The 55896-nt window shown below is 72.3% G+C and carries 53 protein-coding genes (1 of these 53 only partly in view); 23 read left to right on the top strand and 30 right to left on the bottom strand.

The window, feature by feature from the left end:
- Together AB0M08_RS36370 and metF are read right to left on the bottom strand one after the other, a co-directional pair.
- Positions 1-623, bottom strand: partial view of a CDP-alcohol phosphatidyltransferase family protein gene (locus tag AB0M08_RS36370; protein ID WP_364503725.1) — the 5' portion only. It extends 13 nt beyond the left edge of the window; 623 of the gene's 636 nt are visible here — the first part of the coding sequence; the start codon lies at positions 621-623; its stop codon lies beyond the left edge, outside the window.
- Positions 624-633: 10 nt separating this feature from the next.
- Positions 634-1557 (bottom strand): methylenetetrahydrofolate reductase [NAD(P)H], encoded by a 924-nt coding sequence (metF, locus tag AB0M08_RS36365; protein ID WP_364503722.1) that lies wholly within the window; start codon positions 1555-1557, stop codon positions 634-636.
- Between the two features lie 60 nt (positions 1558-1617).
- On the opposite strand from metF, the gene AB0M08_RS36360 reads away from it, so the two are divergent.
- On the top strand, positions 1618-2688 hold the full coding sequence (locus AB0M08_RS36360) for a polyprenyl synthetase family protein (RefSeq protein ID WP_364503719.1): 1071 nt from the start codon (positions 1618-1620) through the stop codon (positions 2686-2688).
- 16 nt (positions 2689-2704) lie between these two features.
- Here the strand turns inward: AB0M08_RS36360 and AB0M08_RS36355 are convergent, their stop codons facing one another.
- From AB0M08_RS36355 to AB0M08_RS36345, 3 genes are read right to left on the bottom strand one after another with little or no spacing between them, the layout of a single operon-like run.
- The gene (locus tag AB0M08_RS36355) at positions 2705-3064 is read right to left on the bottom strand and encodes a lycopene cyclase domain-containing protein (protein WP_364503716.1); all 360 of its coding nucleotides are present in this window, start codon (positions 3062-3064) and stop codon (positions 2705-2707) included.
- Positions 3061-3456: a lycopene cyclase domain-containing protein gene (locus AB0M08_RS36350; protein ID WP_364503713.1), complete on the bottom strand. Its 396-nt coding sequence runs from the start codon at positions 3454-3456 to the stop codon at positions 3061-3063. Before AB0M08_RS36350 ends, AB0M08_RS36355 begins: the two co-directional genes overlap by 4 nt.
- Positions 3457-3461: 5 nt before the next feature.
- The gene (locus AB0M08_RS36345) at positions 3462-3812 is read right to left on the bottom strand and encodes an Rv2175c family DNA-binding protein (RefSeq protein ID WP_364503710.1); all 351 of its coding nucleotides are present in this window, start codon (positions 3810-3812) and stop codon (positions 3462-3464) included.
- Positions 3813-3849: 37 nt separating this feature from the next.
- Between AB0M08_RS36345 and AB0M08_RS36340 the strand changes: the two genes are divergently transcribed.
- The 4 genes from AB0M08_RS36340 (at position 3850) to AB0M08_RS36325 (ending at position 7733) form a co-directional block, all read left to right on the top strand.
- Positions 3850-4533 (top strand): hypothetical protein, encoded by a 684-nt coding sequence (locus AB0M08_RS36340; RefSeq protein ID WP_364503707.1) that lies wholly within the window; start codon positions 3850-3852, stop codon positions 4531-4533.
- 122 nt (positions 4534-4655) lie between these two features.
- Positions 4656-6647, top strand: coding sequence for a Stk1 family PASTA domain-containing Ser/Thr kinase (pknB, locus tag AB0M08_RS36335; protein WP_364503704.1), 1992 nt, complete (start codon positions 4656-4658; stop codon positions 6645-6647).
- Positions 6638-7495: a deoxyribonuclease IV gene (locus tag AB0M08_RS36330; RefSeq protein WP_364503701.1), complete on the top strand. Its 858-nt coding sequence runs from the start codon at positions 6638-6640 to the stop codon at positions 7493-7495. The genes pknB and AB0M08_RS36330 overlap by 10 nt, the downstream gene beginning before the upstream one ends.
- Positions 7496-7553: 58 nt before the next feature.
- Positions 7554-7733, top strand: a complete 180-nt coding sequence (locus AB0M08_RS36325; protein WP_364503698.1) for a hypothetical protein — start codon at positions 7554-7556, stop codon at positions 7731-7733.
- 236 nt (positions 7734-7969) lie between these two features.
- Here AB0M08_RS36325 and AB0M08_RS36320 read toward each other — a convergent pair whose 3' ends face one another.
- Positions 7970-8848, bottom strand: a complete 879-nt coding sequence (locus tag AB0M08_RS36320; protein WP_364503694.1) for a LysR family transcriptional regulator — start codon at positions 8846-8848, stop codon at positions 7970-7972.
- A 71-nt stretch (positions 8849-8919) separates the two neighbouring features.
- Here AB0M08_RS36320 and AB0M08_RS36315 point away from each other — a divergent pair, with 71 nt between their 5' ends.
- Entirely contained in the window at positions 8920-9705 is a 786-nt protein-coding gene (locus AB0M08_RS36315; RefSeq protein WP_364503691.1) for a hypothetical protein, read from the top strand.
- Here the strand turns inward: AB0M08_RS36315 and AB0M08_RS36310 are convergent.
- From AB0M08_RS36310 to AB0M08_RS36300, 3 genes are all read right to left on the bottom strand, one after another.
- Positions 9674-10693: a GntG family PLP-dependent aldolase gene (locus AB0M08_RS36310; protein WP_364503688.1), complete on the bottom strand. Its 1020-nt coding sequence runs from the start codon at positions 10691-10693 to the stop codon at positions 9674-9676. The genes AB0M08_RS36315 and AB0M08_RS36310 overlap by 32 nt on opposite strands.
- Complete coding sequence (locus tag AB0M08_RS36305) at positions 10686-12077, bottom strand: class II 3-deoxy-7-phosphoheptulonate synthase (RefSeq protein WP_364503685.1); 1392 nt, start codon at positions 12075-12077, stop codon at positions 10686-10688. The genes AB0M08_RS36310 and AB0M08_RS36305 overlap by 8 nt, the downstream gene beginning before the upstream one ends.
- A 66-nt stretch (positions 12078-12143) precedes the next feature.
- Positions 12144-13598 carry a glycosyl hydrolase family 18 protein gene (locus AB0M08_RS36300; protein WP_364503682.1) on the bottom strand — a complete coding sequence of 485 codons (1455 nt, stop codon included), beginning with the start codon at positions 13596-13598 and terminating at the stop codon, positions 12144-12146.
- Positions 13599-13768: 170 nt separating this feature from the next.
- On the opposite strand from AB0M08_RS36300, the gene AB0M08_RS36295 reads away from it, so the two are divergent.
- Together AB0M08_RS36295 and AB0M08_RS36290 are read left to right on the top strand one after the other, a co-directional pair.
- Positions 13769-14239 carry a glutathione peroxidase gene (locus AB0M08_RS36295; RefSeq protein WP_364503679.1) on the top strand — a complete coding sequence of 157 codons (471 nt, stop codon included), beginning with the start codon at positions 13769-13771 and terminating at the stop codon, positions 14237-14239.
- Positions 14240-14246: 7 nt separating this feature from the next.
- Positions 14247-14924, top strand: a complete 678-nt coding sequence (locus AB0M08_RS36290) for a DUF429 domain-containing protein (RefSeq protein ID WP_364503676.1) — start codon at positions 14247-14249, stop codon at positions 14922-14924.
- A 1-nt stretch (position 14925) separates the two neighbouring features.
- On the opposite strand, the gene proC is transcribed toward AB0M08_RS36290, so the two are convergent.
- The 3 genes from proC to AB0M08_RS36275 all read right to left on the bottom strand — a co-directional run bounded on the left by proC (position 14926) and on the right by AB0M08_RS36275 (position 19295).
- On the bottom strand, positions 14926-15798 hold the full coding sequence (proC, locus tag AB0M08_RS36285) for a pyrroline-5-carboxylate reductase (protein ID WP_364503673.1): 873 nt from the start codon (positions 15796-15798) through the stop codon (positions 14926-14928).
- A gap of 40 nt (positions 15799-15838) precedes the next feature.
- The gene (locus tag AB0M08_RS36280) at positions 15839-16867 is read right to left on the bottom strand and encodes a 6-phosphofructokinase (RefSeq protein ID WP_364503670.1); all 1029 of its coding nucleotides are present in this window, start codon (positions 16865-16867) and stop codon (positions 15839-15841) included.
- 148 nt (positions 16868-17015) lie between these two features.
- Positions 17016-19295, bottom strand: coding sequence for an ROK family transcriptional regulator (locus tag AB0M08_RS36275; RefSeq protein WP_364503667.1), 2280 nt, complete (start codon positions 19293-19295; stop codon positions 17016-17018).
- Between the two features lie 267 nt (positions 19296-19562).
- Between AB0M08_RS36275 and AB0M08_RS36270 the strand changes: the two genes are divergently transcribed.
- Together AB0M08_RS36270 and AB0M08_RS36265 are read left to right on the top strand one after the other, a co-directional pair.
- Positions 19563-20849: an MFS transporter gene (locus AB0M08_RS36270; protein WP_364503664.1), complete on the top strand. Its 1287-nt coding sequence runs from the start codon at positions 19563-19565 to the stop codon at positions 20847-20849.
- A gap of 57 nt (positions 20850-20906) precedes the next feature.
- On the top strand, positions 20907-22769 hold the full coding sequence (locus AB0M08_RS36265; RefSeq protein WP_364503661.1) for a glycoside hydrolase family 3 N-terminal domain-containing protein: 1863 nt from the start codon (positions 20907-20909) through the stop codon (positions 22767-22769).
- Between the two features lie 636 nt (positions 22770-23405).
- Here AB0M08_RS36265 and AB0M08_RS36260 read toward each other — a convergent pair.
- The gene (locus AB0M08_RS36260; protein ID WP_364503658.1) at positions 23406-24899 is read right to left on the bottom strand and encodes a DHA2 family efflux MFS transporter permease subunit; all 1494 of its coding nucleotides are present in this window, start codon (positions 24897-24899) and stop codon (positions 23406-23408) included.
- Positions 24900-24991: 92 nt separating this feature from the next.
- On the opposite strand from AB0M08_RS36260, the gene AB0M08_RS36255 reads away from it, so the two are divergent.
- A complete protein-coding gene (locus AB0M08_RS36255; protein WP_364503655.1) occupies positions 24992-25672 on the top strand; it encodes a helix-turn-helix domain-containing protein in 681 nt (226 codons plus the stop codon).
- Here AB0M08_RS36255 and AB0M08_RS36250 read toward each other — a convergent pair.
- On the bottom strand, positions 25656-26150 hold the full coding sequence (locus AB0M08_RS36250) for a polyadenylate-specific 3'-exoribonuclease AS (protein ID WP_364503652.1): 495 nt from the start codon (positions 26148-26150) through the stop codon (positions 25656-25658). The two genes, AB0M08_RS36255 and AB0M08_RS36250, sit on opposite strands and share 17 nt — an antisense overlap.
- A 22-nt stretch (positions 26151-26172) precedes the next feature.
- Positions 26173-27027 (bottom strand): phosphotransferase, encoded by an 855-nt coding sequence (locus AB0M08_RS36245; RefSeq protein ID WP_364503649.1) that lies wholly within the window; start codon positions 27025-27027, stop codon positions 26173-26175.
- 236 nt (positions 27028-27263) lie between these two features.
- Here AB0M08_RS36245 and AB0M08_RS36240 point away from each other — a divergent pair, with 236 nt between their 5' ends.
- Positions 27264-27953: a Crp/Fnr family transcriptional regulator gene (locus AB0M08_RS36240; RefSeq protein ID WP_364503646.1), complete on the top strand. Its 690-nt coding sequence runs from the start codon at positions 27264-27266 to the stop codon at positions 27951-27953.
- On the opposite strand, the gene AB0M08_RS36235 is transcribed toward AB0M08_RS36240, so the two are convergent.
- Positions 27950-28654: a lysophospholipid acyltransferase family protein gene (locus AB0M08_RS36235; protein WP_364503643.1), complete on the bottom strand. Its 705-nt coding sequence runs from the start codon at positions 28652-28654 to the stop codon at positions 27950-27952. The genes AB0M08_RS36240 and AB0M08_RS36235 overlap by 4 nt on opposite strands.
- A gap of 143 nt (positions 28655-28797) precedes the next feature.
- Here AB0M08_RS36235 and AB0M08_RS36230 point away from each other — a divergent pair, with 143 nt between their 5' ends.
- Together AB0M08_RS36230 and AB0M08_RS36225 are read left to right on the top strand one after the other, a co-directional pair.
- Entirely contained in the window at positions 28798-29631 is an 834-nt protein-coding gene (locus AB0M08_RS36230) for a DUF308 domain-containing protein (RefSeq protein ID WP_364503640.1), read from the top strand.
- 62 nt (positions 29632-29693) lie between these two features.
- Positions 29694-31109 (top strand): trehalose-6-phosphate synthase, encoded by a 1416-nt coding sequence (locus tag AB0M08_RS36225; RefSeq protein WP_364503637.1) that lies wholly within the window; start codon positions 29694-29696, stop codon positions 31107-31109.
- 561 nt (positions 31110-31670) lie between these two features.
- Here the strand turns inward: AB0M08_RS36225 and AB0M08_RS36220 are convergent.
- Genes AB0M08_RS36220 through AB0M08_RS36195 form a run of 6 tightly spaced genes read right to left on the bottom strand, consistent with a single transcriptional unit; the run spans position 31671 to position 36982 of the window.
- Positions 31671-32450, bottom strand: a complete 780-nt coding sequence (locus AB0M08_RS36220) for an alpha/beta fold hydrolase (protein ID WP_364503634.1) — start codon at positions 32448-32450, stop codon at positions 31671-31673.
- Positions 32447-33790, bottom strand: coding sequence for an NAD(P)-binding domain-containing protein (locus AB0M08_RS36215; RefSeq protein ID WP_364503631.1), 1344 nt, complete (start codon positions 33788-33790; stop codon positions 32447-32449). The genes AB0M08_RS36220 and AB0M08_RS36215 overlap by 4 nt, the downstream gene beginning before the upstream one ends.
- A 50-nt stretch (positions 33791-33840) precedes the next feature.
- Entirely contained in the window at positions 33841-34518 is a 678-nt protein-coding gene (locus tag AB0M08_RS36210; RefSeq protein ID WP_364503628.1) for an endonuclease/exonuclease/phosphatase family protein, read from the bottom strand.
- A 17-nt stretch (positions 34519-34535) separates the two neighbouring features.
- The gene (locus AB0M08_RS36205; RefSeq protein ID WP_364503625.1) at positions 34536-35486 is read right to left on the bottom strand and encodes an ROK family glucokinase; all 951 of its coding nucleotides are present in this window, start codon (positions 35484-35486) and stop codon (positions 34536-34538) included.
- Between the two features lie 25 nt (positions 35487-35511).
- Positions 35512-36504 carry a hypothetical protein gene (locus AB0M08_RS36200; RefSeq protein WP_364503622.1) on the bottom strand — a complete coding sequence of 331 codons (993 nt, stop codon included), beginning with the start codon at positions 36502-36504 and terminating at the stop codon, positions 35512-35514.
- A gap of 25 nt (positions 36505-36529) precedes the next feature.
- Positions 36530-36982, bottom strand: a complete 453-nt coding sequence (locus AB0M08_RS36195) for an SRPBCC family protein (RefSeq protein ID WP_364503619.1) — start codon at positions 36980-36982, stop codon at positions 36530-36532.
- 155 nt (positions 36983-37137) lie between these two features.
- On the opposite strand from AB0M08_RS36195, the gene AB0M08_RS36190 reads away from it, so the two are divergent.
- Together AB0M08_RS36190 and AB0M08_RS36185 are read left to right on the top strand one after the other, a co-directional pair.
- Positions 37138-38757 (top strand): GAF domain-containing sensor histidine kinase, encoded by a 1620-nt coding sequence (locus AB0M08_RS36190; protein WP_364503759.1) that lies wholly within the window; start codon positions 37138-37140, stop codon positions 38755-38757.
- 7 nt (positions 38758-38764) lie between these two features.
- Positions 38765-39433, top strand: coding sequence for a response regulator transcription factor (locus AB0M08_RS36185; RefSeq protein WP_364503616.1), 669 nt, complete (start codon positions 38765-38767; stop codon positions 39431-39433).
- On the opposite strand, the gene AB0M08_RS36180 is transcribed toward AB0M08_RS36185, so the two are convergent.
- Positions 39430-39861, bottom strand: coding sequence for a DUF4395 domain-containing protein (locus tag AB0M08_RS36180; RefSeq protein WP_364503613.1), 432 nt, complete (start codon positions 39859-39861; stop codon positions 39430-39432). The genes AB0M08_RS36185 and AB0M08_RS36180 overlap by 4 nt on opposite strands.
- A gap of 7 nt (positions 39862-39868) precedes the next feature.
- The gene (locus tag AB0M08_RS36175; RefSeq protein ID WP_364503610.1) at positions 39869-40372 is read right to left on the bottom strand and encodes a MarR family transcriptional regulator; all 504 of its coding nucleotides are present in this window, start codon (positions 40370-40372) and stop codon (positions 39869-39871) included.
- An 86-nt stretch (positions 40373-40458) separates the two neighbouring features.
- Between AB0M08_RS36175 and AB0M08_RS36170 the strand changes: the two genes are divergently transcribed.
- Positions 40459-41661 (top strand): MFS transporter, encoded by a 1203-nt coding sequence (locus tag AB0M08_RS36170; protein WP_364503607.1) that lies wholly within the window; start codon positions 40459-40461, stop codon positions 41659-41661.
- Positions 41662-41796: 135 nt separating this feature from the next.
- Here the strand turns inward: AB0M08_RS36170 and AB0M08_RS36165 are convergent, their stop codons facing one another.
- From AB0M08_RS36165 to AB0M08_RS36145, 5 genes are all read right to left on the bottom strand, one after another.
- Complete coding sequence (locus AB0M08_RS36165) at positions 41797-42129, bottom strand: thioredoxin family protein (protein ID WP_364503604.1); 333 nt, start codon at positions 42127-42129, stop codon at positions 41797-41799.
- Positions 42130-42423: 294 nt separating this feature from the next.
- Complete coding sequence (locus AB0M08_RS36160) at positions 42424-44310, bottom strand: ABC transporter ATP-binding protein (protein ID WP_364503601.1); 1887 nt, start codon at positions 44308-44310, stop codon at positions 42424-42426.
- Between the two features lie 65 nt (positions 44311-44375).
- Positions 44376-45503, bottom strand: coding sequence for a glycosyltransferase family 4 protein (locus tag AB0M08_RS36155; RefSeq protein ID WP_364503598.1), 1128 nt, complete (start codon positions 45501-45503; stop codon positions 44376-44378).
- Positions 45503-46759 (bottom strand): M48 family metallopeptidase, encoded by a 1257-nt coding sequence (locus AB0M08_RS36150; RefSeq protein WP_364503595.1) that lies wholly within the window; start codon positions 46757-46759, stop codon positions 45503-45505. The genes AB0M08_RS36155 and AB0M08_RS36150 overlap by 1 nt, the downstream gene beginning before the upstream one ends.
- A gap of 17 nt (positions 46760-46776) precedes the next feature.
- The gene (locus tag AB0M08_RS36145; RefSeq protein WP_364503755.1) at positions 46777-48039 is read right to left on the bottom strand and encodes an NYN domain-containing protein; all 1263 of its coding nucleotides are present in this window, start codon (positions 48037-48039) and stop codon (positions 46777-46779) included.
- 200 nt (positions 48040-48239) lie between these two features.
- On the opposite strand from AB0M08_RS36145, the gene AB0M08_RS36140 reads away from it, so the two are divergent.
- From AB0M08_RS36140 to AB0M08_RS36125, 4 genes are all read left to right on the top strand, one after another.
- The gene (locus tag AB0M08_RS36140) at positions 48240-50051 is read left to right on the top strand and encodes a DEDD exonuclease domain-containing protein (RefSeq protein ID WP_364503592.1); all 1812 of its coding nucleotides are present in this window, start codon (positions 48240-48242) and stop codon (positions 50049-50051) included.
- A 124-nt stretch (positions 50052-50175) separates the two neighbouring features.
- The gene (locus AB0M08_RS36135) at positions 50176-51957 is read left to right on the top strand and encodes an HD domain-containing protein (RefSeq protein ID WP_364503589.1); all 1782 of its coding nucleotides are present in this window, start codon (positions 50176-50178) and stop codon (positions 51955-51957) included.
- A 32-nt stretch (positions 51958-51989) separates the two neighbouring features.
- Positions 51990-52595, top strand: coding sequence for an NUDIX domain-containing protein (locus tag AB0M08_RS36130; RefSeq protein WP_364503586.1), 606 nt, complete (start codon positions 51990-51992; stop codon positions 52593-52595).
- Positions 52592-53428 carry an NTP transferase domain-containing protein gene (locus AB0M08_RS36125; protein WP_364503583.1) on the top strand — a complete coding sequence of 279 codons (837 nt, stop codon included), beginning with the start codon at positions 52592-52594 and terminating at the stop codon, positions 53426-53428. The genes AB0M08_RS36130 and AB0M08_RS36125 overlap by 4 nt, the downstream gene beginning before the upstream one ends.
- Before the next feature lie 15 nt (positions 53429-53443).
- On the opposite strand, the gene AB0M08_RS36120 is transcribed toward AB0M08_RS36125, so the two are convergent.
- Positions 53444-53731 (bottom strand): Lrp/AsnC ligand binding domain-containing protein, encoded by a 288-nt coding sequence (locus AB0M08_RS36120; protein WP_364503580.1) that lies wholly within the window; start codon positions 53729-53731, stop codon positions 53444-53446.
- Positions 53732-53971: 240 nt separating this feature from the next.
- Between AB0M08_RS36120 and AB0M08_RS36115 the strand changes: the two genes are divergently transcribed.
- Positions 53972-55162, top strand: coding sequence for a S8 family peptidase (locus tag AB0M08_RS36115; RefSeq protein WP_364503577.1), 1191 nt, complete (start codon positions 53972-53974; stop codon positions 55160-55162).
- Positions 55163-55314: 152 nt separating this feature from the next.
- Entirely contained in the window at positions 55315-55824 is a 510-nt protein-coding gene (locus AB0M08_RS36110) for a hypothetical protein (RefSeq protein WP_364503574.1), read from the top strand.
- Positions 55825-55896 lie beyond the last annotated feature (72 nt).

Genomic DNA, 55896 nt, shown 5'->3' with positions numbered 1-55896 from the left:
CGGCGGACGGCGGCCGACAATTGCGCGAGGCCGGCGCACTGCAGGGCCAGCCAGAGCGCGACCGGCGGCCAGACCACGCCCAGGGCCGCCGCCAGCAGGCCGAACCCGGCGGCCAGCGCGCGGGTCGGCCGCTCCCCCACGGTCACCGTGCCGATCTCGGACATCCCGGCGGCGGCCGCGCGGGCACGCACGTACTCGTGCAGCCAGGACACCGCGCCGGTGATCACGATCAGCCATCCCGGGGCGCCCGCCACCCAGAAGGCCGCGAGCCAGGCCAGCTCACCGAGGCGGTCGGCCACCGAGTCGTACACGAAACCGGTCCTCGTCACCCGGCCGGTCACCACCGCCACCGCGCCGTCCAGGCCGTCCACCACCGCCGCGAGCAGCACCAGCGCCGCGCCGAGCACCAGCCCCGGCCCGCCGGCCAGCGCCGCGAGCGGCACGGCCAGGCACACCCCCAGGCCCGTCGTGGTCACGCTCATCGGCGACACCCGCCGGCGACCGAGCCAACTTCCCATGGTGTACGCCGTGAGCACCCACCGGCGGACGATCCCGTTCGCCGCGCGCGGGTCGAAGCCGCCGTGCAGCCGTGACCAGGCCGTCGCGTACTCGTCCCAGGTCATGGCCCGGTCGTCACGCCGCGGCGGCCACTTCGGCCGGGGCCAGTAGCTGCCAGACCTCGCGGGTCGCGGTCGACCGGTTCAGCGTGATGAAGTGGATGCCCGGGACGCCCTCGTCGAGCAGCCGCGCGCACATCGCCGAGCAGGTCTCGATGCCCAGCTCGCGGACCGCCCGCTCGTCCCCGGCCACCCGCTCGAACCGGCGCAGCAGGGCCGGCGGGAACGGCGCCCCGGAGAGCTGGGTGGCCCGCTCGATCGTGCCCATCCGGGTCACCGGCATCACCCCCGCCACGATCGGGGTGTCGCAGCCGGTGGCCGCCACCCGGTCGCGCAGGCGCAGGTAGTCGTCGGCGTCGAAGAACATCTGGGTGATCGCGTACTCCGCGCCGGCCCGGCACTTGCGCACGAAGTTGCGGGTGTCGTCCTCGACGCCGGCGGAGCGCGGGTGCTTGTAGGGGAACGCGGCCACCCCCACGCTGAAGTCGCCGGCCTCGCGGATCAGCCGGACCAGTTCCTCGGCGTAGAGCACGCCGTCGGGGTGGCGGACCCACGCGCCCATCGGGTCGCCCGGCGGGTCGCCGCGCAACGCCAGCACGTTGCGGATGCCCGCGCCGGCCAGCCGGCCGATCACGTTCCGCAGGTCGGCGACCGAGTGGTTCACCGCGGTCAGGTGCGCCATCGGGAGCAACGTGGTCTCGGTCGCCACCCGCTCGGTCACCGCGACCGTGGTGTCCCGGGTGCTCCCGCCGGCGCCGTACGTGATCGAGACGAAGCTCGGGCGCAGCGACTCCAGCTCACGGATGGTCTGCCAGAGCAGACGCTCGCCCTCCGCGGTCTTGGGCGGGAAGAACTCGAACGAGAACGTCGGAGTCTCACCACGGATCAACGCGCCCACGGACGGGGCGCCGGGCAGCCGGGAGGGAAGACCGAGAGACACACCCGCACTGTACCGGGCCGGTGAACGAGGTGACCTGCCCGAACAAGTAGCGTCGCGGTTGTGACGAACTCCCCGCTCGATCTCGCCGGACTGCGACCACGGGTCGACAAGGCGCTGACCCACTTCCTCTCCGGACAGCGTGATCACCTGCTGGAGATCGACCCGGAGCTCGCCGAGGTCGCCGGGACGGTCTCGGAGTTCGTGCTGGGCGGCGGCAAACGGCTGCGGCCCGCGTTCGCGTACTGGGGCTTCCGCGGCGCCGGCGGTGTCGACTCGGACGAGATCGTGGCGGCCGTCGCCTCGCTGGAGCTGGTGCAGGCCAGCGCCCTGATCCACGACGACCTGATGGACCGTTCGGACACCCGGCGCGGCGAGCCCTCGGTGCACCGCCGGTTCCAGATGCTGCACACCGGCGCGGGCTGGCGGGGTGGCGCGTCCGGCTTCGGCGACAGCGCCGCGGTGCTCCTGGGCGACCTGGCCCTGGTCTGGTCCGACACGCTGCTGCACGAGTCCGGGCTGCCCTTCGCCGACCTGGCCCGCGCGCGGCCGGTCTTCGACCGGATGCGGACCGAGGTGACCGTCGGGCAGTACCTGGACGTGCTCACCCAGGCCACCGGGGACACCTCGGTCCAGCGGGCGCACAAGGTGGCCCGCTACAAGGCGGCGAAGTACACCGTGGAGCGACCACTCCTGCTGGGTGCCGCCCTGGCGGGGACGGACCCGGCGGTCTCGGCTGCTTACTCGGCCTTCGGGCTGCCCCTCGGGGAGGCGTTCCAGTTCCGGGACGACGTCCTCGGGGTCTTCGGGGATCCCGCGCAGACCGGCAAGCCCGCCGGGGACGACCTGCGCGAGGGCAAGCGCACCTACCTGATAGCCGCGGCGTTCGCGGCGCTGGACGACACCACCCGGGCCGAGCTGGACGCCGCGCTCGGCGACCCGGCCCTGGACGACACGGGGGTCGAGCGGCTGCGCGCCGTCATCCGCGACAGCGGCGCGCTGGCGGCCACCGAGTCCCGCATCGACGAGTTGATGGCGTCGTCGCTGGCCGCTCTCGCCCAGGCCCCGATCGACGACGACGCCCGGGCCGTCCTGCGCCGCCTGGCAGACGCCGCCACCCGCCGCACCGTCTGACCAGTGCTCCGCCCGATCACCCGCGGCGGTCGTGGAGACGCTTCAGGAGCGCGCTTCCCTCGCCGGCCGCCGGGGTGCGCTGGATGCCACGACGGCCGAGGGCCACCCAGATCGAGAGGGTGAGCAGGATCAGGGCGAAGCCGAAGAGGAGATCCTCGACCGGGGCGTACGCCAGGCGCAGGCCGAGGATGGCGCCGGGGTCGTAGATCACGATGCGGCGGCCGGTGAGGATGCCGTTGGAGAGCAGCTGGAACGTGAAGATGATCGGGTACGTCGCCCAGAAGACCGCTCGGGTGAGCAGCCGGGTACGCAGGACGGCGAGGTCGATCACCGCGGTGACGGCCACGCCGAGCAGCGCGGCGGCGGTGTAGGTCACGGCTCACGCCCGGTGCCGGCGGGCCCGGTGCCGGCAGACTCGGTGCCGGCAGACTCGGCGCCGGACGGCTCGTCGCCGGCGGGCCGGCGCAGGACCGCGCGGACGGCCTCGAACCCCAGGATCGCGCAGAGCGGGACGACCAGGAAGAACAGAACCTCGTCCAGCGGGAGGCCGCCGGGAAGGTGGACGCCGGTGATCTGGCCGGGGTCGAAGGTCCAGTGGCCGGCGGCGATCGCGGCGACGTCCCAGAGGGTGAAGACGATCGCCACCGGCAGGATGGTCAGGAGCAGGCGGCGCCAGCGGCGCAGGACGTTGACCTTGAGGATCGGCTCCAGCCAGAGCGCCGCGAGCAGGCAGCCGGCGAGGACGGACAGGTAGCCGAAGCGGGCCATGGACGCTAGAAGCCGACGGCCTGGGCGCGGCGCTTGACCTCGCGGGCCTGGTGGCCGCCGAGGGCGAGCGCGGCCGTGCCGCCGAGTGACTCGTCCGGTGCGTAGAGCCACCGGACGGCCTCTTCGTCGTTATACCCGGCGTCGCGGAGCAGGGTCAGGATGCCGGGCAGGTGCTTCCGGACGGTCTCGTTGGCGATCAGTTCGGAAGGAACCACCCGGATGCCCTCGCGGCGGACGGCCAGCAGGTCACCGTCGCGGATCATCTGGTGGACCTTGCTGATCGACACGCCGAGCTTCTCGGAGACGTCCGGCAGGGTGATCCATCCGGCCGGGTCGGTGGTGACGTTTTCGCTCACGCGTACAAGCCTGCCAGACCAGATCGGAGTGCAGTTGATGAGCCTGTGGCGGAGGATCCGCGGCGAGGTGGCCGGGGCCTGGCGCTCGGTCAAGTACGACCTGGGCCGCCGGACCGCCGAGCAGTACGACGGGCCGGACGTCACCTCGACCGGGATGAGCACGTTCCACGGCTCGATGGTGGATCTGCCGCCGGGGCCGGCCGAGCCCGGCGCGGTGCCGCCCCGGCGCTTCGCCGCGGTCCTGGCGTTCTGCCTGCTGGCCGCGGTCGGGGGTGGCGGGTCGTACCTGATCGTGACGCGAGGGCTGAGCGCGGCGTCCACGGTCCGGGAGGCGACGGCGGCCACACCCGGCGCGGCCCCCGAGGAGACCGAGACCACTCCCCCGCCGAGAAAGCGGGAGAAGTCGGATAAGTCGAAGATGGGAAACGGCCCCCACACGCTCGCCCAACCGGGCACCGCGGCCCGTCCCCGTACAGCAGACATTCCGGAGAGAAAGGAGAAAACGACGCCCACCCATCGAGTGACGAAGACCGCACCCGCCCCGCGCGCGACCACCCCGCCCTGCGACTGCGTCACACCGCCGGTTCCGACCCCGACCGAGCCGCCTTCGCCCAGCTCGGCGCCGGTGTCCAGTTCTCCGGCGACGACGCCCGAGGACCCCACCGAGGAGCCGCCGGTGCGGCGCCCGCACGACCGCCGACACTGGAACAAGAACGGATAAATCGCTTTTGGCTACCGGGTGGCCGCTAATCGTCGCAGGTCATCCACGGTTGGGTACCCGTTTGGACTCAGCTGTGACATCCTGGGCCACCCCCACGGGAAAGACACATACACTTCACGCCGATGGACACCACAGTCGCCGATACGTTGATCGGCACAACGATTGACGGGCGCTACCGGATCACCGGTCGCGTCGCCCGTGGTGGCATGGCGACCGTGTACCGCGCCACCGACGAGCGGCTCGGGCGCACCGTCGCGCTCAAGATCATCCACCCGTCGCAGGCCACGAACGTCCACTTCGTCGACCGGTTCGCCGACGAGGCGCAGACGATCGCCCGGCTCACCCACCCGAACGTCGTCGCCGTCTACGACCAGGGCCGCCACCAGGGCCTGCCCTATCTCGTGATGGAGTTCGTCCAGGGCCGTACGCTGCGCGACCTGCTCTCCCAGCGGGTCCGGCTGACCCCGGTCGAGACGCTGGCGATCATGGAACAGATGCTCGCCGCGATCGCCGCCGCGCACCGGGCCGGCCTGGTGCACCGCGACGTCAAACCGGAGAACGTGCTGGTCGCCGAGGCGCCCAGCGCCGGCACCGCCGACCTGGTCGACGCCGTGGTCAAGGTCGCCGACTTCGGGCTGGCCCGCGCCATCGAGGCGAGCACCGTGGACGAGTCCGGCCAGCTGATGGCGACCGTGGCGTACGTCGCACCCGAGCTGGTCCAGAGCGGGCAGGCCGACGCGCGCACCGACGTCTACTCGGCCGGCATCGTGCTCTTCGAGATGCTCACCGGCCGGGTGCCGTATGACGGCGGCGAGCCGATCGAGGTGGCCTGGCGGCACGTGGACAACGACGTGCCCGCGCCCTCGACGATCGTTCCCGGACTCCCCCGGCAGCTCGACGACCTGGTCGCCCGGGCCACCCGGCGCAACCCGGGCGAACGCCCCACCGACGCCGGCGGCCTGCTCGCCGCGGTACAGGGCGTCCGGGAGAACATCGGCTCGGCCCACGTGCCGACCGCGCTGATCCCGCAGGTCCCGGCCCGCCCGCGGGACGCCGACGCCACCAGCCTGGTGCCCCAGGTGGACGCGACGGCCCTCGTGCCGCCGGTGAACATGTACGGTCAGCCGCCCGCGGGCCAGCAGCGCCCCTCGTGGGCCCGGCTGCCCGAGCAGGCCGGCCCGGCCCGGCGGGAACCCGCCACGTACCACCGCTCCGAGCAGCACCACGACGGCGGCTTCTTCGGCGACCGGCGGCGGATCTTCATGATCTCGCTGATCGCGGTGATGGCGCTGGTCGTGATCGGCAGCACCTGGTGGGTCACCTCCGGGCGCTACACCGACGCGCCGAACCTGGTGAACCTGACGCAGGCCCAGGCCGAGAAGATCGCCGAGCAGGAGGGCTTCGGCGTCATCTACGGCGACGGGGCGTACGACGACGGCGTGGCGAAGGACTCGGTGGTCAGCCAGAACCCGGGCCCCAACGAGCGGGTGGTCAAGGGCGACACCATCACCCTGACCCTCTCCCTCGGCCCCGAGGTGCACCCGGTGCCCGACGTGGTCGGCCAGGAGAAGGCCGGCGCGCAGGCCGAGCTCGAGGCGATCAGCGTCACGGTCAAGCAGGGCACCGCGGTCTACTCGGACACCATCCCGGAGGGCTCGGTGGTCTCCACCGATCCGAAGGCCGGCGAGGAGGTCAAGCCGGGCGACACGGTCACCGTGGTGCTCAGCAAGGGCAAGAACCCGATCACCATCCCGGACCTGGTCGGCAAGAACATCAACGAGGCCCGGTCCACGCTCTCCGGCCTCGGCCTCACCGTGGTCGAGCGCTACCAGGAGTCCGACGAGGCGGCCGACACGGTCATCGGGCAGTCGCCGAAGGCCGGCACCGGCGCCGCGAAGAACGACGAGGTCACCCTCGACGTCAGCAAGGGCCCGGCGCTGGTCACCGTCCCCGATCTGAACAACCAGCCGTGCCAGCAGGCGAAGGCGACACTGGAGGGTCTGGGCCTGGTGGCACAGCTGAACTTCAACGCGAACGGGACCGTCCGGGCACAGAACCCGGGTGCGAACACCCAGGTGAACCCGCAGAGCACGGTCGTACTCCAGTGTTTTTGACGAATAGGATCGGGTCACACACGAAGACGTCGGGTGGGCTGGCCAAGGCCGCCCTCCCGTACGTCGACGCCGCCGGCTCGGAGACCCTGCAGGTGTACGTCTCCAACTCGCGTGGCTGGGCCCTGCCGCCCGGCGACCCGAAGCAGGACGTGCTGTTCCGCGACGGCATCGGCGAGCGGGCGATCCCGGCGTACATCCACGCGTCACTGCTGGTGAACCTCGGCTCGCCGACGGAGCTGACCGTCGAGCGCTCGATCGCCACCCTCGAGCACGCGCTGCTCCGCGGTAAAGCGATCGGCGCGACGGCGGTGGTCTACCACGCCGGCAGCTCGGTCGACGAGGCGCACGCCGAGAAGGCCATGCACCAGCTGCACGAGCAGCTGCTGCCGCTGCTGGACCGGGCGTCCGCCGAGGGCCTGCCGCGGCTGCTGGTCGAGCCGAGCGCGGGCGGCGGGCGCAGCCTGGCCTCCAAGGTGCAGGACCTGACCGCCTATCTGGCGGCGGTCGAGGACCACCCGTGGCTCGGCGTCTGCTTCGACACCTGCCACGCCTGGGCGGCCGGCCACGACCTGGCCACCCCGGGCGGCATGACCGAGACCCTGGACGCCCTGGTCGCGGCGGCGGGCCCGGGCCGTCTTCAGCTGATCCACGCCAACGACTCGAAGGACGCGTGCGGCTCCACCCGCGACCGCCACGAGACGATCGGCAAGGGCACGATCGGCGAGAAGCCGTTCGCCGAGCTCTTCCGCCATCCGGCGGCGGCCGGGGTGCCGGTCATCGTGGAGACCCCTTCGGTCGAGCACGAGGGCCACGCCGCCGACATCGCGCTCCTCAAGACGCTGCGCTAGACGACCGATCACGCTCACTTCAACACCTCTCCCCCGGTACGCCGTAACCTGGGCGTCCATGGGGTACGACAGAGCGGCGAACGCGATCCTGGCCGTGGGGACGACCGGCGCACTGGTCGGCGCGGTGGTGGCGGCCTTCGGCTTCGCGACCGGCCGGGCCGGCTGGGCTCTCGCCGGATCGGTCCTGCTGATCAGCGGCCTGCTCCTGCGCATCGAGGCGGCCCTCCGCTCACGGTGAGCCGGACCGGCCGGCGCACACGGGCCAGGACCCGGCCGCGGACGCCACCGCCACCCGCGGATCGCCGGCCCCGCCCGCCAGGGTTCGTTCGCGGACCGGCCGGGCGGCACCCCGCAGGCGGTGAGCCGGCGATCCAGGGCGCCCCGGCCGGTCGGCTGGCGATAGTCGGTGGTGGTCCGGATGACCCGGAGGGACCGGGATCGGTCGATGCCGTACCGGTGACCGTGAACGGTCGGCTAGCTGTCACCGGTGAGCAGGGCGGCGAATCGGGCGGCCGGGTCGGCGGGGTCCGGGACGGCCGGGGAGCGCAGCAGCTCGATCCGGTGGACCAGGCGGGGCGCGGTGATCGGGACGGCCGCCACGCCGGATGCCGCCGCGGCCACCGGGGCGGGCAGGACGGCCAGGCCGTGACCGGTGGCGATCAGTCCGGTCAGGACCGTGGCGTCGGTGCCCTCGTAGCGGGTCCCGGCCCGCAGCCCGTCCACCGGCAGCCGGGTGAACGGGGCGATCTCCGGGGCGTCGATCCAGTACGCGTCGGCGAGGTCGGCCAGGGAGACCGCGGAACGGGCGGCCAGCGGATGCGCCGTGGGCAGAGCGAGCACGGCCGGGCTCTCGGTGACCCGTACGGCGGAGGCGGCACCCGGGTCGGGCAGCCGCAGCGGGTCGCTGGGCGCGGTGAAGCCGTCGGCCAGTGCCAGGTCCGCCTCGCCGGTCACGGCCAGGGTGACGGCCCGGTCGTATGCGGTGATCAGCAGACGGGTGCTCAGGCGGGTGGACGCGGCGCGGAGCTCGGCGAGCGCACCGGCCACCGCGCCGGTCCAGGCGAGCGGGGTCACGGCGAGGACCAGCCGGCCGGGCGGGACGACCGAGCGCGTCACGTCGGCACGGGCGGCCTCCATGCGTACCAGAAGCAGTCTCGCGTGACGCAGCAGGCGGGAACCGGCCGCGGTGAGGGTGACCGGCCGCCGGGTCAGCAGGGGGGTGCCCAGGTCGGACTCGAGCGCGGCGATCTGCTGGGAGACGGCCGACTGGGTGAAGGCGAGCCGGTCGGCGGCGGCCGAGAACGAGCCGGTCTCGGCGACGGCGACGAAGGTACGCAGCAGGTGCGGGTCCACATCAGTGATGCTAATGCCGACGCCACAAACGATCGTTGGACGTGATCTCGGGAGCGGACGACGATGGACTCATGATGACGATCGCCCTGGTCGGAGACCGATCACCCAGCGTACGAGCACACGCCCGGATCCCGCTGATCCTGGACGCGCTGCGCGAGCACACCGACGTCGACGCGTACTGGATCCCGACGCCTGCGGCCGAGGACCCGGCGGCGCTGCGCGACTTCAGCGGGATCTGGCTGCTGCCGGGGAGCCCGTACGCGAGCGAGGCCGGCGCCGTCACCGCGGCCCGGACCGCCCGCACCGAGGGGATCCCGTTCCTCGGCACCTGCGCCGGCTTCCAGCACGCCATGCTCGACTTCGCCCGCGACGTCTGCGGCTTCCCGACCGCGCGGCACGCGGAGTACGGCACAGACGGCGCGAACGGCACCGCCGCCGCGACGGACGGCGCGGACGAGCTGATCGTGGAGCTGGCCTGCTCGCTCGCCGGGCACGAGGCGGCCGTCGACCTGGCGCCCGGCTCGCTGGTGGAGCGGCTGCTCGGCACGTCCCGGACGGTCGAGCGGTACCACTGCGGCTACGGCGTCTCGGCGAAGCACCTGGCCCTGCTGAGCGAGCACGGCATGCGGTTCACCGGGCACGACGAGAGCGGGGAGGTGCGGGTGGCCGAACTGCCCGGCCACCCGTTCTTCCTGGCCACGCTCTTCCAGCCGGAGCTGGCGGGCGACGGGACCGACCCGCACCCGCTGATCCGCGGCTTCGCGGCGGCGGGCGCCAAGAGAGCGGCAGCGGCAGGCGCCAGGGGAACGGCAGCGGCGGCGGGCGTCAGGAGAGCAGAACCGTCAGCACGGCGATAGCCTCGTCGACGTCCTCGTCGGTGACGTCGAGGTGGGTGACCAGGCGGGCCGTGTCCGGCAGCATGGCGGCGAGGTGGACGCCGCGCTTCGCCGCCGCGCCGGCCAGCGCCGGGGCGTCCAGCGGGGACTTCGCCAGGTCGAGCGGGACCAGGTTGGTGCGGATCCGGTCCGGGTCGACCACGCCGAGCGGGGCCAGGCCCTCGGCCAGCCGGCGGGCGCGGGCGTGGTCCTCGGCCAGGCGGCCGACGTGGTGGTCGAGGGCGTACCGGCCGGCCGCGGCCAGGATGCCGGTCTGGCGCATGCCGCCGCCCAGCCGCTTGCGGATCACCCGGGCGCGGGCGATCCGCTCGCGGCTGCCGATCACCAGCGAGCCGACCGGCGCGCCGAGGCCCTTGGAGAGGCAGACCGAGAGCGTGTCGAAGAGCGCGCCGTAGGTGGCCAGCGGCACGCCGTCGGCGACGTGCGCGTGCCAGATCCGGGCGCCGTCGCAGTGCACGGCGAGCCGGTGGGCGTCGGCGACCGCGCGCAGGTCGTGCAGGACCGAGAGCGGGATGACGCCACCGCCGCCGAGGTTGTGGGTCTGCTCGACGGCGATCGCCGCGGTCGGCACCGACGGGAAGCCGGCCGGGCGGATCATCCGGGCCACCCGGTCGACGTTCACCTTGGCGCCGGTGGACGCCCAGGTACGCGTGGAGATGCCGCCGAGCGCGGCGGCGGCACCCATCTCGTACGTCACCACGTGCGCGTCCGCGTCCGCCAGCAGCTCGCCGCCGGGCGGGACGACGAGCTGCAGGGCGATCTGGTTGGCCATCGTGCCGGACGGCGCGAAGAGCGCCGCCTCGTGCCCGAAGAGCGCCGCGACGTGCTGCTCCAGCGCGTTCACGGTCGGGTCGTCGCCGAACACGTCGTCGCCGACGACGGCGGACGCCATGGCCTCCCGCATCCCCGGGGTGGGGCGGGTGACCGTGTCCGACCGGAAGTCAGCCACGGAGCATCTCCGCGACCAGGAACGCCAGTTCCAGGCTCTGCTGGGTGTTGAGCCGCGGGTCGCAGGCCGTCTCGTACCGGTCCGGCAGGTCGAGGTCCTCGATGCCCTGGGCGCCGCCGAGGCACTCGGTGACGTCCTCGCCGGTCAGCTCGATGTGGATGCCGCCCGGGTGGGTGCCGAGGCCGCGGTGCACCTCGAAGTAGCCGAGCACCTCGTCGACGACCCGGTCGAAGTGGCGGGTCTTGTAGCCGTTCGACGACTCGTGGGTGTTGCCGTGCATCGGGTCGCACTGCCAGACCACCTTGGCGCCGGTGGCGTGCACCTTCTCCACGATCGGCGGGAGCGCGTCGCGCACCTTGCCGTTGCCCATCCGGCTGATCAGGGTGAGCCTGCCCGGGATGTTCTCCGGGTTCAGCTTCTCGCAGAGCTCGATGGCGGTCTCCGGGCTGGTGGAGGGGCCCAGCTTGACGCCGATCGGGTTGGCGATCCGGCTGATGAAGTCGATGTGCGCGTGGTCGAGCTGGCGGGTGCGCTCGCCGATCCAGAGGAAGTGGCCGGAGAGCCCGTACGCCTTGCCGCCGGAGACGCGGGCGAGGGCCCGGTCGTACTCCAGGGCGAGGGCCTCGTGCGAGCAGTAGAGGCTGACCGTGCGCAGCGCCTCGGCGTCGGTCATGCCGCAGGCGCGGATGAAGTCGAGCGCGCGGTCGATCTCCCGGGCGATCGCCTCGTAGCGCTCGCCGGCCGGCGAGGCCCGGACGAAGTCCTTGTTCCAGTCGTGCAGCCCGTGCAGGTCGGCGAGGCCACCGGCGAGGTAGGCGCGGAGCATGTTCATCGCGGCGGCCGAGTTCGCGTACGCGCGGATCATCCGCTGCGGGTCGGCGATCCGGGCCTTCTCGTCCGGGTCCAGCGAGTTGATCATGTCGCCGCGGTACGCCGGGAGGCCGAGCGAGTCGGTCAGCGCCGAGCGCGGCTTGGTGTACTGCCCGGCGACCCGGGCCACCTTGACCACCGGCATCGACGCGCCGTACGTCAGCACGACCGCCATCTGCAGCAGCGTGCGCGCGTTGGCGAGCAGGTGGCTCTCGGTGTTGTCGGCGAACGTCTCGGCGCAGTCGCCGCCCTGGAGCAGGAACGCCCGCCCCTCGCACACGTCGGCGAGCTTGGCCCGCAACTGGTCGACCTCGTAGGGCGCGACGATCGACGGGACGTTCTCCAGGACCTTGCAGACCGAGGCGACCTCGTCCATGTCCGGCCAGGGCGGCATCTGCACGCGAGGCAGGGTCCGCCAGTGGTCGAGACCGAGGGCCTCGTCCTCGGCGGAGTCGGTCGAGGGGCGGGAGGTCGCGACTCCCGGGTGACTGAGCTGGTGCCACTCACGGCGCATACCGAAAAGCCTACGAAAGAGGGGCACCCGGCTCGCGCCCGGTGCCCCGCTTCCCAACCGAAGGGATCAGAGGTTGCCGGCCATCGCGCTGACCAGCTCCCCGTTGCCGGTGTCGCCGGAGGCCTCCCAGAAGAAGGCACCGCCGAGACCCTGCGCCTTCACGTACGCCATCTTGGTCGCGATGGTCGCCGGGGTGTCGTAGCTCCACCAGTTGGTGCCGCAGTACGCGTACGCCGTACCCGCGATCGTTCCGGTGGCCGGGCAGCTGGTCTTGAGGACCTTGTAGTCCTCGATGCCCGCCTCGTAGGTGCCGGTCGCCGCCCCGGTCGCGGTGCCGCCCGGCGCCGCCTGGGTGACCCCGGTCCAGCCGCGGCCGTAGAAGCCGATGCCGAGCAGGATCTTGCTGGGCGAGACGCCCTTGGCCTTGAGCTTCTGGATCGCCGCGTCCGAGTAGAAGCCGGCGGTGGGGATGCCGGTGTACGACGTCAGCGGCGAGTGCGGTGCGGTCGGGCCGGTGCTCGCCCAGGCGCCGAAGTAGTCGTACGTCATCGGGAAGACCAGGTTGAGCTGGGCGATCCCGGTAGCGTAGTCGGCCAGGTCGAGCTTGCCACCGGACGAGCCGTCGGCCGAGATGGCCGAGGTGATCAGGAAGCTGGAGCCGAACCTGTTCCGCAGCGCGGTGATCACCTTGGCGTACGCGTCGGTCCCGCTGGTGTCACAGCTCAGCCCGCAGGCGTTCGGGTACTCCCAGTCGATGTCGATCCCGTCGAAGACGTCCGACCAGCGGGAATCCTTGATCAGGTTGTAGCAGGAGTCCGCGAACGCGGTCGGGTTCGCCGCCGCCGCCGTGAACCCGCTCGACCAGGTCCAGCCGCCGAACGACCAGATGATCTTCAGGTTGGGGTAGAGCTTCTTGAGTTTGCGCAGCTGGTTGAAGTTGCCCCGCAGCGCGCCGGCGTCCCACGTGTCGGCGACCCCGTCGACGCTGTTCGCCGTGGTGTACGCCATGTCGTAGTCGGCGTACGAGTCGCCGATCGAGCACTGTCCGCCGGTGGTGTTGCCGAAGGCGTACAGCACATGGGTCATCTTCGCCGCCTGCCCGGAGGTGACCAGGTTCTTGACGAAGTACTGCCGGCCGTAGACGCCCCACTCGGTGAAGTACCCGACCACGTTCTTCCCACTGGTCCCGGTGCTGGTCCCGGTGGTCGGGGTCGGCGAGGCGCTGGTCGGCGCCGTGGTGGTCGGTGAGGTCGTCGGCGTGGTGGTGCCGGAGCAGGCACCGGCGTCGGTCCAGACGTCCCAGGTCCCGCTGTGGGTGTCCGGGGACTCGCCCTGGGTCCACCACTTGGCGGTGTAGTTGTGGCTGTTCTGCGAGGCCGCGTTACCGGCCGTATAGACGGACGTGGAGCTCCAGGCGGTGGCACACGCGGTCGCCGCGGACGCCGGCACGAAGGGGACCGCGGCGGATGCCGCGATCACCAGCGCACCGGCGAGCAGCGCCCGGCGGAGGGATTTGCCCACGGGGGTCTCCTCAATTTTTAGGAAACTTTCCAGAAAGAGGGGTTGAGGAGACGGTAGTCACATCGATTAACAGGAGTCAAGGCAGGTCACGACCTTTAAGGTCGCTTTAATACCCCTCCCTCGACGAACACGGCGTGCATTCACGTGGCCACTACCAGTAGTCTTCCGGCATGACCATCTTCGACGTCAGCATTGGCGCCCTCACCGGCGGCACGACCGATTTGGACCGCTACCGCGGTCGGGTCCTGCTGGTGGTCAATGTGGCCTCGCGCTGCGGACTGACCCCGCAGTACGACGGGCTGCAGACCCTCTACGAGACCTACGCCGACCGCGGGCTGACCCTGATCGGGGTGCCCTGCGACCAGTTCGCCCACCAGGAACCCGGTACGGCGGACGAGATCGAGGAGTTCTGCCGGGTCAACTACGGGGTCACCTTCCCGTTGACGGAGAAGGTCGAGGTCAACGGGCCGGGCCGACACCCGCTCTACCGGGAGCTGATCGGCGGCGGGCCGGACGTCCGGTGGAACTTCGAGAAGTTCGTGGTGTCGCCGGACGGCACGGTGGCCGCTCGCTTCGATCCGGGCACCGTCCCGGACGACCCCGAGCTGCTCGCCGTCGTCGAGAAGCACCTGCCCCGCTGAGCCGCCGATGAGCCTCCACGTGATCGGGGTGGACGCGTACGCCCTCGGCTGGGTCGGCGTCGAGCTCCGCGACGGCAGTTTCGGCCGGGCCGTCCTGGCGTCCACGTTGTACGAGATCGTCGCCGGCAGCTCCGGCGCCGCGGTGATCGGCGTCGACATCCCCCTCGGCATGCTGCCCGACCGCTGGCGTGCCGCCGACACCCTCGCCGCCGACCAGCTGGGCCCGCGCCGCGGCAGCGTCTTCCGGGTGCCGCCGCGCGCCGTCTGGATGGAGCCCGACTTCGCCACCGCCAACCGGCTCTGCCGCGAGCTGACCGGCGCCGGGCTCAGCCGTCAGTCGTGGGCGCTGCGCCCGAAGCTGCTGGAGGCGAACGCCCTCTGGGAGCGCCATCCGGGCCTGCTCTTCGAGGCCCACCCCGAGGTGTCGTTCCGGACCATGGCGGGGGAGCCGCTGCCGTACGCGAAGAAGACCTGGGCCGGTCAGGCCCGCCGCCGCGAGCTGCTGGCCCGCAACGGCATCGTCCTGCCGGACCAGCTCGGCCCCGCGGGCCAGGCCCCGCCCGACGACATCCTGGACGCCGCGGCGGTGGCCTGGACGGCACACCGGGTGGCGACCGGCGCCGCCCTGAGCCACCCCAGCCCCCCGGAGGAGGACGACGGCACCCGGATCGCCATCTGGTACTGAGTCACCTGGCCCGGTCGGCGATCTCCGCGGCCCGGTCGCGGGCGGCCTCCAGCGCGTCCAGCAGGGCGGCGCGGACGCCGTGGTTCTCCAGCTCGCGGATGGCCGCGGCGGTGGTGCCGGCCGGGGAGGTGACCGCCTCGCGGAGCTTGACCGGGTGCTCGCCGGAATCGCGGAGCAGGCTGGCGGAGCCGAAGGCGGTCTGCACGACCAGTTCCTGGGCGGTCTGGCGGGGCAGGCCGAGCAGCACGCCCGCCTCGATCATCGACTCGGCCAGCAGGTAGAAGTACGCCGGGCCGGAGCCGGAGAGCGCGGTGACCGCGTCCTGCTGCGACTCGGGGACCTGGATCGTGGCGCCGAGCGGCGTGAACAGCTCCTCGGCGAGCGCCACGTGCTCGGCGGTGGCGTGCGGGCCGGGCGAGATCGCGCTCATCGCCTGGTCGACCAGGGCCGGCGTGTTGGTCATGACCCGGACCACCGGGGTGCCCTCGGGCAGGCGCGCGCCGAAGAAGCCGGTCGGCAGGCCGGCACAGAGCGAGACCACCAGCTTCTCCGCGGAGACCTGGGCGCCGATCTCGCCGAGCAGGGCACCGGCGTCCTGCGGCTTGACCGCGACGGCCAGGATGTCCGCCTTCGCCACCGCCGTGGCGTTGTCCACCACCGCGACGCCGTAACGCTCGGTCAGCTCGGCGGCCCGGTCCGGGCGACGGGCGGTGACCAGCAGGTTCGAGGCCGGGTGGCCGGAGCGGAGCAGCCCGGAGAGGACCAGCTCGCCGATCTTCCCGGTGCCGAGGACCGCGACGGTGTGCTTGGACAACGAGGTTCCCTTCTCACGTTCATGCTCATGAGAAATGCCGGGGACGGAGGTCCCCGGCATTCATCACAGCACTGTCAGTTGCCGCTGTCAGTTACCGCTGTCAGTTGCCGAAGAAGACCTCGGCCTCTTCGTAACGCTCCAGCGGGACGGTCTTGAGCTCGCCGGTGCCCTCGATCAGCGGGATCCGGACGATGTCGGTGCCGCGCAGCGCCACCATCTTGCCGAAGTCGCCGTCGTTGACGGCGTCGATCGCCTGCAGGCCGAAGCGGGTGGAGAGCACCCGGTCGAACGCGGTCGGCGTGCCACCGCGCTGGATGTGACCGAGGACGACCGTGCGGGCCTCCTTGCCGGTCTTCGCCTCGATCTGCTCGGCGAGCCACTGGCCGATGCCGCCGAGGCGGACGTGGCCGAAGCTGTCCAGCTCCTGGTTGTGCAGGACCATCTGGCCGTCGAGCGGCTGGGCGCCCTCGGCGACGACCACGATCGGCGCGTACTCCACCTGGAAGCGCTTGGTCACGTACGTCGCGACCTGCTCGACGTCGAACTTCCGCTCCGGCAGCAGGATCACGTTCGCGCCACCGGCCAGACCGGCGTGCAGGGCGATCCAGCCGGCGTGCCGGCCCATGACCTCGACGACCAGGGTGCGGTGGTGCGACTCGGCGGTGGTGTGCAGCCGGTCGATGGCCTCCATCGCGATGTTGACCGCGGTGTCGAAGCCGAAGGTGTAGTCGGTGCCGTTCAGGTCGTTGTCGATCGTCTTCGGCACGCCGACCACGTTGACGCCCAGGTCGTGCAGCTTGGTGGCCACGCCCAGGGTGTCCTCCCCGCCGATCGCGACCAGCGCGTCGACGCCCTGCTCGGCCAGGTTGGCCTTGATCCGCTCGACGCCGCCCTCGATCTTGAACGGGTTGGTGCGGGACGAGCCGAGGATGGTGCCGCCGCGCGGCAGGATGCCACGGACCTCCGCGATGCCGAGCGGCTTCGTCAGGCCCTCCAGCGGGCCCTTCCAGCCGTCGCGGAACCCGACGAACTCGTGGCCGTAGGCGGTGACGCCCTTGCGGACGACCGCGCGGATGACCGCGTTGAGACCGGGGCAGTCGCCGCCACCGGTGAGCACGCCGATACGCATGATTCTTCCCCCTGGATCGGGTAGCGAGATGCGGATAGCCCGTTGGACACCCCGGGAAGCGTCCTCGTCGGCAGCGTTGCCGGCCCGGGGCGGGCCGCATCCGAACTCTAGTCTCCGCCCTAGTGGCCGCGGACAGCGGCCCTTCCGCTCACAGCAACGACTCGACGGCGCCCAGGGCTTCGGCCTCCGCCCCCAGGGCGGCCCGGACCACGGTCAGACCGGCGGTCGCGCTGGGTGCGCAGTGCCGCCTGAGCGCCTCCGAGACCCCCTCCATCACGTACGGGCCCGGTTCGGTGAATCGTCCGCCGACCACCACGACGGCGGGGTTCAGCACGTCGCAGAGCACCGCCACCGTTCGCCCGATCAGGCGACCCGCGTCGAGCAGCGCCCGTTGCGCCGGCCGGTGCCCCTCGGCCGCCATGCTCAGCAGGCCCTCCTCGGTGGGCGGGCCGCCCCGGTCCAGCACCGCGCCGAAGTGGGCGGGGAGCAGGAAGGCGGAGAGACACCCGCGGCTGCCGCAGACGCAGAGCGGCCCGATCTCCCGGACGTTGAGGTGGCCGATCTCGCCGGCGTACCCGATCGCCCCGCCGTAGGACCGCCCGCCGGCCACGATCCCGGCGCCGAGATGCGCCTCGGCCTTCAGATACAGCACCTCCCGTACGCCCCGGGCCGCCCCTCGCCGGGCCTCGGCGAGCGCCGACAGCTGGGCGTTGTTGAACGCGGTGACCGGGCAGCCGAGGATCTCGGTCATCTCGGCCGCGGCGGAGAACCCGGAGAACATCGGCAGCACCGAGCGGGTGCCGAAGCGCCCGGTGACCGGGTGGACCGGCGAGGGGACGCTCAGCGCGACCCGGGCGTCCTCCCGGTGGTCGGCGAGGAGCCCGCGGGCGAACTCGGCGGTGGCCCGGATCAGGGCACGGCCGTCGGTGGAGGGCACGAGCGGGTGGAAGGCGTCGCCGAGGCGGTTGCCGGCCCGGTCGGCGAGGATCGCGTGCACGCCGTCCAGCTCGAGCGTCATGCCGAGGATGACCCCGGCCGGCGCCGCCATCCGGAAGTGCGGGGACGGGCGGCCGGGGCGGGTCTCCGGCGGCGGGCAGGGCTCGACGACCCGGTCCCGGGTGAGCCCGGCGAGCAGGTCGGCCACCGCCGCCCGGGGCAGCCGGGTGTGCTTGACGATGTCGGCGCGCGCGGTCGGCCCGTGGCTCCGGAGCAGCTCGGTGATCATGTCCCGGCGGACGTCGCGCTCCTTCTTGCTCAGGCTCTTCTCCGACTTGTCCGCCTTCAGCAGGGCCCGGCTGCCCCGCTCGGCCGGGGTGGTCCGCAGCGCCGCGGTGACCGCGCCCAGCAGCCCGGCCCGCCCGGCCAGGCCGCTGACCAGCACCTCGGTGGAGTCCACCACCTCCGGCTGGGCGTACCGGCGCATCGCCTCCCGGACGCCGCCGAGGATCGCGCCGTCCGCCTCGATCAACGGGCCGTCCAGCACGATCAGCCCGGGGTTCACCGTGTTGGCCAGGTCGCCGAGCACCCGGCCGATCATCCGCCCGGCGTCGGCGAGGACACGCTCGGCCGTGGCGTCCCGGCGGGCCAGGTCGAGCGCACCGGTCACGGTCAGCCTCTCGCCGTACGTCTGCTCCAGCGCCGCGATGATCTGCCGGGGCGCCGCGATCGTCTCCAGGCAGCCCCGGTTGCCGCAGCTGCAGAGCACGCCGGTCTCGTCCACCTGGACGTGCCCGATCTCCCCGGCCACCCCGGTGCTGCCCGCGTGCACGTGGCCGCCGAGCATCAGCCCGCAGCCGATCCCGGTGGAGATCCGCAGGTAACAGACGTCCTGGTGACCGGCGGCCACCCCGAACGCGGCCTCGCCGAGCACGCAGAGGTCGGCGCCGTTGCGTACGGTCACCCGCTGTCCCAGCCGGCTCTGCAGCTCACGGGCCGGCACCCGCCCGGCCCAGCCGGTGAGCACGCTGCTCGGCTGCACGGTCCCCCCGCTGATCGGGGCGGAGAGGCCGAGCACCACCGACCAGATCCGCTCCTCGCCGGTGGCCTCCGCGACCAGGGCGGTGAGGACGTCCAGCCCGGCGTCGGCGTCGGCCGGGTCGGCGGGCACGTGCCGCTCGAACCGGATCGCGCCGGCCAGATCGGCGACGGCCACCCGGACACCGTCCCCGCCGATCAGCGCGCCGACCACGACACCCGCCGCGGGCCCCAGGGTGACCAGCCGCGCCGGCCGGCCCGCGCGGGTGCCGTCGGCGACCGCCTCCCCCTCGGCGAGCAGCCCGGCGGCGAGGAGCTCGTCGACCAGACCGGTCACCGTCATCCGGGCCATCCCGGTCCGCCGGCCCAGGTCGGCGCGGCTGATCCGGCCCGCCTCGCGGACCGCCGCGAAGATCAGGTCGCGGCGGACCAGGTGAACGCGCCGGCCTGCCATGCGTCCAGCGTACGCACGGTTTTGCCGAAGTTAGCCATAATCCGGCCACGCTCGTGACCGCGGCCACGGCACAGAAACCCTAAACCGGGCGTTCCGAATGCCGAGAAAGCGGAGACACAGGCGAATCACGGCTAGATGAGGGCCTTGCAGCCCCTGGTTTGGCGCTAATGCAGTCGATACCTTTCGAAACGAGGGGTTAACAAACCGGAAGCCGGCCCGGTGAGACGCCTCGCCCCCACCGTTCCCGCGGACCCTAAGAGGTGTGCGATGACCACAGTCGAATCCCGTCCGACGTTCACGCCGGCGAACAACAGCAGCACCCCCGCGGTGCCCAACGCGCCGACCAAGCTGATCGTCGCCATGGCACTCGCGATGCTCGGCGCGTATCTCGCGATCCTGACGCCGGTCATCGTCTCCATGTCCATCCGGGTCGCGGACATCGCCCCGGACAACAAGTCGGCGGCGCTCGGCACCGTCCTCTCGGTCGGCGCGGTCCTGGCCCTGATCGGCAACCCGTTCTTCGGAGCGATGTCCGACCGGACCACCTCCCGGCTCGGCCGCCGCCGCCCGTGGCTGCTCGGCGGCATCGTGCTCGGCAGCATCGGCCTGCTGATCGTCTCGATCGGCACCAACATCCCGACGCTGACCGCCGGCTGGGCGCTCGCACAGCTGGGCATCAACGCCACGCTCTCCACGCTGACCGCGCTGCTGCCCGACCAGATCCCGCCGCAGCAGCGGGGCCGGGTCAGCGGCATCCTCGGCCTGATGACCTCGGTCGCCATCCTGGTCGGCTCGGCCCTGGCCGCCGCGCTCTCCGGCAACGCGGTCCTGATGTTCATGGTCCCGGCCCTGATCGGCATCGCCACGATCGTCCTGCTCGTGATGATCCTCAAGGACCGCCCGGCGGAGAAGGGCTCCTTCCCCCGGTACGGGTTCAAGGAGTTCCTGAGCACCTTCTACATCAACCCGCGCAGGTACCCGGACTTCGCCTGGAACATCCTGAGCCGCTTCCTGATCTGGATGGGCCTGGCCGCGGTCACCACGTACGAGAGCTACCTGCTGATCGACCGGTTCGGCTACACCACCGACAACGTCGCGACCGGTGTCCTGGTGGCCACCGTGATCACCACGGTCGGCCTGGTCGCCGGCTCCACCTTCGGCGGGATGCTCTCCGACAAGACCGGGCAGCGCAAGCCGTTCGTGCTCGGCGCCGGCATGGTCATCGCCGTCGCACTGGTGATCATCGCCTTCGCGAACAGCTTCGCGGTCTTCCTGATCGCCGCCGCGGTCTTCGGCGTCGGCGAGGGCGTCTACCTCGCGGTCGACCTGGCGCTCGCCACCGACGTGCTGCCGAACCCGGACGACGCCGCCAAGGACATGGGCGTGCTGAACATCGCGAACGCCCTGCCGCAGTCGCTGGTCCCGATCCTGGCCGCCCCGATCCTGGCGATCGGCAGCAGCGACAGCTCGAACTACAGCCTGCTGTTCCTGCTCGGCGCGGTGGTCGCCATCGTCGGCTCGGTCCTGGTCCGCATGATCCGCGGCGCTCGCTGAGAAGATCCCCTGGTGGGCCGGTTCGCCGGCCCACCCTTTCTCCTTTAGGACTCGGTTATGAACCCGTATCAGAACCCTGAGCTCCCCCTCGAGGAGCGGGTGAGCGACCTGCTCGGCCGGATGACCCTGGCCGAGAAGGCCGGTCTGATGTTCCACACGATGGCCGGCGTCAGCCCCGACGGCACCCTCCCGCCCGGCGACGCGATGATCCCGTCGACCGCCTCGCTGATCACCGACAAGCTGATCAACCACGTCAACATCCTGACCTTCGGCCCGGTCACGCCCCGCAAGATCGCCGAGTGGCACAACCGGGTCCAGGAGATCGCCGCGGGCACCCGGCTCGGCATCCCGGTCACCGTCTCGACCGATCCCCGGCACGGCGTGATCGACAATCCGGCCGCCTCGGCCGCGGCGGGTGGCTTCTCGGCCTGGCCGGAACCGATCGGTCTGGGCGCCACCAAGGACCCCTCTCTGGTACGGGCATTCGCGGACATCGCCCGTCAGGAGTACCTGGCGGCGGGGATCCGGGTCGCGCTGCACCCGATGGCGGACCTCGCGACCGAGCCGCGGTGGGCGCGGACCAGCGGCACCCTCGGCTCGGACGCCGACATGGTGTCGTCGCTGCTGGTCGCGTACATCCAGGGCCTGCAGGGCACCGAGCTCGGCCCGGACAGCGTCGCCGCGATGGTGAAGCACTTCCCCGGCGCCGGCCCGCAGATGAACGGCGAGGACGCGCACTTCGCGTACGGCCGGGAGCAGGTCTACCCCGGCGGCATGTGGGACTACCACCTCAAGCCGTTCGAGGCCGCGTTCCGGGCGGGCGCCGCGCAGGTGATGCCGTACTACGGGATGCCGGTCGACACCGAGCACGAGGCGGTCGGCTTCGGCTTCAACCGGGGCGTGATCGAGGGCCTGCTCCGGCAGCGGTACGGCTTCGACGGCGTGGTCTGCACCGACTGGGGCCTGGTCACCGACGCGGAGATCATGGGCTCCCCGATGCCGGCCCGCGCGTGGGGCGTCGAGCACCTCGACCTGCTCTCCCGCGCCGAGAAGATCCTGCACGCCGGCGCCGACCAGCTCGGCGGCGAGCACTGCCCGGAACTGATCATCCAGCTGGTCGAGTCGGGCCGGATCACCGAGGAGCGGATCGACGTCTCCATCCGGCGCATCCTGCGCGACAAGTTCCGCCTGGGCCTCTTCGACGAGCGCCGCTTCGTCGACCCCGACGCGACCGAGGAGATCGCCGGCAAGCCGGCCTTCCGCGCCGCCGGCCTGGACGGCCAGCACCGCTCGATCGTCCTCCTGACCAACGGCGCCCCTTCCGCCTCCGCCGCTTCCACCGCCTCCGCCGCGCCCACCGGCTCCTCTGCCGCGCCCGCCTCCGCCGAGGCGCCCGCGGGCCCGGATTCCGGGACGTCCACGGCCGGGGCTCCGGTGCTGCCGCTCACCGAGGGGATCACGGTCTACCTGGACGGGGTCGACCCGGTGGTGGCCGCCGGCTACGCCAAGGTCACCGACGACCCCGCCCTCGCCGACGTGGCGATCGTCCGGCGGGCCGCGCCCTACGACGCCCGCGGCGGCGGCTTCGAGGCGTTCTTCCACGCCGGGCGGCTCGACTTCACCGACGAGGAGCTGGCCCCGGTACTCACCCTGACCGGCACGCTCCCCACGGTCGTCGACGTCTGGCTGGACCGCCCGGCCGTCCTGACCCCGCTGGCCGCTCAGGCCGCCGCCCTCGTCGGCACGTTCGGCGTCAGCGACGAGGCCCTGCTCGACGTGCTCTTCGGCCGCTCCCCCGCCACCGGCACGCTCCCCTTCGAGCTGCCGTCCTCGATGGCCGCCGTGGAGGCCTCCCGCGAGGACGTCCCCAACGACACGTTGGACCCCCTCTTCCCGTACGGCCACGGCCTCACCCTCTAGCCCTCCCACACCGAAACGCCCGGCCGCTCCCCCGCGTGCCGGGCGTTTCCCTTTCCCTGCCGCCTTTTCCCCAGCCGCCCTCTCCCCGGCAGCCCTTTCACACCGCCCCAGACACCCCTGACCACCAGCCAGGGGTTCGTTCGTGGACCGGCCGGGCGGCACCCCGCAGGCGGTGAGCCGGCGGACCAGGGCGCCTCAGCCGGTCGGCTGGCGATCCGGGGTGTCTCGGGCCGGTCGGCTGGCGATCCGGGGTGCCTCGGGGCGGTGGGCTGGCGATCCGGGGTGTCTCGGGCCGGTCGGCTGGCGATCCGGGGTGCCTCGGGGCGGTGGGCTGGCGATCCGGGGTGTCTCGGGGCGGTGGGCTGGTGGTCCGGGGTGCCTCGGGCCCTCCGAGAGACCCGTGGACGCCAGCCGCGCCGGGAAAGCTGGCGTTCAGAGGTCACTCAAGCCCGCCGAGACACCCCTCACCACCAGCCGCGAAGATCATCCCTGCGGTTGATCATGAAAAGTCGATCAAGCCTGGCCAGACAGGGTGGCGGGGTGGGCGGAAAGGGGAGAGCCCGGCCGCTGTGGGCGGCCGGGCTCTCCGAGGAGCGGAAGGTCAGTGGGGTGCAGGGTTCAATCGGGGCATAGGGGTCAGTGGGCCATGGCGGGAGGGGCGTCGGGGTCGACGTCCAGGGGGCCGGTGCGGAAGAGGACGGCGGCGACGACGGCGGCGAGCAGGAAGAAGCCGGCGGACCACCAGAAGACCGTGTGGTAGCCGCTGATCAGGGCCTCGGGCTGGGAGGCTGCGGTCTTGCCGGACATGTAGTCGGTGATCGCGGTGGCGTAGAAGGAGCTCAGCAGCGCGGTGCCGATGGAGCCGCCGATCTGCTGGACCGTGTTGATCATCGCGGAGGCGACACCCGCGTCGCGGTGCTCGACGCCGGAGGTGGCGGCGTTCTGTGTGGGTGCGAAGACCAGGCCCAGGCCGAGACCGATGATGATCAGGCCGGGGAGCACGCCGCCGGCGTACGTGGAGTCGAGGTCCAAGCGGGTCAGGAAGAGCATGCCGGCGGCCGCGACGAGGGCGCCGACCGGGACCAGCGGGCGCGGGCCGACCTTCGGGGCCAGGAACGAGCCGGCCGTGGTGGCGGTCAGCATGACCGAGCCCAGCATCGGCAGGAAGGCGAGGCCGGTCTGGATCGGGGTGAAGCCGAGGACGCCGGTCAGGTAGTACGTCAGGAACAGGAAGATGCCGAACATGCCGGCGCCGGCGATCGCGATCGAGGCGTACGAGCCGCCGCGGTTACGGTCCAGCACGACGCGGAGCGGGAGCAGCGGGTGCTCGACCCGGCGCTCGATGCCGATGAAGACCGCGAGGATGGCCAGGCCCGCGATGATCGGGCCGAGGGTCCACGCGTCGGTCCAGCCGTCGGTCTCGGCGTTGCCCAGGCCGTAGACGAGAGCGACCAGACCCGCGACCGCGGTGACCGTACCCGGAATGTCGATCTTGCCGTGGGCGGCGACCGGCTCGTCCTTGAGGCGCAGGGTGGCGCCGACGACGGCGAGCGCGGCGATCACCAGGTTGACGAGCAGGCACCAGCGCCAGGACGCGTACTCGGTGAGCACGCCGCCGAGCAGCAGGCCGACGCCGCCGCCGGCACCGGAGATGGCGCCGTAGACGCCGAACGCCTTGCCCCGCTCGGCGGGGTCGGTGAAGGTCGTGGAGAGCAGCGACAGGGCGGCCGGGGCGAGGGCCGCGCCGAAGGCGCCCTGCAGGGCCCGGGCGATGATCAGCATCTCCAGGCCGTTGGCCGCGCCGCCGAGGGCGGAGGCCAGTGCGAAGCCGACCAGGCCGATGAGGAACATCCGCTTGCGGCCGAAGAAGTCGGAGAGCCGTCCGCCGAGCAGCAGCAGGCTGCCGAAGGCGAGCGCGTACCCGGTCACCACCCACTGGCGGTCGGCGTCGGAGAAGCCGAGGTCCGCCTGGGCGGTGGGCAGTGCGATGTTCACGATGGTGGCGTCCAGCACCACCATCAGCTGGGCGAGGGCGAGCACCACCAGCGCCCACCAGCGTCCGGAGTCTCCGGGTGCGGCGACGCCCTCACGTCCGGCTTCGCGGCGTCGATCAGTAACGGTGCTCATCATGGCCTTTCGGGAAGTTGAGGAACGTCCTCCACATCGGCAGGCTAGCAGGGCAAGTTGAGGAACTACCTCCAGTTAGATGTACGCTTCCCCACATGACCGAGACCGTCCGGCCCCTGCGGCGCGACGCGCAGCGCAACCGGGAACGCATCATCGAGGCCGCCCGCGAGGTCTTCGCCGCCCGCGGTTTCGCCGCCACGCTCGACGACGTGGCCCATCACGCCGCGGTCGGCGTGGGCACGGTCTACCGCCGGTTCCCGACCAAGGAGGCGCTGATCGAGGCGGTCTTCGCGGACCGGCTGGAGGATCTCGTCTCGCTCGCCGAGGACGCGCTGGCGCTCCCGTCCGCCTGGGACGGGCTGACCATGCTGCTGCGCCGGACCGCCCGGATGCACTGCGGCGACCGGGGGCTACGGGACGCGGCACTCTGCATCGGCATCGACAAGCACCACTTCGCACGCGTCGGCGAGCACATGGTGCCGCTGATCGGCGAGCTGATCGACCGGGCGCACGCGGAGGGGACGCTCCGGCCGGACGTCGGGCTGCAGGACTTCCCGATCATCATGGCGATGATCACGGATCTGGCCCGGCACGCGGGCGACACCCGGCCGGCGATCCACGAGCGCTATCTAGAGTTGATCATCGACGGACTGAAGGCCCAGCCGGGCAACGGCGACCTCGGGCCGGCGGTCACCCAGGCCGACCTCGAGGCGATCGTCGAGGACTGCGTGCCCCCGATCGAGGCACGCCGTCCGGGGGCTAACCGGCCGAGCTGAGCACGTTCCAGCGGGCCAGGTTGTGACGGGCGTCGACCAGCGCGTCGTGCCGCCCGGACATCTCCGGCAGCGTGGGGCGGCCCTGGTCGTCCCAGCGCTGGCGCAGGTCCTTGGTGAACCGGGGGATCTCCCGGGGCAGCGCCGGCATGGCACCCCAGAGTTGGGCGAGCGCGACGTGGTCGTACGCCGCGTACCAGGCCCAGAGCTCCATCTGCTCGTTACGGCCGCGGATCGGCTCGATCAGGAACTCGTAGAGGTCCTCGCGGATCCGCTCCCGGCTGCGCCACGACCGGTCGGACGGCGAGGGCAGCTTGTCGAGCACGTTGCGGCGCACCCAGGGCACGGCGCGGCTGTCGTCGAACTCCGTGCTGACCGCGTAGAACTCGCGGCCGAACTCGTCGACGACACCGATCGAGACCAGGTCGACGATCCGCCCGTCCTCGATGAATTCACAGTCGTAAAAGTAGCGATACACCATCGTCGTTAATCTTCTCGCATCGTCACCCGGGCATGGACTCCAGGGCCTCCCTCGCACGGCCCAGGCCCGCCGCGCAGGCCCAGCGGGCGGCCCGCTCCGCCCAGACCGCCCAGCGCAGGCGCAACAGGACGGGCAGCGCGGCGTCCAGCTCGTCCGCGGTCACCGGGCCGGCCGAGCGGTAGCCGTCCAGCAGCTCGGCCGCGCGCTCCGGGCCACCCGCGTACGCCACCGCGGCGGCCACGTCGTAGACGAGCGGGCCGGTGCCGCCGGAGCCGCAGTACAGCAGCCCGGACCGGCCGGTGGACACGTCGAGGACGAACACCTGGGGTGCCGGGTCGCCGTGCAGGAACCCGTACGTCAACTGATCGGTGACGGTGAGGCGGGTCGCGGCGGTGACCGCGGCCGAGACGGCCTCGCGCAGCCAGGGCTCGGCGTCCAGATGCGGGGCGTCGAGGTCGAGCAGCTGCCACGGCCGCAGGCCGGGGTGTCGGAAACCGGCCAGAGCGCGGTGTACGGCCCCGAGACGCTCGCCCCACCACTGCTGGTCCACCGGATCCTCCCCGTCCAGATGGCGGCCCGGTACGCGGCGCAGCACGGCGAGCACCCCCGGCCCGGACACGGCGGTGAGCGCGCCGCCGAGCGTGCGGATCGGCTCCCCGGCCGCGATCCGCACCCCGCGCAGGTGGTCGGCGGCGACCAGGCCGGCCTCGGCGTGCTGCCGGGCGGCGGTCTCCACCAGACGGGCGACGTAGCGCTCCGCCCCACAGGTGATCTCCCAGCCACGGGACATCAGCGACATCGGCAGCTCGGTGATCTCCGAGGGCGCAAGGTGCCACTGATCGCGGAGGGTCGCTCGCAGAAGGTCGTCATCCGGCACGGCGGGATTATCACGGCACAGACGGCAAAAGCGACGGACAGCAAGGGCGACAATCACCGAAGGCGATGGGGTGTTTACAGAAAGCGACCGAGACGACATGATCGTACGAAGCGAGCTTCGATGTCTGTTGTAAAAATGGCGTTCGAGGCACGCTCCGTGCTATTAGTGATCGTTCGCGTCGTGGGGCCGGCGCCGGCCGGGTCGACGCGGTCCCCAATCGGGGGAGGGATTGCGCCGTGGACCATCGTTTGCCGGATTCCGGCGACGCGCTCACCGGTGTGGACATGTTCGCCGGGCTGGAACCGGACGTGCGGCACCGGGTCATCGCCACGGCCGTTCCGCGTCACTATCGCAAGGGCCAGATCCTCTTCGTGGAACACGACCCGGGGGACTCGCTGATCATCATGAAGCGGGGTGCCGTCGCGGTCTTCCGCACCGCTCCAACGGGTGAGCGCGCGGTACTCACCGTCGTCCGACCACCCGACGTCCTCGGCGAGGTGTCCCTGCTGGACGCCTCGACCCGCAGCGCCTCCGCGGAGGCCATCGAGGACTCCCAGGCCCTGTCGCTCTCCCGGGCGGCCTTCATGGACCTGGTGCACTCCAACCCGCGCATCCTGGACGCGGTGATGCGCTCGGTGGGCGGGCTGATCCGCCGCCTCACCGAGCAGAACGCCGACCACGTCTTCCTCGACCTGCCCGGGCGGGTCGCCAAGACGCTGGTCCGGCTCTCCGGGGAGAGCCAGGCGCCGATGATCACCATCGAGCTCAACCAGAGCCAGCTCGCCGAGATGGCGGGCGGCTCCCGGCAGAGCGTCAACCAGGCGATCGGCTCGTTCGCCAGCCGCGGATGGCTGCGCACCGAGGGCCGGCGCATCGTGGTGACCGACGTACAGGCCCTGCGCCGGCGCGCCGGCATGAACACCTAGTGGGCGACCTCGGCCGGGGTCTTCCCGGCCGGGGCCTCCTTCAGGGTCGAGGCGTAGACGTCGACGTACTCCCGGCCGGAGAGCGCCATCAGCTCGAACATGATCTCGTCGGTGATGGCCCGTTCGACGAACCGGTCGCCGCGGTTCGCCGCGTACCGGGAGAAGTCGAGCGGCTCGCCGATCCGGATCCGGACCCGCTTGATCGACGGGATCAGCGTGCCGGTCGGCTGGATCTCGTCGGTGTTGAGCAGCGCGACCGGGACGACCGGGGCGCCGCTCTCCAGCGCCAGCCGGGCCACGCCGGTCTTGCCGCGGTACAACCGCCCGTCCGGTGAGCGGGTGCCCTCCGGGTAGATGCCCGCGATGTTGCCCTCCCGGAGCACCCGCAGCAGCGTGTTCAGGGCCGCCTGGGCGGCCTCCCCGCCCGAACGGTCCACCGGGATCGTCCCCGCGCCGGTGAAGAACATCCGGGAGAACCACCCCTTGATCCCTTTGCCGGTGAAGTATTCAGCCTTGGCGACAAAGGTCACTTTCCGCTTCATGATCAGCGGTGTGAAGATCGAGTCGGAGAACGAGAGGTGGTTGCAGGCGAGGATCACGGGTCCCGTGCGGGGCACGTTGCGCAGGCCTTCCACCTTGGGGCGGAAGAACACCCGCAACAGCGGCCCGAGGACCACCAACTTGAGCAGCCAGTAGAACACTGACGTCCTTTCAGCTGATGCCGCCGGCGTCGGCGGGGCGACCAGAAGCGTACGAGCGGGGGCGGCACGCCACAACGCACTCCCGCAACAGGCGCCTGCCGTGTCACCATTCAAGGCACGGTCGGCTTGGGGGGTGTACATCGGTGACTGCGGGCGGCGCCCGTCGCGGGCGGCGGGACAACGGCTTGGACGCGGCCGACTACGCGGTCGCGGGTGATGTGGACCCACGCGTCGGTGAGCACCTGCTCGACGTGCTGGCGGCGGAGAGCATCGCGGCCTACCTGCAACCCACCGCGGACCTCAACCCCGTGCTGCGGGCCACCACGCTGCCGGCGAGGCCGATCGATCGGCTCTACGTGGACCGTACGCGGCTGGAGAGCGCACGGGAGCTCCTGCAGAAGGTGACCGGCGGTCTGCCCCCGACCCCACCCGCGGAGAAGGCCGAGAAGGCGCCGAGGCCGCAGGCCGAGGTCGACGCGGAGTGGGACAAGATCATCGCGGCGTTCCACACCGCCGTCGAGCCGGAGACGGCACCCTGGCCCGAGGCCGAGGCGCTGAACGAGCGGGACGACAAGCGCGCCGACGGCCGCCCGACCGGCGAGGACGGCCAGCCGCTGAACCGGCGGCGCACCGACCCGAAGCCACCGCCGGCGCCCGAGCCCTCGATCCTGTACGGGCTGGACACCTTCGGTTCCGGCCTGCACGACGACCCGGACGACGATGACGACGAGGCCGACGAGCGGTACGTCCCGCCGCCGCCCCCGCCGATGCCGCACATCTCGAAGTACGCGATCGCCGCCGCACTCGGAGTGATCGTCGGTTTCGTGCTCTTCCTCTTCCCTCAGCTGATCCCGATCGGCGACGACTACGTGATGGCGTTCGGGTTCGCCGCGATCGTCGGCGGCGCGGTCACCCTGGTCTGGCGGCTGCGCTCCGGCGATGACGACGACGAGTTCGACGACGGGGCCGTGGTGTAGGACTGCCCTTTCTGAAATTCCGGCATCGACCAATGTCGGTGATCTGTCGATAACCTACGGTGATGCGTCAGAGTTCGCTCGTCGTCGTCGCCAACCGCCTGCCCCTCGATGACAACGCCGCACCGGACGGCGCCTGTGAGTGGCGGCGCAGCCCCGGAGGCCTGGCCGGGGCCCTGCAGCCGATCCTGCAGCAGACCCCGGCGACGTGGGTGGGCTGGGCCGGGGGCGTGGGCCCGGCGCCACGACTGCCCGACATCGGCAGCCTGCGGTTACGGCCCGTGGCGCTCAGCGAGGACGAACTGCGCGGCTACTACGAGGGGTTCGCCAACTCGACGCTCTGGCCGCTGTACCACGACGCGGTCCAGCAGCCGGTCTTCCAGCGGGAGTGGTGGGAGACGTACCGGTCGGTCAACCGGCGGTTCGCGGAGACCGCCGCCGAGGTGGCCGGGAAGCACGCCGCGGTCTGGGTGCAGGACTACCACCTGCAACTCGTGCCGCAGATGCTCCGGGAGCTCCGGCCCGACCTGCTGATCGGGTTCTTCATGCACGTGCCGTTCCCGCCGCCGGAGCTCTACATGCAGCTCCCCCGCCGGGTCGAGCTGCTGAACGGGCTGCTCGGCGCCGATCTGGTCGGCTTCCAGCGGGAACAGGCCGCGCACAACCTGGCCCAGCTGGCGCAGAAGCTGCTCGGCGCGGAGGCCACCGACGACGAGATCATCACGAACGACGGCCGGACCGTGCACGCGGCCGCCTTCCCCGTCTCCATCGACGTCACCGAGATGAGTGCGCTCGCCGCCCGTACGGACGTGGTCACCCACGCCAAACAGCTGCGCGCCGATCTGGGGTCACCCAAGCGGGTACTGCTCAGCGTGGACCGGCTCGACTACACCAAGGGGATCGAGCACCGGTTGACCGCGTACAGCGAGCTGCTGCGCGACGGGCACGTGAAGGTGCGGGACACGGTGATGGTGCAGGTCGCGGTGCCCAGCCGGGAGAGGGTCGAGAGCTATCGCGACCTCAAGGACCGGATCGAAGGGGAGGTCGGGCGGATCAACGGGGAGTACGGGCGGGTCGGGGAGCCGGCCATCCACTACCTGAACCAGCCGTTCGACCGGGCACAGCTGGCGGCGCTCTACCGTACGGCGGATGTGATGGTTGTCACACCACTGCGGGACGGGATGAATCTCGTGGCCAAGGAGTTCGTGGCGGCGCGCGAGGACGGGGCGGGAGCGCTCGTGCTCAGCGAGTTCGCGGGGGCGGCGGCGGAACTTCCGCAGGCGTTCCTGTGCAACCCGCACGATCTGGACGACCTCAAGGGCACGCTGCTGCGGGCGATGGAGGCCGAGCCGGGGGATCTGGCGGGGCGCATGACGGCGATGCGCGAACATCTCGGGCGGCACGACATCCTGGCGTGGGCGAGGGCGTATCTGACGGCGCTGGACCGGTCGGGGCGGCTGGCACGGCGGCTGCCCCATTAGGCGCGGCCCAGGCAGGGGCGGCCCAGACAGGGGCGGCCCAGACAGGGGCGGCCCGGCGACACGGTCATCCCCGAGAGGGCGCCCCGTGCACACGACGATCCCCACGGAGGGCGGCCACCGCACACGCTGAACGCCGCAGAGGCAGCCACCGCACACGATCCGCTCCCCGAGGGCTACCGGAGTACACGATCGGGTCGAGTTCGGGGCGCCAGGAGCACACGATCACCGTCTGAGTGCTCACGGCGCCCCCTGGCGGGCGGCCGCGCAACACGAACGGACACCGTGCACCCGCGCCGCCCCACGATCGCCGGCAACGGCCAAGATCCCGGCGAAATCGCCAAGATCAATACCCGTGCGATCTTGGCGACCCGGGAAAGGGGGCCCACCCCAAACCGGGGGAAGCCCCCATCCCTAACGGCAAGACTGGCAAATTCGGCTGATCTTGGCCCCGGCCCCTGTGGACAACCCCCGGCTGTGGATAACGCCTCGCACCGCCGATGACCGAAATTGCACAGTTCCGGCACCCGGATCACACGCGGCGAAACGGCGGGCTCACACGGGTCATTGACGCGCCGGTACCTGCTTCGCCAGCCAGTCGAGCACCGCGTCGATCGGCTCCGCCCAGGCGTCCTCGAGCAACAGGTCGTGCCCCATCCCCGGAAAGAGCAGCGGCGCTCCCCCGTACGCCCCCGCGGCCCGCTCCAGTGCCTTCCTCGACACCACCCGGTCGTCCGGGCTGCCCACCACCAGCACCGGGGGCCGCCCGACCGGTGTCGGCGGCGCCTCCCTGCCCGGCAGTTCCCGCCGCGGCCGCGGCTCGATCCGGCTCATGTACTCGGCCACCCGCTCCGCGGGGATCCCCGCGCCGAAGAGCTGCCGCGCGCTGAGCCGCAGCCGCCCGCCGAAGAGCGCCGGCAGGCTCCCGGCCGGGTTGGCCTTGAGCGCCGACCCCAGCGCCGACCACCCGTCCAGCACCGGCGCCACCAGGACGGCGGCCCGGGCGGGGTAGCGACCGAGCGCCCGCGCCACCACCAGGGCGCCGGTCCCGTGCCCGACCAGCACCGCCTGCCGGGGCAGCGCCGCGGCGGCCTGCACCACGTCGTGCACCTGGGCACGCAGGTCGCCGCCGGGGCGCGGAGAGATCACGTGTGCCGGGAAGCCGCGGCCGGCGGTATGCGGGAGCCAGTGCTCGGCGAAGATCCAGGCGCCGTGGCTCAGGCCGGGGACGAAGAGCACCGGCGGGTGTCCCTCGTCCTGGTCCGGCAGGAGCGAGGCGATCTCCCGGGGAGCGGCGGGAACCGGATCGGTCCAGTCCTCGAAACGCAGGATGTCAAAGCTCACGACGCCGACTCCATCTGGTTCAGCAGGCTCTCGACGGAACGCAGGTAATCCACGTGATCGACCTCGAACCAGTGCCGCCGGCTGGGCACCACCTTGCGGCGCGACCAGGAGCCGACCGGCCGGGTCGACTCCTTCGCCTGGATGGCGGCGGCGCGTTCCGGCTCGGAGAGGCGCAGCCGCAGCCAGCGGGCCACCGCCACGCTCTGCCAGTGTGCGAGCGGGAGCACCCCGGAATCCGGCTGGAGCAGGCCGACCACGGCGAGCGTCGGGGTGCGCCGGGCGAAGGTGTGCAGGTGCAGGTCGGGGCGGCCGTCCTCGTCCGCGGCGAGCAGCGCGGGGTCGAGGAACTCGAAGCGCGGACGGTAACCGGTCGCGGTGATCACCAGGTCCGGCTCGATCCGGCGGCCGTCGGCGAGGACCACCGCGTTGCCGTCGTAGCTGCTCACGTCCGGGACCGGGAGGATCTTGCCGTGGCCGAGGAAGTACGGCAGCTGGCTGTTGACGATCGGGTGGCTCTCGTACGGCTGGTGGTCCGGCGCCGGCAGCCCGTACCGGGTCAGGTCCCCGGTGGTCAGCCCGACCGTACGGCGGTAGAGCCACTGGCGTAGCCGCAGCGGCAGCCTGTACTTGAGCAGCCGGTCGTTGACCTGGTCCGCGGGACGGCCGAACACGTACTTGGGGGCGTACCAGTAGCCGCGGCGGGTCGAGTGCCACACCTTGGTGGCCTGCTGAGCGGCCTCGACGGCGATGTCGCAGCCGGTGTTGCCGCCGCCGACCACGAGCACCTTGCGGCCGCGCAGCACGGCCGGGTCCTTGTACGCGCTCGCATGGATCACCCGCCCCCGGAACTCCCCGGGGATCTCCGGCTTCAGCGGGTCCCAGTTGTGCCCGTTGGCGACGATCACGGCGGCGTACCGCTGGGTCCGGGAGGAGCCGCCGCCGGTGGACTGGGTGGTCACCTCCCAGCCGCCGTCCTCGGTCGGTACGGCGGAGACGACCTCCATGCCGAACCAGATGTGGTCGACGAGGCCGAAGTGCGCGGCGTAGCGCTCCAGGTAGGTCAGCACCTGGCTGTGGTGCGGGTAGTCGGGCCAGCTGTCCGGCATCGGGAAGTCGGGGAACTCGGTGAGCGGCCGGGACGAGATCAGGTGGGTGCCCGCATAGACGGGGCTGCGGTCGTGCCGCCAGTTCCAGGCACCGCCGACCGAGGTCTCACGCTCGTAGCAGTCCACCTGGAAGCCCAGCTCACGCAGGTTCTTTATGGCGGTCAGGCCGCTGGCGCCGGCGCCCACGACGCACACGGCGTCGCGGCGGTCACCCAGGTCCGGGGAGTCGTGCACCCGGCGATCCTGCCAGACGGCGGCGACGGCGGGAAGGCCAGGCGGCGGCGTCAGCCGGAAGGCAGGAGAAGGTCCGCGAGGACCGGTAGATGATCACTCGCGGCCCGCGCCCGATCCGCTGCGATGATCTCGTATCGTTCGATGCCCACCTCGGGGCTGACGAAAAGCCCGTCGATGCGCCGGCTGGGCGCCGAGGCCGGGAAGGTCGGCAGATCCTCCCGCGTCGTCACCAGGCCGTCCTCGATGGTCCGCCAGGCGCCGCCGCCGGGGCCCTCGTTCAGGTCGGCCGCGGCGATCAGCGGGCCCTCCTGCCGGGCGAGCTCGGTCTTCCAGTGCAGCGCCTGGGCCGGCCGCTCGTTCGGATCGGTGGCCAGGTGCGAACCGGAGACGGTGAACGAGGCGCCGCGGACCCGCCCGCGGGCGAAGACCGCGCCGCGCAGGTGCCGGCCCGGGGTGAGCGGGTAGCGCAGACACCAGGTCGCGCCGACCGCCACCCGGAGGCTGACCAGCAGCAGGTTGCCGAGTGCGGGCAGCCCGCCGGCCGCCACCACCAGGCCGCACTCGGCGGCGAGCGCCGCGCACTTGGCCCGCCACCGGAAGCGCCGGGGCGCCTCCTGGACGACGAGGACGTCCGGGGCGAGCTCACGGACCAGGGCGACGAGCGCCGCCCGGTCGTCCTTCAGCCCGTGCACGTTCCAGCTGAGCACCCGCAACGGCACCCCGGACATCCGCGTCCCCCGAAGCTCTACGAACGCCGGGCGAGGTCGGCCGCGCCGACCACACCGGCCACATTGCCCATCCGGGCCGCGTGCACCTCGGCGACCGGGAACCGGTTGCGCTGGGCGAGCTGGTCCCGGTACGTCCGCTCGGCCGGCCCCATCAGCAGCGGCCCGGCGTCGATCACCCCGCCGCCGATCACCAGGATCTGCGGGTCGAGGCTCTGGGCCAGGTCGGCCAGGGCCACGCCGAGCCAGTAGCCGATCTGCGCGAACGCGTCCATCGCCACGCCGTCGCCGCCCTGCGCCGCCTCGGTGATCTGCCGCCCGGTGATCGCCAGGGCGTCGCCGCCGGCCAGTTCCAGCAGGGCGGCGGCGCGCTCCGGTTCCTGCCGCGCGCCGGCCCGGGCGAACCGGACCAGGGCGTTGCCGCTCGCGTACTGCTCCAGGCAGCCGAGCCGCCCGCAGCCGCAGGGGTGCCCGTCCGGCACCGACTGGAGGTGGCCGAGTTCGCCGGCGATGCCGTTGGCACCGTGCCAGAGCTTGCCGTTCAGCACGATGCCGCCGCCGATGCCGGTGCCGACGGTGATCATCACCATCGAGTCGTCGGCCTCCTTGGCGACGCCGTACCGGAACTCGGCCCAGGCCGCGACGTTGGCGTCGTTCTCCAGCACGGTCGGCAGACCGACCGCCTTGCTCACGTAGTCGCGCAGCGGCTCGTCACGCCAGGCCAGGTTGGGCGCGAAGAGCACGGTCGAGCCGGCCGCGTCGATCCACGCCGCCGCGCCGATCCCGATCGCGGTCGCCTGCGGGTACTGCTCCGCGAGCTCCGCGGCCACCTCGACGATCGTGTCGCGGGTGCCGGCCGGGTCGTCCGCCGGTGTCGGCCGGCGGTTCGACGCGAGCACGTTGCCCTGCTCGTCGACCACGCCACCGGCGACCTTGGTCCCGCCGACGTCGATTCCGATGGTCAGCGTCACGCTGCCCGTCCCCTCTGAAACAAGTTCACACCGCGTCACCGTCACGGGCGCCGTCGCCCGGCGCGGCATCGCGATCCTCGGGCGCCGGAGCGCCCAGGTCATGATCCACGCTACGGGTCCCGGCCGGGCGGTCTGCCGGGGCCTCCGCGGTCGCCGCGGCCCAGACGTCAGAGCCTTCTCCCGTACGGGTACCCCTCGCGGCCCCCGCACCATCCTCGCGCCTCGCGGCCTCCGCCTGGACGCGACGCGCGCTGGCGACGGCCGCGGCCACCGCGCGCTCGGCGGCCGCGGCACGTTCCCGGGCCGCGGCGGCCTCCCGCGCGCTCGCCGCCGTCGCCGCCGCCCACGGGTCCCCGGCGCCCGCACCGCCCACAACACCCGCACCGCCCACAGAACCGGCGCCGCCCGCAGCACCCGCGCCGCCCGCAGCACCCGCGCCGCCCGCCGAGGCGTCTGCCCCGGACGAGGCGGATGACGCAGCCGAAGCGGATGACGCGGCCGAAGCGGACGAGCCAGCCGGAGAGGCCGGGTCGCGGGGAGCGGGTGCGGCGGCACGCGTCGCGGCGGACCAGGTGGCGTCCGGATTGCCCGGCCGGGGACGAGCGGGCTCGGCGGGCGGCTGGGGACGAGCGGGCTCGGCGGGCGGCGCCGGCGGGTGCGGCACCGCGACGGCGGCGAGCGAGGAGAGCCCGCGCAGCACGCCGGCCACCCCGGTGGCGATGTCACCCGCGCTGCTCGCGAGCCGGGCCGCGCCCTCCGGGCTGGGGTCGCGCATCGCGGCGATCACCCGGCACACCGGGCACACGCAGCACTCCACGCTGCCGTTGGCGAGCGTCTCCCCGGTGTGCGGCCGGGCCGAGGCGGTGACCAGGCCCACGAGACCGGTCACCGAGTCCACGAGTGTGTCCAGGACGTCGGCGCCGGGCTCCTCCTTCGTACCCGAAAAGGAACTTGACGTTGCTCTTGCGAGGATCGTGGCGACCAGTCGCTCGGCCTCGGCACGTGCTGACCCGGCCATTCCGTCTCCCTCCCCGCTGCGGCCCTCAGGCCCCCGGCAGGCTCTCCACCCGGCGCTTGAGCTCTTTGAGCGCCGTATCCATGATCAATTTTTCGGCCTTGCGGCGGAACATCCCGAGCATCCCGATCGCGAGTTCCACCGCCAGGGTGTACGTCACGGTGGTCACCCCGGGCGCCTCCTCGACCAGGTCGTACGAGCCCTCCTGGGACTTCTGCGTCTTCGAGGGTGCCACCAGCGTCCACTCGATCCGGGAGAGGTCGTCGGCGTACGCGTACTCCAGGGTGTACTCGTCGGCCATCACGCCGGCGTCTATCCGGAACCGGACCTGAGCGGCATACCCGTCCTCGTACTCCTCCACCACCTCGGCGTGTTTGATCGCCTCGGCCCACTCGGGGTAGGCCGCGAAGTCGCAGATCACCGCGGCGACCTCGGCCGACGGCGCATGGACCTGGATCGACTGCGTCGAGGTGTCCGCCATGCACGGGAGGCTACCCGCTGGGTACGACGGGACCGGTGAGGAGGGCACTCGTGGACGAGCCGTTTCCCCGGGTTCTCGCTAACATCCGTGTCGTGCCAGCCCAAGCCAGCGGTTCCACGCGTATCCGTCCGCTCGAGGCCGTGTCGCGTGTGATCATGCTCGCGCTGGTCGCCGCGCTCACCTTCGTCGCCACCAACGACCCGCGCCAGCTCGTCTGGATCGGGATGCTGGTGATCGCCGCCCTGCCCGCCTTCCTGGCCCGCAGGCATCCGCTGCTCGCCCCGGCCGGCCGGTTCGCCGAGGTGGCGCTGACCGGCCTGGCGGCGGGCTCGGTCGCCGCCGCGGCCGACGCGGTCACCGGGCGGGTGGACGCCGGGTTCGGTGCCGAGGCGGTCCTGCCCTACCTCGCCGTGCCGATGCTCACGGCCGCGCTGCGCCGCCGGTCCAGCGAGGGCGCCGCGCTGCTCGGGGTGGCCGCGGTCACCATGATCGCCGGTGGTGCGCTGGCCGGCACCCTCACCCAGCTGGGATACCTCGCGGTCGCCGGGCAGTGGCTGGTGCTCGGCGCGATCGTGACCTTCGCCGCCGAGACGATGCGCCAGTTCCTGCAGCCCGCCGAGCCGACCCCGCAGCCGTACGCGGAGGCCACCCGGCTGCTCACCCAGCTGCGCAGCGTGGCCCGCTCGCTGCCGGGCGCGACCCTGGACCCGGGCGGGATATCCGAGCATCTGCTGGAGGAGCTGCGCCTGGTCGCGCCGGGCCACCGCGCGGCGGTGCTCTCGGCCAGCGGCGGCGGACGGCTCGTGGTGCTGGCCCAGACCGGCGCGGAGCGGGTCGACTGGGAGACCACGCTCGACGCGGACTCGGCGATCGCGGACGCCTGGGCCACCCAGCAGCCGCAGGTGGCGAGCCGCTCGCAGGCCCGGTCGCACCGCACGGCCGAGGTCTCCTCGCTGACCATCCCGCTGGTCGCCGGGGTCCGCACGATCGGCCTGGTGATCCTGGAGACCGACGAGGCCGGGGCGTACCCGTCGGCGGTGCTGCAGGCGGTGACCGAGGTGACCGGCCCGGCCGCGCTGCGCCTGGAGGCGGCGCTGCTCTTCGACGACGTCCGTTCGCTCGCCACCAACGAGGAGCGCCAGCGCCTGGCCCGGGAGATCCACGACGGGGTCGCCCAGGAGCTGGTGATGGTCGGGTACGGCATCGACAACGCCCAGGCCACCCTGCCGGAGGGCGCCGAGGAGACCGCCGAGGAGCTGCGCACCCTGCGCTCCGAGGTGACCCGGGTGATCCAGGAGCTGCGGCTGAGCCTCTTCGAGCTGCGCTCCGAGGTCGACCGGAACGGCGGGCTGGCCGCCGCGATCGCCGAGTACGCCCGCACCCTGGGCACCAGCGCCGGACTGCGGGTGCACTTCACCTTCGACGAGTCGACCGCCCGGCTGCCCGCCGCGACCGAGGCCGAGCTGCTGCGCATCGCCCAGGAGGCGATCACCAACGCCCGCAAGCACGCCGGGGCGTCGAACCTCTGGGTGACCTGTACCGTGGACCCACCGTATGCGGAGATCGAAGTCTCCGACGACGGGAAGGGCTTCGCGGACAACCGCCCGGACGGGCGGTACGGCCTTACCATCATGGCGGAGCGGGCCGAACGCATTCGAGGCCGTCTCAAGATCACCCCGCGACACCCGAGCGGGACAACCGTCGCCGTAGTGCTCGGAACCCCGCCAGGGCGCGATAGCGTGCGGGATAGCGTTTCCGCTCCAGAAGGGGAGTAATCCGAGCATGTCGACCAGTCCGGCGCCGACCACGCGCACCAAGGTCCTCCTTGTCGACGATCACGATCTGATCCGTAAAGGGCTGCGACACGCATTCGAACGCGACCGTCAGTTCGAGGTCGTCGGCGAGGCGGCGACCGCCGCGGAGGCGGTGCGCCAGGCGGGCGCACTGCAGCCCGATGTCGTGATCATGGACCTGCGGCTGCCGGACGGCAGCGGCCTGGAGGCCACCCGCGCCCTCCGCAAGAACAACCAGAACATGGGCATCGTCGTGCTGACCATGTACGCCGGCGACGACCAGCTCTTCGGTGCTCTCGAGGCCGGGGCCAGCGCGTTCGTGCCGAAGACCGCCCCCGCCGACGAGGTCGTGGCGGCCGCCCGGCACGCGGCCTCGGCGCCCAGCGCGTTCACCGCCGCCGATCTCGCCGAGGCGATGAAGCGCCGTCTCGCCCCGTCCGGCCCGCAGCTCTCGCCGCGCGAGGGTCAGGTGCTCCGGCTGCTCGCCGACGGCATGAGCGTGGCCGGGATCGCCAAGCAGCTCTTCGTCTCGGAGTCGACGGCGAAGACGCACATCTCGAAGCTCTACGAGAAGCTGGGCGCGGCGAACCGGGCCCAGGCGCTCATGACCGCCTTGCGATTGGGCCTGCTAGAGGCGCCGGACGCCCCGAAGTTCTAAGCATTTCGGACATTTTCGGCGTTTCTCTTTATGAATCGCTGAATGCCCAGATAAGCCTCACACCCCAGGCACAGCCCGAAGGCTGCGTTGAGGAACGCCGCGAGTAACCCGAACGCCGCGGCAAGAAGTCCGGTCGTCTCCGCGCCCGCCAGATATCCCCCCGCGGAGACGCTCAGGAACCCGAACCCGACGAGTTGCGCGAAGCGCACCGGCGCCGCGGGTTCCGTCTCGGCGGGTCTCCCCACCCGCGGCAGGATCACGGCACGGAAGACGAGAGCGTACGGCCCCCACTGCGGGCGGTATGCGGTGATCGCGAAGACCACCGCCTGCGCGAGCGCCAGCCACCCGGATCCGGTGATCAGCACGAGCGCGATGACGGCGCTGGTCATGGCCGCGGCGAAGCGCTGGCCGCGAGGGTCGAGTTCCATGATCCTATTATTCCTCTAAGCTTGATAGGACTTTGCGCAGCAGGCCGTTGAGCTGTGCCAGCTCCTCCCGGGAGAGCGCCGACAGGGCCTTCCGATCACGCGCCATGCCCTCGAAGATGTACCGCTCCCACATCCGGCGGCCCTCCGCGGTGGGCCGGACGATCACCCGCCGCCGGTCGGTGGCATCCGTCTCCCGCGTCACCAGGCCGGCCGCGGCCAGGCGATCGAGGCGGCTGGTCATCGCCGCACGGGTCACCTTCACCACCTCGGCCAGCTGCGCCGGCGTCGCCTCGGTCGGCCACGGCTGGACCATCAGCGCGTGCAGCGTCTTGTAGTCCTGCAACGTGAAGTCGTCGCCGTCCGCCGCGAAGGCCGCCACGTCCTCCCGGCGCTGGATCCGCTCGATCCGGAACATCCGCACCAGCGCGCCCTCGATCTCGGGATCGAACGACGACTCGTCCTTCCAGTACGCCGACCAGCGATCGACGTGCTGATCCACGCTGTCCTTCATCGGGCCATGATGCCACGCCGGGCCGACTATCAGATCGAGTAATTATTAGTTGATTGATAGTTAGACACTGAACTACTTTGGCAGGCATGACACGCGACTTCCGGCTCCTCGCCGCCGGCCAGACCCTCTCCTGGCTCGGCAACGGCTTCCAGACCGTCGCGCTCGCCGTCGCCGTGGTCACCGCGGGCGGCGGCGCCGGCGACCTCGGACTGGTGATGGCCGCCTCGGTGCTCACCCTGCTGGCCGGCACGCTCTTCGGCGGCGTCTGGGCCGACCGTCTCCAGCCCCGCCGGGTCATGGTCGTCTCCGACCTGGTCCGGATGGTCGCCACCGCCGCCATCGCCGCGATGTTCGCCCGCGGCGGCTACCACCTGCCCCTGCTCTGCGCGCTGACCATGGTCTCGGCCGGCGCCGGCGCGTTCTTCACCCCGGCGATGAGCGCGCTGCGGCCGCTGCTGGTCCCGGCCGCAGCGCTGCAGTCCGCCAACGCGACCCTGAGGATGCTGCAGACCGCGTGCGGCGTCGCGGGCCCGGCGCTGGGCGGTCTCACCGTCGCCGCCTTCGGCGCTCCGGCCGGTTTCTCCGTCAACGCGGCCAGCTTCCTGCTCTCCCTGGTCGCCGCCGCGTTCATCACGGTACGTGCGGAGCGCGGCCCCCGAGCGTCGCTCCTTCACGAGCTGGCCGCCGGCTGGCAGGAGATCCGCCGCCACGACTGGTTGATCGGCGGCCTCTTCGGCGCCACGGTCTACCACATCGCCAACGGCATGATCCTCGTCCTGGTCCAGGTCATCGCGGTCTCCCGCCTCGGCGGCCCCCACGCCATCGGCTGGATCTCCGCCTTCGAGGGCCTCGGCGGCCTGATCGGCTCCTCGATCGCGCTGCGCTACCGCCCGCGGCGCCTGCTCCGCGCCGGCTGGACGACCCTGATGCTGATGCCGCTCTGGGCCCTCTCCTACGTCTGGCCCGGCCGCCTCACCGCGATCCTGCTCGGCGCCGTCGTCGGCTACGCGGGCCTGATGTTCTTCGCGGTGGCCTGGGAGACCGCGATCCAGGACCGGATCCCGCAGTCCATGATGGGCCGCGTCTCCTCCTGGGACTACCTGACCTCGTTCCTGGCCATGCCCCTGGGCAACGCGCTGGCCGGCCCGCTCGCCGCCCGGTTCGGCGCGAACCCGGTCCTGACCGCCGCCGCGCTGATCCTCTTCGCCTCAGCCGCCGCCCAGTTCCTCATCCCGGGGGTACGCCACCTGACCCGCACCACCACCCCACCGGCCCCGGTCCCCGCGTGACCGGCCCCGCTCCCGGCCGGACCGGTCATGGGCCGGCCGGGCGGTACCCGTGGGCGGTGAGCCGGCACGACCCACGCTGGTGACGATCCCGCCGGAATCGACCGGCGGGTCACCTCCGAGCGCCGGCCAGGAGCGTCAGGTGGGGAGGAGGCCGGCGAGGGCGGCCAGCAGATGGGGCTTGGTGGGTACGCCGGTGGCACGCCGGGCGACCCGGCCGCCGGCGTCGACGATCAGCAGGGTCGGGGTACGCCAGATGTTCAGGGTGCGGACCTCGTCGAGGTGGGACTCGGCGTCCACGTCGACGTGGCGGACGGCCGGGAGCAGGGCCGCGACCTCGGCGTTCACCCGGCGCATGGCCCGGCAGGGTGCACAGAACGCGCTCGAGAACTGCAGCAGCGTGACCTGTCCCGGCTCGACGCCGAGGCGCCGCAGCAGGGCCGGATCGAGGGACTCCGCGGACTCTTCCACGAGATCATTGTCCGGCACGGCCCCGGACGGAGCGGCGACCGCGGGCGCAGAACCGGGCACGGGCACAGGGCGGGGATCGGGCACGGATACAGGCTCAGGACGGGCACCGGGCACGGATACAGGCGCAAGACGGGGATCGGGCGCGGGTGCAAGGCCGGGGCGGCGACGGGGCGGGACCGGGCGGAGCCTGCCGTCGCTCCGGCGGCGCCACCGGCCCAGCCCCATGCCGGCGGCGAGCACCACGGCCACGGCGGCTACTCCCATGGGGTCCATGGGATGACCATGACACGCTGGTCAGGCCGATTGGTAGGCGCTGGCCTGCAGTGTGAACAACTGCGCGTAGACGCCGCCGGCCGCCATCAGCGTGTCGTGGTCGCCCTCCTCGACCACCGCGCCGTGGTCCAGGACGTAGATCCGGTCGGCCTCGCGGACGCTGGCCATCCGGTGGGTGATCAGGACGACCGTACGGCCGGTCGCCAGGTCGCGCAGCCGGCGGTAGACCTCGTGCTCGGCGCGGGCGTCCAGGTTGGCGGTCGGCTCGTCGCAGATCAGCAGGGCGGCGTCGCGGTGGAAGGCCCGGCTGACGGCGAGGCGCTGCCACTGCCCGCCGGAGAGGTCGGCGCCATCGGTGAAGTGCCGGGACAGGATGGTCTCGTACTGCCGGGCGAGCTCCATCACGAAGTCGTGCGCGTCGCCGGCCCGGGCGGACTCCTGGACCTGTTCGAGGGTGGCCGGGCGGTCGTGCCGGCCGATCGCGATGTTGGCGCGGGCGGAGAGCGGCCAGCGGGTCGGCTCCTGCATCACCACGGCGACCCGTTCGCGCAGCGACTCGGGATGGAAGCGGGACACGTCGTGACCGTCCCAGCTGACCGTGCCCTCCTGCGGGCGGTAGAGGCCGGCCAGCACCGCGGCCAGCGTCGACTTGCCGGAGCCGTTCTCGCCGACCAGCGCGATGATCTGGCCACGGCGCAGGGTGAGGCTGACGTCGCGGACGGCGGGGCGCTCCGCGTCGGGGTATCGGAATGTCACCCCGTCCGCCCTGATCTCCTCGAACGTCTCCGGCGCCCGGAGCGACGTGTCCGGCTCGGCGTGCGCCTCCGAGAGCTCGCAGAACTGCCGGAAGTCGGTGAAGTAGAGGCCCTGCTCGTAGACCCGGTTCGTGGCGAAGGCCAGTTCGCCGAGCTTGCCGATGCCGATGTTGATGGCGTATGCGGCGGCACCCGCGGCGGCCAGCTCCACCCGGCCGGTCCAGAGCAGCCAGCAGAGTGTCACGTACGCGAGACCGGTGGCCAGCCCGCTGAGCGCCTGGCCGTACAGGCGGGTGCGAACGGACCGGGTGACCACCCGGATCTCCTCCAGGGTGGAGACGCGGAGCAGCCGTGCGGCCTCGGCCAGCAGGAATCGCCGTACCGTGAAAGCACGCAACTCACCGGCCGGCTCCCGCGCCGCCAGGAGGTGGGAGAACATGCCGTGCCGTCGCCAGACGGCGATGAGCCGCAGCCTGCTGCGGTAACTGAGGCGGGCCGCGTACACCGCCGCCCAGGCGGTCGGCAGGACGGCCAGGACCAGCAACGGCAGCAGCGCCGGGTGCAGCACGGTGAGCACCCCGGCCGCCACGGCCAGCCCGATCAGGCTGGTCAGCACGTCGATACCGAGGTCGACGAGCTGCTGGGCGGCGTGGATGCCCCGGTCCCGGGCCCGCTCCATCGAGTCGCGCCAGTCCGGGTCGTCGAAGGTGGCCAGGCCCACCCGGGTGGTGAGGTCGAGCAGGCGGTTCTCGGCGGCCTCGTAGACCACCGGCGAGAGACGGCCGTGCGCGGCGGCCGCGGCCGAGGCGAGCAGCCCGCGGACGGCCGTCGCCACCACCAGCAGCACCAGCGAGGGCACCGCGGCGCGGACCCGCTCCGGGGTGGGGCCGGCCTGCAGCAGCCCGTCGAAGACGCCGACCACGCTGACCAGCCCCAGCGCGCCGGCGATGCCCGCGGCGACCTGCAGGATCAGGACGGCCAGGCTGGTGCCGGGACCGGCCCGCCAGGCGAGCAGCCAGGCCTCCCGGAGCAGGCTCGGCAGCCGCCGGAGCATCCGCAGGAAGCCGGTGTCGGCGGCCTCCTTGGTCCTGGTCAGCCAGTAGGGAACCGCCAGCTCGGCATCGTCGGTCCCGGTCTCGGCGTCGTCGGGCATCGGCGGCCTCCTATCGAGGGGGTCCCTGCTCCGTTCCTACGCCGTGCATCGCGTGAATGCCAGAGTCACTCACCCGTGAGGAGAGCGGTGAGCCGGGCGGCCTGCTTCTCCCAGCGCCACTCCGCCTCCACCCAGGCGCGTCCGGCGGCCCCCATCGCGCGGGCCCGTTCCGGGTCGGCGAGCAGCCCGGCGATCCGGTCGGCGATGGCCGGCACGTCGCCGCCGCCGACCACGTAGCCGGTCTCGCCCTCGCGGACCGCGTCCGGCGCACCGCCCGAGTCGCCGCCGACCACCGGCAGCCCGGTCGCCGAGGCCTCCAGGTAGACGATGCCGAGTCCCTCGACGTCCAGGCCGGCGGCCCGGGTCCGGCACGGCATCGCGTAGACGTCGCCGGCCGCGTAGTGCGCCGGCAGCTCGGTCCAGGGCACCGAGCCGGTGAAGACCACGTCGGACTCCAGGCCGTTCTCCCGCGTCAGCCTCTCCAGATTCTTGCGGTACGGTCCCCCGCTGACCAGCAACAACGCGGCGTCCGGCACGCGGCGCCGGATCTCCGGAAGTGCCCGGATCAGCATGTCCTGGCCCTTGCGCGGCACCAGCCGGGAGACGCAGACGACCACCGGGCGCCCGGCCAGCCCGTACCGCTTGCGGACCTCGGAGCCGTCCACGCCGGGGTGGAACGTGTCGACGTCGACGCCGGGGGCGAGCCGGCTCAGCGTGGTGAGCCCGTGCAGCGCCCGGTCCAGCCGGGTGCGCTGGTACTCCCCCAGGTAGGTGATCACGTCGTTGCCCCGGGCGATCCGGCGCAGCAGGCCGCGGGCGCCGGGCAGCGCCGCCCAGCCGATCTCGTGCCCGTGGGTGATCCCGACCGCGCGCTCGATCCCGGCGCTCCGGCGCAGCCCGTGGGCGAGCAGCCCGAGCGGCGCGGCGGCCCCGAACAGCACCCTGTCGCACCCGTACGACCGGGCCAGCTCGGTGGCGCGCCGGGCGACCGCCGGGGTGGGCAGCAGGATGCCGGTGCTCTCCCGGACCACCGCGAAGGGCTGCTCGGCGTCGAACGCGGCCGCACCCCGCCAGGTCGAGGAGTAGACCACGATCGAGTCGGCGGGCTGGAGTACCGCGAGGTTGTGCACGAACTGCTGGATGCCGCCGGGCCGGGGCGGGAAGTCGTTGGTGACCAGCAGGGTGCGCCCCATCAGCGCTCTCCCCGGGCGTACGCGCGGGCCGCGGCGATCCGCTGCACGGTGGACGGGTGCGAGGCGAACATCAGGTGCTCCCAGTTCGGCGGGTCGGGGTCGGAGAGGTTGACGGTGCCGAGGCGGCGCTGCATCGCCTCGAAGACGGCCGGGTCGCCGGTCAGGTCGAGCGCGTGCACGTCGGCCCGGGCCTCGATCCGCCGGGAGACGAAGGCCTGGCCCGGCCCGGCGAGCAGTCCGGCCAGGGTGGCGAGGGCGAGCAGCAGGCCGATCGCGCGGGGCTCGCCGATCCCGTCCACCCCGGCCAGCCGGAGCAGCCCGGACCAGGAGCCGAGCAGGTAGACCGCGATCACCGCGAGGGCCGTGCCGAGCGCGCCGAGCAGGGTGCCGGTGAGCACGTCGCCGTCCTTGGCGTGGCCGAGCTCGTGCGCGGTCACCGAGACCACCTCATCCGGGGTCGCCTCGGTGAGCAGGGTGTCGTAGACGACGATCCGCCGGGTCGGACCGAGGCCGGAGACGTACGCGTTGACCGCCCGGGTACGCCGGGACGCGTCCGCGACCAGTACGTCCTTCACCGGTACGCCGTCCCGTGCGGCCAGGCTCATCAGCTCGGTGCGCAGCTCACCGTCGGGCATCGGGGTGAACCGGTTGAAGATCGGCTCGACCACCACCGGGAGGACGAAGGAGAGCAGCACGACCAGCGCCGCCGCCCCGGCCGATCCGAACGCCCACCACCAGCGCGGGGCGAGGTGGGTGACGGTGTAGAAGCCGGCCAGCGCGAGGCCGCCGAGGACCGCGCCGACGGCGTACGACTTCAGCAGGTCGGCGGACCAGGCGGACCAGGACTGGGTGGATATGCCGTACCGGACCACGATGGTGTGCCGCCACGCGGCGAACGGCAGGGTGAGCACCTCGCCGATCAGCACCACGAGCAGACCGCCGAGCACCGCCCGGGCCAGCCAGTGGCCGCCGAACGGGCGGCCGGCCAGCTCGACCAGCCGGGCACCGATCGGGGTGAGACCGATCGCCAGGGCGACCAGCGCGCCGAGCGCCAGGCTGGCGTAGCCGCTGGGGCGCAGCTCGGCCCGGAACTGCCGGGACCGGGCCAGCCGGTCCTGCGGGAAGTCGTCCAGCGCGGCGACCTGGTCGGCACGCGGCGCGGGCGCGCGGTGCCAGGGCACGGTCACCGCGGCGACGACGGCGAACGCGACGAGCAGGACGCCGAAGGCCACCACGGCCCAGATCCGGGGGGTCATGCGGAGAGATCCTAGGGTCAGGAACGGGAGAGCCGCCGCAGCAGCGAGTCGGCGCCCATCGGGTACGCCCCGTGCCGCCGGACCCCGTCGGCGACCTCGCGGTCCGAGGAGACCACGACCACCGGGCGGCCGGGCGGCTCGGCCCGGACCAGCTGCCGGACCAGTTCGTCGGCGGTGGTGCCCTTCTTCGAGAAGAGCACCCGGACGCCGCGCGGCGCGGGCGGCAGGCCGTGCACCCGCTCGGCGCCGTCGAAGACCACGGTGACCTCGTCGCCGGTCTGCGCGGCGATCCCGCCGAGCCCGGTGATCAGCCGTTTGCGCTGCTGCTCCAGGGACATGTCGTTGAAGCCGCGCTTGGTCACGTTGTACCCGTCCACGATCAGGTGGGCGCGGGGCAGCGCGAGCAGCTGGTCGAGGCGGCCCGGGTCGTCGGTGTCCTGGGCGCGGGCCCGGGAGCGCTCGGGTGCGCCGGGCCGCTCGGCGGCGCTGTCCGCCACGAAGTCGGCGGGCAGTTTCTCGCTCGGGTCCAGGGCCAGCTCGCGGCGGAGCCCGGAGGCGGCCTGCCCTATCGTCTCGAGCAGCAGCCAGAGCCGGGCGTCGTCGACCGCGCGGGCGTCCTTGGCCGCCTGTTTGCCGGTGGCCGCCGAGGCCTCGGCGTCGGCGAGCCGGCTGCGCAGCCGGCGCAGCTCGGCCTCGTGCTCCTGGGCCTTGCCGCTGGCCCGGCCCTGCTCGGTCTTGACCAGGTCGGTGGCGCGCTTCTGGGCGGCGAGCGCGTCGCGCAGGGCCTTGGCGGTGGTCCGCGCCTCCTCACGCAGCTGGCCCAGTTCCTCGCGGACCCGGGCCAGCTCGTCGCGGAGTTTGTCGGCCTCCACCCGGGCGACCGCCCGATCGTGCTCGGCCCGGGTGGCGCGCTGTTCGGCGGCCCGGATCTGGCCGGCTATCGCCGCGCTGTCGGCCTCGGCCCGGACCGCGTCGCCGGCCGCGTCGATCAGGTCGCGCCAGCCGTCCGGGCGGGCCAGGTAGGCCAGCGCGGCCACCTCGACCGGATCGGCGGCGGCCGGGGCGACCCCGCTGGTCACCGCGCTGCCCAGGTCGCCGGCGTCGGAGACCGCGCGGCTGCCGATCCGCTGCCGGAAGAGCGGGTCCGCGGCGAGCTGGGCGGCGATCTCCCGGCCACCCAGCCGGGCCCGGCGGTTGGGCGCGAACCGGGCCACCCGGCGCAGCGCGACCGGGACCTCGTCGCCGGGGAGGCCGGGCAGGGCGGCGGCGGCCAACTGCATGATCCGCTGACGGACGGTCTCCGGGAGGACGGGCTCGGGGGCGAAATCCGCATCCTCGAGGGCCGCCTCCTCAGCGGGGCGGTCATCGGGGCTCAGCGGCGCGGACATCCACCCATTCTCACACTCTGGCTAGCCAAAACGCTTGTCGAGGCAAGTGATCTTTTGCGTTCGCGTTCGGTTTCTGTCGTACCCCGGCTCTAATGTTGCCCGCCGTGGCAGAACCGGCGTACGTGCAGGGCACTCTGGACACGCTGCTGACCGCCGACGGCTCGGTGGATCCGGCGGCGCTGTCCCTGGCCGACACCACCTTCGTGGTGCTGGACCTGGAGACCACCGGCGGGGCGCCGGACGGCGGCGGGATCACCGAGATCGGGGCGGTCAAGGTGCGCGGCGGCGCCCGGCTGGGTGAGTTCGGCACCCTGGTCAACCCGGGTGAGCCGCTGCCGCCGTTCATCACCGTGCTGACCGGCATCACCGAGGCGATGCTGCGCCCGGCCCCGCCGATCGAGACGGTGCTGCCCAGCCTGCTGGAGTTCCTGCGCGGCGCGGTCCTGGTCGCCCACAACGCGCCGTACGACGTGGGCTTCCTCAAGGCCGCCTGCGCCCGGCACGGCTACCCGTGGCCGGCGCCGCGGGTGCTGGACACCGCGGCGCTGGCCCGCCGGGCGCTCACCCGCGACGAGGTGCCGAACCGGAAGCTGGGCACGCTGGCCCAGTTCTTCCACGCCGAGGTCTCCCCCAACCACCGGGCGCTGGACGACGCCCGGGCCACCGTCGACGTGCTGCACGGGCTGATCGAGCGGCTGGGCAGCTTCAAGATCCACACCCTGGGCGACGCGATCGAGTTCGCCAAGGCGGTCACCCCGGCCCAGCGGCGGCAGCGCCACCTCGCCGACGGCCTGCCGCACGTGCCGGGTGTCTACATCTTCCGGGCCGCCGACGACCGGCCGCTCTACGTCGGCACCTCCAAGGACGTCGCGACCCGGGTCCGCAGCTACTTCACCGCCGGGGAGAAGCGGGCCCGGATCTCCGAGATGCTCACCGCCGCGGTCCGGGTCGAGGCGGTGGAGTGCGCCCACCCGCTGGAGGCCGAGGTCCGCGAGCTCCGGCTGATCGCGAGCCACGCGCCGCCCTACAACCGCCGGTCGAAGTATCCGGAGCGGGTGGTCTGGCTGAAACTGACCGCGGAGGCGTACCCGAGGCTGTCGGTGGTCCGCCGGCTCACCGAGGACGGAGCGACCTACCTGGGCCCGTTCTCCTCCCGGCGGACGGCCGAGCTCGCCGCCGCCGGTGTCTACGACGCGGTGCCCCTGCGACAGTGCACCCACAAGCTCTCGGTACGCACCAGGACGCCGGCCTGCGCGCTGGCCGAGCTGGGCCGCTGCCCGGCGCCCTGCGAGCACGAGATCTCCCCGGAGGCGTACGACCTGCGCGCCGCCCTCCCGTTCCGGGAGGCGACGTCGGGCGACCCCGGCCCGGTGATCACCGCGATCCTGGCCCGGATCGAGGCGCTCAGCGGCCGGCAGCGGTACGAGGAGGCCGCGACCGTCCGGTCCCGCCTGATCGCCCTGCTGCGCGCGCTGATCCGGATGCAGCGGCTGGACGCCCTGACCCGCCTCCCGGAGATCGTCGCGGCCCGCCGGGACGACCGGGGCGGCTGGGAGATCGCGGTGGTCCGGCACGGACGGCTGGCCGCCGCGGCCACCTCGCCGCCCCGCGCGCACCCCCGGCCGACCCTGGACGCGGCGAGGCTCACCGCCGAGACGGTCCTTCCCGGACCGGGCCCGGTTCCGGCCGCGACCGCCGAGGAGACCGAGCGGATCCTCGCGTGGCTGGAGCGTTCGGACACCCGCCTGGTGGAAACCGCCGGCGACTGGGTGTCACCGGTTCGTGGCGCCGCGCGTTTCTCCAGCCTCCTCACCAGGGCCGAGACCGCCGCTTCGACACAAGACTCGACCGTTCGCCTATCGGTAACTGACCGTTCGGATGACGCTCGCTCGCTTAGGCTGTAAGGCACGCGGGACCGTTGTGGTGATTCACTTGCCACAGGCTTTCTGAAAACGGTCCACGCATGCCACGCTGGAGGCCGTGCCACGCTCGAAGCAACGCGTGGACGATCGGTGAGGAGGTGTCCGGGTGGACGTCGACGCCGGCCACGGCGCCGCTATCGGTCGTGCCCTGCCGGCCGCACCGTCCTCCTTCTCTCGCCGACTGCGGTCGCTGCTGAGCTTCCAGGGCAACGACGACGATCCGGTGGCCACTCTGGCCCGGACGCACCGGACCATCCATCCCTCGGCCGACGTCGCGGTCCTGCGCCGCAGCTACGCGATCGCCGAGAGCATGCACCGCGGGCAGTTCCGCAAGTCCGGAGATCCGTACATCACTCATCCGCTCGCCGTCGCGCAGATCTGCGCCGAGCTCGGGATGGACACCACCACCCTGGTCGCCTCGCTGCTGCACGACACGGTCGAGGACACCAGCTACACCCTGGAGGCGCTGCACGGCGACTTCGGGCCCGAGGTGACCCACCTGGTCGACGGCGTGACCAAGTTCGACAAGGCGTTCTACGGCAAGGCCGCCGAGGGCGAGACGATCCGCAAGATGATCGTCGCGGCCGGCAAGGACGTCCGGGTGCTGGTGATCAAGCTGGCCGACCGGCTGCACAACATGCGCACGCTGGACGCCCGCTCCCCCGCCTCCCGGGCCCGGATCGCCAACGCCACGCTGGACGTGCTGGTCCCGCTCTGCGACCGGCTCGGCATCCAGGCCCTCAAGCGCGATCTGGACGACGTGGTGCTCTACCACCTCGAGCCGGATTCCTACGCGCGGATCGACGAGCACGTGAAGAACCGTCCCGGCTGGAACGAGTATCTGGCCGACGTCTCCGCCAAGGCCCGGACCGCCCTGCGCCGCGGCCGGGTGGACGCCGAGGTGACACCCCGCCCCCGCCACTACTACTCGATCTGGAAGGACACCGTCGCCGGCGGCCACACCGTGCCGCTCGACCTCCCCCGGATCGCGGTCGTGGTGGACGGCCCGGACACCGACTGTTACGCCGCGCTCGGCGCGATCCACGGGCGATGGCGACCGGTGGCCGGCCGGTTCAAGGACTTCATCGCCTCGCCGAAGAACAACCTGTACCGCTCGCTGCACACCACCGTGGTGGGTCCCGAGGGCCGTCTGGTCGAGGTGCTGATCCGCACCACCACGATGCACCGCTACTCCGAATACGGCGTGGCCACCAGCTACCGATATCCCAAGGTGTCCGACGAGCCACCCGGCGCCGACCAGCTGACCTGGCTGAAACGCGTACTGGACTGGCAGCAGGACACCACCGACGCGGCCCAGTTCCTCGACTCGCTCCGCTGCGACCTGGCCGAGGGTCAGATCACGGTCTTCGCGCACGGCAACGCGTACGAGTTGCCCGGCCAGTCCACCCCGGTCGACCTGGCGTACGAACTGGGCCCGGACAAGGGCGACCAGTGTCTCGCCGCGACCATCAACGGGCGTCTCGCCCCACTCAGCTCGCAGTTGCGCGACGGTGACGTCGTCGAGATCTTCTCGGAGAACGACGGGCACGTCGAGGCCGAGCCGAACGCGCCGCGCGGCCCCCGCCGGGAGTGGCTCGGCTTCGTCAAGTCCAGCCAGGCACAGATGCAGATCAACCGGTACTTCGACGAGTCGAACGAGCCGAACGGGATCAGCATCGCCGACAAGGTCCGCCTGGGCCGGGCCACCATCGGCCTCACCCTCCGCAAGCACGACCGCGGCCTCGCCAGCGAGGTCCCGCTCCGCCGCCTCGCCGAGGAGCTGGGCTATCCCGACCTGGAGACCCTGCTGGTCGCGGTCTGCGAACGCAACGTCGAGCCCGATGTGGTGGTCGAGCAGCTCATCGCGCTGGTCGACCACCCGGACTGAGACTCTCACCGAGTCCGGCTAGCCTTACCCGGATGAACGTTCCCCGGCAGCAGCTCCGCGGCCTCGCCTACCAGATCTTCTACGGCCTGCCGCTGCCGTTGCGCCGGCACATCGCCCGCGCCGTCTCGCCGAAGTACCTGGTCGGCGCGGTCACCGTGATCCGCGACGCGGAGGCGCCGGAGCCCGGCGGTCTCCTGCTGCTGCGCCAGCCGCCGGGACGCGCCTGGGGCCTGCCGGCCGGCCTGCTCAAGAAGGCCGAGCTGCCCGCGGTCGGCGCGGCCCGCGAGCTCTTCGAGGAGGCCGGCGTCCGGATCGAGCCGGGTGACCTGCGCCCCGGCAACCCGAACGCGATCGTCCACCCGAACGGCGGGGTCGTCGACACGGTCTGGTTCGGCTGGGTGCCCGCGTCCAGCACCCCGCTCGTGGTGGACGGCGGCGAGGTGCTCGAGGCCCGCTGGTTCCCGATCGACGACCTGCCGCAGCTGACCTGGCCGACCGCCCGTCTGCTGGGCATCTACGGCATCGGCCCGCTCGCCGGTGAGCTGCCCCCGTCGGTCCCGTCCGCCAGCGCCGCGCCCGGCCCGGCCTCGTACCCGGCCTCGCGTCCCGCCTCGCGCCCTGCCGAGAACGATCAATGACGGCCGACGTCTGCGGCCTGGTCCTGGCGGCCGGTGAGGGGCAGCGCCTGCGCCCGCTGACCGCGACCGTGCCGAAGGCGCTCTGCCCGGTCGGCAACCTGCCGCTGCTCGATCACGCGCTGCACCGGCTGACCGGTCTCGGTCTCGTCGGCCCGGACGCGGTGGCCGTGAACGCCGCCTACCTCGCCGGTCAGGTGGTCGCGCACACCGCCGGGCGCGCGCATCTCTCGGTCGAGCCCGACGGGCCGCTCGGCACCTCGGGCGGGGTGGGCCGGCTCCGGAAGTGGATCGACGGCCGCGGGGTGCTGGTCGGCAACGCGGACGCGTACCTGGTGGATCCGCTCCGGGAACCCGGCGCGGACATCACGGCAATGCTGGACGGCTGGGACGGCGAGACGGTCCGCCTGCTCACGCTCCCCTGCCTGCCGGGCACCACCGGCGGCTTCAGCGGCGACCGCTTCGCGGGGTTCTCGCTGCTCCCCTGGCGCCATGTCCAGACCCTGACCGACGAACCCTCCGATCTGGTACGCACGGTCTGGCGCCCGGCGGAGGCCGAGGGCTCCCTGGAGCTGATCCGGTACCAGGGCCACTACGCCGACACCGGCACGCCCGCGCTCTACCTCGCCGCCAACCTGGACGCCGCGGGCGACGGCCTCGCCGACCCCTCCGCCGAGGTCACCGGCGCGGCCACGAGCTCGGTGATCGGCGCGGGCGCCCGGGTGGCCGGCACGATCGACCGCTGCGTGATCTGGCCGGGCGCCGAGGTGGCGGCCGGCGAGTCGCTCACCGGCGTGATCCGGGCGCCCGGTGGGCTGACCGTTCCCGGTCTTTAAGCGACCTTTGACGTCTCAGTCGGCGTCCGGCAGCCCGATCGCGAAGGCGTCCTCCAGGTCGTGCTTCGAGTACGCCCGGAACGCCACGTACGACTCGGTGTTGATCACGCCCGGCGTCTTGGAGATCCGGCCCGCGATCACCTCGGCGATGTCGTCGAACCGCGGCACCCGGACGATGGCGACCAGGTCGACGCCGCCGGCGACGGAGTAGACCTCGCTGACCCCGTCCAGCGCGGCGAGCGCCTCGGCGACCTCGGGGATCGAGTCGGTGGCGCAGTCGATGTGGACGATCGCGGTATTCACCTGAGGTCTCCTCACCTGCCAGGACGTGTCGTGACCATGCTATCCACTCCGGCGCCCGGCACCGCCCGGGACGCTTGAATATCGACCATTGTCGTTTGCATCCCCGCATCAGAATGCTGTCAACTCCCTAACGGATAGTTGATCGTCTATCAAAATTCGCTCCCTAGCCTGGCTTTCACGCGCCACACGGCGCAGCCCCCAGACCGGCGGCACCGACGCCGGGAAGCTCGGAGGAGCCAGATGCGATCCCTCACCCCCGCCCGCGCCACCGCGGTCCTCGCCGGCGTCGCCCTCGCCGTCGTCGCCACCGGACCGGCGTTCGCCGCCGAGAACATCGGCACCGTCCAGCACGCGGAGAGCCCGACCGCGGTCGCCGGCAGCTACGTCGTCACCCTCAAGGACGGCAAGCAGGTCGACCAGGCCACCGCGAACCGGCTCGCCGGCCTCTACGGCGGCTCCGTCTCGCACGTCTTCGGCCACGCCGTCGAGGGCTTCTCGGCCACGCTCTCCGCCCGGCAGGCGGCCCGGCTCGCCGCGAACCCGGCGATCGCCTCGGTCGAGGCCGACCAGACCGTCCACATCACCGACACCCAGTCCTCCGCGCCGTGGGGCCTGGACCGGATCGACCAGACCGCCCTCCCGCTGAGCGGCACCTACACGTACGGGCCGAGCAGCGGCACCACGGTCTACGTGATCGACACCGGCATCCTCACCACGCACACCGACTTCGGCGGGCGGGCCGGCTACGGCTACGACTTCGTCGAGGGCGACAGCACCGCGCAGGACGGCAACGGCCACGGCACCTTCGTCGCGGCGGTCGCGGTCGGCAGCACGTACGGCGTGGCGAAGAGCGCGAACGTGGTCGGCGTCCGGGTGCTGGACAGCAGCGGTTCGGGCACCACCTCCGGCGTGATCTCCGGCATCGACTGGGTCACGGCGAACGCCGTCGCCGGTAAGTCGGTGGCGAACCTGAGCCTCGGCGGCAGCACCAGCAGCACCCTGGACGCCGCGGTCACCCGGTCGATCGCCGCGGGCATCCCGTACGCGATCGCGGCCGGCAACTCCGGCGTGGACGCCAGCACCACCTCCCCGGCCCGGGTCGCCGCGGCCCTGACCGTCGGCGCCACCAGCAGCACCGACGCCAAGGCCTCCTGGTCCAACTACGGCTCGGTGCTGGACCTCTTCGCCCCCGGCGTCTCGATCACCTCGGCCTGGCGGACCAGCACCACCGCCACGTACACCGGCAGCGGCACCTCGTTCGCCTCGCCGCACGTCGCCGGGGCGGCCGCGCTCTACCTGGCCGCGCACTCGGGCGCCTCGGTCGCCACCGTCAACGCCGCGATCGTCGCCGCCGCCACCAGCGGCGTGGTGACCAGCGCCGGCACCGGCTCGCCGAACAAGCTCCTCTACACCCCCTCCCTCTCGAGCTGATCCGCACCTCTCCGAGCCGGCCGGGCACCCGCCCCGGCCGGTTCCGGCAAGTGTGGCGTAATTGACCTTTTTGAACCGAAGATGGAGCGCAATCGTCGAAAACCGCGCAGACGAGACACGATCTCGTACGGATATCCGGCGATGGAGGAAACGTGCCCGAGAACAGCCGACAGGCGCCCCAGGCCCAGCTCTACGACCCCGCGATGTTGCGGGGATACCTCGAGCGGGAGAACGACGTCCTCCGCCAGCTCGACAAGGACCACGGGAATCAGTCCGGACACGACATCGCGGCGTCGCGGGCCGTCGGCGCCCACCCGGCGAACGCGAGCCCTCTGGACAAGGCGATCCGGTTCTTCAACGACGACCGGCAGTCCCTGATCATGCGGCAGACCCTCGCCAGGGCGCACCAGAACCCCACCGACGCCGTGCGGTTCATGCAACAGGTGGGCGCGCAGGGCACGGACGCCTACGGCTACCTGCACCAGGCCGTCCTGCAGACTCCGCTGCCGGAGACCGAGAAGCTGAAGACCGTCCAGAAGCTCTTCGAGCCCCACCTCGCGCGGTTCGGCGCCGGGGACGCCGGCAAGATGCACACGTTGCTGAGGGAAGGAGATCAGAACAGGCTCCGTGACTCGCTCACCCTCCCTGTCACGCTGATGTGAGACAGCCCGTCTACCAGGGGATACTCTTCCTGGACGGCCCTGAGGAGAGCACATCAGCATGACGTCGAAGCC

It is taken from the genome of Actinoplanes sp. NPDC051851 (assembly GCF_040681165.1).
Taxonomy (GTDB): Bacteria; Actinomycetota; Actinomycetes; order Mycobacteriales; family Micromonosporaceae; genus Actinoplanes.
The sequence above is the reverse complement of the archived record's forward strand: the minus strand, read 5'-3'. Positions and strand labels throughout refer to the sequence as shown.

Coding starts and splice junctions, on each gene's coding strand:
- AB0M08_RS36350 (WP_364503713.1), bottom strand. CDS start 3,456: ATGGCCCGCTTCGGCTACCTGTCCGTCCTCGCCGGCTGCCTGCTCGCG.
- AB0M08_RS36340 (WP_364503707.1), top strand. CDS start 3,850: ATGAGCCTGTGGCGGAGGATCCGCGGCGAGGTGGCCGGGGCCTGGCGC.
- pknB (WP_364503704.1), top strand. CDS start 4,656: ATGGACACCACAGTCGCCGATACGTTGATCGGCACAACGATTGACGGG.
- AB0M08_RS36325 (WP_364503698.1), top strand. CDS start 7,554: ATGGGGTACGACAGAGCGGCGAACGCGATCCTGGCCGTGGGGACGACC.
- AB0M08_RS36315 (WP_364503691.1), top strand. CDS start 8,920: ATGATGACGATCGCCCTGGTCGGAGACCGATCACCCAGCGTACGAGCA.
- AB0M08_RS36305 (WP_364503685.1), bottom strand. CDS start 12,077: ATGCGCCGTGAGTGGCACCAGCTCAGTCACCCGGGAGTCGCGACCTCC.
- AB0M08_RS36295 (WP_364503679.1), top strand. CDS start 13,769: ATGACCATCTTCGACGTCAGCATTGGCGCCCTCACCGGCGGCACGACC.
- AB0M08_RS36290 (WP_364503676.1), top strand. CDS start 14,247: ATGAGCCTCCACGTGATCGGGGTGGACGCGTACGCCCTCGGCTGGGTC.
- proC (WP_364503673.1), bottom strand. CDS start 15,798: ATGCCGGGGACCTCCGTCCCCGGCATTTCTCATGAGCATGAACGTGAG.
- AB0M08_RS36280 (WP_364503670.1), bottom strand. CDS start 16,867: ATGCGTATCGGCGTGCTCACCGGTGGCGGCGACTGCCCCGGTCTCAAC.
- AB0M08_RS36275 (WP_364503667.1), bottom strand. CDS start 19,295: ATGGCAGGCCGGCGCGTTCACCTGGTCCGCCGCGACCTGATCTTCGCG.
- AB0M08_RS36270 (WP_364503664.1), top strand. CDS start 19,563: ATGACCACAGTCGAATCCCGTCCGACGTTCACGCCGGCGAACAACAGC.
- AB0M08_RS36265 (WP_364503661.1), top strand. CDS start 20,907: ATGAACCCGTATCAGAACCCTGAGCTCCCCCTCGAGGAGCGGGTGAGC.
- AB0M08_RS36260 (WP_364503658.1), bottom strand. CDS start 24,899: ATGATGAGCACCGTTACTGATCGACGCCGCGAAGCCGGACGTGAGGGC.
- AB0M08_RS36255 (WP_364503655.1), top strand. CDS start 24,992: ATGACCGAGACCGTCCGGCCCCTGCGGCGCGACGCGCAGCGCAACCGG.
- AB0M08_RS36250 (WP_364503652.1), bottom strand. CDS start 26,150: ATGGTGTATCGCTACTTTTACGACTGTGAATTCATCGAGGACGGGCGG.
- AB0M08_RS36225 (WP_364503637.1), top strand. CDS start 29,694: ATGCGTCAGAGTTCGCTCGTCGTCGTCGCCAACCGCCTGCCCCTCGAT.
- AB0M08_RS36210 (WP_364503628.1), bottom strand. CDS start 34,518: ATGTCCGGGGTGCCGTTGCGGGTGCTCAGCTGGAACGTGCACGGGCTG.
- AB0M08_RS36200 (WP_364503622.1), bottom strand. CDS start 36,504: ATGGCCGGGTCAGCACGTGCCGAGGCCGAGCGACTGGTCGCCACGATC.
- AB0M08_RS36195 (WP_364503619.1), bottom strand. CDS start 36,982: ATGGCGGACACCTCGACGCAGTCGATCCAGGTCCATGCGCCGTCGGCC.
- AB0M08_RS36190 (WP_364503759.1), top strand. CDS start 37,138: ATGCTCGCGCTGGTCGCCGCGCTCACCTTCGTCGCCACCAACGACCCG.
- AB0M08_RS36185 (WP_364503616.1), top strand. CDS start 38,765: ATGTCGACCAGTCCGGCGCCGACCACGCGCACCAAGGTCCTCCTTGTC.
- AB0M08_RS36180 (WP_364503613.1), bottom strand. CDS start 39,861: ATGGAACTCGACCCTCGCGGCCAGCGCTTCGCCGCGGCCATGACCAGC.
- AB0M08_RS36175 (WP_364503610.1), bottom strand. CDS start 40,372: ATGAAGGACAGCGTGGATCAGCACGTCGATCGCTGGTCGGCGTACTGG.
- AB0M08_RS36170 (WP_364503607.1), top strand. CDS start 40,459: ATGACACGCGACTTCCGGCTCCTCGCCGCCGGCCAGACCCTCTCCTGG.
- AB0M08_RS36160 (WP_364503601.1), bottom strand. CDS start 44,310: ATGCCCGACGACGCCGAGACCGGGACCGACGATGCCGAGCTGGCGGTT.
- AB0M08_RS36155 (WP_364503598.1), bottom strand. CDS start 45,503: ATGGGGCGCACCCTGCTGGTCACCAACGACTTCCCGCCCCGGCCCGGC.
- AB0M08_RS36150 (WP_364503595.1), bottom strand. CDS start 46,759: ATGACCCCCCGGATCTGGGCCGTGGTGGCCTTCGGCGTCCTGCTCGTC.
- AB0M08_RS36145 (WP_364503755.1), bottom strand. CDS start 48,039: ATGCAGTTGGCCGCCGCCGCCCTGCCCGGCCTCCCCGGCGACGAGGTC.
- AB0M08_RS36140 (WP_364503592.1), top strand. CDS start 48,240: ATGTTGCCCGCCGTGGCAGAACCGGCGTACGTGCAGGGCACTCTGGAC.
- AB0M08_RS36130 (WP_364503586.1), top strand. CDS start 51,990: ATGAACGTTCCCCGGCAGCAGCTCCGCGGCCTCGCCTACCAGATCTTC.
- AB0M08_RS36125 (WP_364503583.1), top strand. CDS start 52,592: ATGACGGCCGACGTCTGCGGCCTGGTCCTGGCGGCCGGTGAGGGGCAG.
- AB0M08_RS36115 (WP_364503577.1), top strand. CDS start 53,972: ATGCGATCCCTCACCCCCGCCCGCGCCACCGCGGTCCTCGCCGGCGTC.